Annotated in this window: 52 protein-coding genes and 2 pseudogenes (2 of these 54 running past the window's edge); 21 read left to right on the forward strand and 33 right to left on the reverse strand. The window is 67.5% G+C overall.

Annotated features, from left to right (window positions below; genetic code table 11):
• Positions 1-842, forward strand: the 3' portion of a protein-coding gene (locus L3V85_RS36075) for a CaiB/BaiF CoA transferase family protein (protein ID WP_237677327.1). It extends 376 nt beyond the left edge of the window; only the last 842 of its 1,218 coding nucleotides appear in the window; its start codon lies off the left edge, out of view; the stop codon is at positions 840-842.
• On the forward strand, positions 839-1,600 hold the full coding sequence (locus L3V85_RS36080) for an enoyl-CoA hydratase/isomerase family protein (RefSeq protein WP_237677328.1): 762 nt from the start codon (positions 839-841) through the stop codon (positions 1,598-1,600). Before L3V85_RS36075 ends, L3V85_RS36080 begins: the two co-directional genes overlap by 4 nt.
• Here L3V85_RS36080 and L3V85_RS36085 read toward each other — a convergent pair.
• Positions 1,588-2,391: a class II aldolase/adducin family protein gene (locus L3V85_RS36085; protein ID WP_237677329.1), complete on the reverse strand. Its 804-nt coding sequence runs from the start codon at positions 2,389-2,391 to the stop codon at positions 1,588-1,590. The genes L3V85_RS36080 and L3V85_RS36085 overlap by 13 nt on opposite strands.
• Before the next feature lie 101 nt (positions 2,392-2,492).
• Here L3V85_RS36085 and L3V85_RS36090 point away from each other — a divergent pair, with 101 nt between their 5' ends.
• Positions 2,493-3,374, forward strand: coding sequence for a LysR family transcriptional regulator (locus tag L3V85_RS36090; RefSeq protein ID WP_272934573.1), 882 nt, complete (start codon positions 2,493-2,495; stop codon positions 3,372-3,374).
• A gap of 32 nt (positions 3,375-3,406) precedes the next feature.
• On the opposite strand, the pseudogene L3V85_RS36095 reads toward L3V85_RS36090, so the two are convergent.
• A pseudogene (locus L3V85_RS36095) lies at positions 3,407-3,565 on the reverse strand (IS5/IS1182 family transposase); the annotation flags it as partial.
• Positions 3,566-3,595: 30 nt separating this feature from the next.
• A complete protein-coding gene (locus L3V85_RS36100; RefSeq protein ID WP_237677331.1) occupies positions 3,596-4,417 on the reverse strand; it encodes an AraC family transcriptional regulator in 822 nt (273 codons plus the stop codon).
• 159 nt (positions 4,418-4,576) lie between these two features.
• On the opposite strand from L3V85_RS36100, the gene L3V85_RS36105 reads away from it, so the two are divergent.
• Genes L3V85_RS36105 through L3V85_RS36125 form a run of 5 tightly spaced genes read left to right on the forward strand, consistent with a single transcriptional unit; the run spans position 4,577 to position 10,241 of the window.
• Positions 4,577-6,640: an FUSC family protein gene (locus tag L3V85_RS36105; RefSeq protein WP_237677332.1), complete on the forward strand. Its 2,064-nt coding sequence runs from the start codon at positions 4,577-4,579 to the stop codon at positions 6,638-6,640.
• Complete coding sequence (locus L3V85_RS36110; RefSeq protein ID WP_237677333.1) at positions 6,637-6,843, forward strand: DUF1656 domain-containing protein; 207 nt, start codon at positions 6,637-6,639, stop codon at positions 6,841-6,843. Before L3V85_RS36105 ends, L3V85_RS36110 begins: the two co-directional genes overlap by 4 nt.
• 39 nt (positions 6,844-6,882) lie before the next feature.
• Entirely contained in the window at positions 6,883-7,881 is a 999-nt protein-coding gene (locus tag L3V85_RS36115) for an efflux RND transporter periplasmic adaptor subunit (RefSeq protein ID WP_237677334.1), read from the forward strand.
• Positions 7,878-9,341: an efflux transporter outer membrane subunit gene (locus L3V85_RS36120; protein WP_237677335.1), complete on the forward strand. Its 1,464-nt coding sequence runs from the start codon at positions 7,878-7,880 to the stop codon at positions 9,339-9,341. The genes L3V85_RS36115 and L3V85_RS36120 overlap by 4 nt, the downstream gene beginning before the upstream one ends.
• A gap of 3 nt (positions 9,342-9,344) precedes the next feature.
• Positions 9,345-10,241: a LysR family transcriptional regulator gene (locus tag L3V85_RS36125; protein ID WP_237677336.1), complete on the forward strand. Its 897-nt coding sequence runs from the start codon at positions 9,345-9,347 to the stop codon at positions 10,239-10,241.
• Positions 10,242-10,276: 35 nt separating this feature from the next.
• Here the strand turns inward: L3V85_RS36125 and L3V85_RS36130 are convergent, their stop codons facing one another.
• The 9 genes from L3V85_RS36130 to L3V85_RS36170 are packed head-to-tail and all read right to left on the reverse strand — an operon-like array spanning position 10,277 to position 18,711.
• The gene (locus L3V85_RS36130; RefSeq protein WP_237677337.1) at positions 10,277-11,209 is read right to left on the reverse strand and encodes an SMP-30/gluconolactonase/LRE family protein; all 933 of its coding nucleotides are present in this window, start codon (positions 11,207-11,209) and stop codon (positions 10,277-10,279) included.
• Position 11,210: 1 nt separating this feature from the next.
• Entirely contained in the window at positions 11,211-12,110 is a 900-nt protein-coding gene (locus L3V85_RS36135; RefSeq protein WP_237677338.1) for an amidohydrolase family protein, read from the reverse strand.
• 8 nt (positions 12,111-12,118) lie between these two features.
• Positions 12,119-13,084, reverse strand: coding sequence for a Bug family tripartite tricarboxylate transporter substrate binding protein (locus L3V85_RS36140; protein ID WP_237677339.1), 966 nt, complete (start codon positions 13,082-13,084; stop codon positions 12,119-12,121).
• A gap of 45 nt (positions 13,085-13,129) precedes the next feature.
• Positions 13,130-14,110, reverse strand: coding sequence for a Bug family tripartite tricarboxylate transporter substrate binding protein (locus tag L3V85_RS36145; RefSeq protein ID WP_414080257.1), 981 nt, complete (start codon positions 14,108-14,110; stop codon positions 13,130-13,132).
• Between the two features lie 53 nt (positions 14,111-14,163).
• Positions 14,164-15,090: an NAD(P)-dependent oxidoreductase gene (locus tag L3V85_RS36150; RefSeq protein ID WP_237677340.1), complete on the reverse strand. Its 927-nt coding sequence runs from the start codon at positions 15,088-15,090 to the stop codon at positions 14,164-14,166.
• A complete protein-coding gene (locus tag L3V85_RS36155) occupies positions 15,087-15,776 on the reverse strand; it encodes an RraA family protein (RefSeq protein WP_237677341.1) in 690 nt (229 codons plus the stop codon). Before L3V85_RS36155 ends, L3V85_RS36150 begins: the two co-directional genes overlap by 4 nt.
• 38 nt (positions 15,777-15,814) lie before the next feature.
• Complete coding sequence (locus L3V85_RS36160; protein ID WP_237677342.1) at positions 15,815-16,801, reverse strand: Bug family tripartite tricarboxylate transporter substrate binding protein; 987 nt, start codon at positions 16,799-16,801, stop codon at positions 15,815-15,817.
• Positions 16,798-17,718 carry an amidohydrolase family protein gene (locus L3V85_RS36165; RefSeq protein WP_237677343.1) on the reverse strand — a complete coding sequence of 307 codons (921 nt, stop codon included), beginning with the start codon at positions 17,716-17,718 and terminating at the stop codon, positions 16,798-16,800. Before L3V85_RS36165 ends, L3V85_RS36160 begins: the two co-directional genes overlap by 4 nt.
• A gap of 6 nt (positions 17,719-17,724) precedes the next feature.
• On the reverse strand, positions 17,725-18,711 hold the full coding sequence (locus tag L3V85_RS36170) for a Bug family tripartite tricarboxylate transporter substrate binding protein (protein ID WP_237677344.1): 987 nt from the start codon (positions 18,709-18,711) through the stop codon (positions 17,725-17,727).
• A 130-nt stretch (positions 18,712-18,841) separates the two neighbouring features.
• Here L3V85_RS36170 and L3V85_RS36175 point away from each other — a divergent pair, with 130 nt between their 5' ends.
• A complete protein-coding gene (locus tag L3V85_RS36175; RefSeq protein WP_237677345.1) occupies positions 18,842-19,651 on the forward strand; it encodes an IclR family transcriptional regulator in 810 nt (269 codons plus the stop codon).
• A 128-nt stretch (positions 19,652-19,779) separates the two neighbouring features.
• Here the strand turns inward: L3V85_RS36175 and L3V85_RS36180 are convergent, their stop codons facing one another.
• A complete protein-coding gene (locus L3V85_RS36180) occupies positions 19,780-20,034 on the reverse strand; it encodes a hypothetical protein (protein WP_237677346.1) in 255 nt (84 codons plus the stop codon).
• A gap of 179 nt (positions 20,035-20,213) precedes the next feature.
• Here L3V85_RS36180 and L3V85_RS36185 point away from each other — a divergent pair, with 179 nt between their 5' ends.
• The gene (locus L3V85_RS36185) at positions 20,214-20,432 is read left to right on the forward strand and encodes a hypothetical protein (protein WP_237677347.1); all 219 of its coding nucleotides are present in this window, start codon (positions 20,214-20,216) and stop codon (positions 20,430-20,432) included.
• Positions 20,433-20,545: 113 nt separating this feature from the next.
• Positions 20,546-21,178, forward strand: coding sequence for a dihydrofolate reductase family protein (locus L3V85_RS36190; protein ID WP_237677348.1), 633 nt, complete (start codon positions 20,546-20,548; stop codon positions 21,176-21,178).
• A gap of 71 nt (positions 21,179-21,249) precedes the next feature.
• Here the strand turns inward: L3V85_RS36190 and L3V85_RS36195 are convergent, their stop codons facing one another.
• From L3V85_RS36195 to L3V85_RS36235, 9 genes and pseudogenes are all read right to left on the reverse strand, one after another.
• Positions 21,250-22,422, reverse strand: coding sequence for a CMD domain-containing protein (locus L3V85_RS36195; RefSeq protein ID WP_237677349.1), 1,173 nt, complete (start codon positions 22,420-22,422; stop codon positions 21,250-21,252).
• Positions 22,415-23,734, reverse strand: a complete 1,320-nt coding sequence (locus L3V85_RS36200; protein ID WP_237677350.1) for an acyl-CoA thioester hydrolase/BAAT C-terminal domain-containing protein — start codon at positions 23,732-23,734, stop codon at positions 22,415-22,417. The genes L3V85_RS36195 and L3V85_RS36200 overlap by 8 nt, the downstream gene beginning before the upstream one ends.
• Before the next feature lie 10 nt (positions 23,735-23,744).
• Positions 23,745-25,310 (reverse strand): ABC transporter substrate-binding protein, encoded by a 1,566-nt coding sequence (locus L3V85_RS36205; protein WP_237677351.1) that lies wholly within the window; start codon positions 25,308-25,310, stop codon positions 23,745-23,747.
• A gap of 34 nt (positions 25,311-25,344) precedes the next feature.
• A complete protein-coding gene (locus L3V85_RS36210; protein ID WP_237680718.1) occupies positions 25,345-26,343 on the reverse strand; it encodes an ABC transporter ATP-binding protein in 999 nt (332 codons plus the stop codon).
• A gap of 75 nt (positions 26,344-26,418) precedes the next feature.
• Positions 26,419-27,411: pseudogene (locus L3V85_RS36215) on the reverse strand (ABC transporter ATP-binding protein); the annotation flags it as partial.
• A complete protein-coding gene (locus L3V85_RS36220) occupies positions 27,408-28,307 on the reverse strand; it encodes an ABC transporter permease (protein WP_237677352.1) in 900 nt (299 codons plus the stop codon). The pseudogene L3V85_RS36215 and the gene L3V85_RS36220, both read right to left, overlap by 4 nt.
• Positions 28,304-29,278 carry an ABC transporter permease gene (locus tag L3V85_RS36225; RefSeq protein ID WP_237677353.1) on the reverse strand — a complete coding sequence of 325 codons (975 nt, stop codon included), beginning with the start codon at positions 29,276-29,278 and terminating at the stop codon, positions 28,304-28,306. Before L3V85_RS36225 ends, L3V85_RS36220 begins: the two co-directional genes overlap by 4 nt.
• Positions 29,275-30,765, reverse strand: a complete 1,491-nt coding sequence (locus L3V85_RS36230) for a flavin-containing monooxygenase (RefSeq protein ID WP_237677354.1) — start codon at positions 30,763-30,765, stop codon at positions 29,275-29,277. The genes L3V85_RS36225 and L3V85_RS36230 overlap by 4 nt, the downstream gene beginning before the upstream one ends.
• A gap of 8 nt (positions 30,766-30,773) precedes the next feature.
• Complete coding sequence (locus tag L3V85_RS36235) at positions 30,774-31,763, reverse strand: LysR family transcriptional regulator (RefSeq protein WP_237677355.1); 990 nt, start codon at positions 31,761-31,763, stop codon at positions 30,774-30,776.
• Positions 31,764-31,908: 145 nt separating this feature from the next.
• Here L3V85_RS36235 and L3V85_RS36240 point away from each other — a divergent pair, with 145 nt between their 5' ends.
• The 3 genes from L3V85_RS36240 (at position 31,909) to L3V85_RS36250 (ending at position 35,999) form a co-directional block, all read left to right on the forward strand.
• Positions 31,909-32,319, forward strand: a complete 411-nt coding sequence (locus L3V85_RS36240) for a nuclear transport factor 2 family protein (protein WP_237677356.1) — start codon at positions 31,909-31,911, stop codon at positions 32,317-32,319.
• Positions 32,320-32,782: 463 nt separating this feature from the next.
• Complete coding sequence (locus L3V85_RS36245) at positions 32,783-33,745, forward strand: ThuA domain-containing protein (RefSeq protein WP_237677357.1); 963 nt, start codon at positions 32,783-32,785, stop codon at positions 33,743-33,745.
• A gap of 31 nt (positions 33,746-33,776) precedes the next feature.
• A complete protein-coding gene (locus L3V85_RS36250) occupies positions 33,777-35,999 on the forward strand; it encodes a PQQ-binding-like beta-propeller repeat protein (RefSeq protein WP_237677358.1) in 2,223 nt (740 codons plus the stop codon).
• An 82-nt stretch (positions 36,000-36,081) separates the two neighbouring features.
• On the opposite strand, the gene L3V85_RS36255 is transcribed toward L3V85_RS36250, so the two are convergent.
• Genes L3V85_RS36255 through L3V85_RS36275 form a run of 5 tightly spaced genes read right to left on the reverse strand, consistent with a single transcriptional unit; the run spans position 36,082 to position 40,867 of the window.
• The gene (locus tag L3V85_RS36255; RefSeq protein WP_237677359.1) at positions 36,082-37,494 is read right to left on the reverse strand and encodes an ELWxxDGT repeat protein; all 1,413 of its coding nucleotides are present in this window, start codon (positions 37,492-37,494) and stop codon (positions 36,082-36,084) included.
• 16 nt (positions 37,495-37,510) lie between these two features.
• On the reverse strand, positions 37,511-38,791 hold the full coding sequence (locus tag L3V85_RS36260) for a TRAP transporter large permease (protein WP_237677360.1): 1,281 nt from the start codon (positions 38,789-38,791) through the stop codon (positions 37,511-37,513).
• Positions 38,788-39,351, reverse strand: a complete 564-nt coding sequence (locus tag L3V85_RS36265; protein ID WP_237677361.1) for a TRAP transporter small permease — start codon at positions 39,349-39,351, stop codon at positions 38,788-38,790. Before L3V85_RS36265 ends, L3V85_RS36260 begins: the two co-directional genes overlap by 4 nt.
• A gap of 47 nt (positions 39,352-39,398) precedes the next feature.
• Complete coding sequence (locus tag L3V85_RS36270; protein WP_237677362.1) at positions 39,399-39,845, reverse strand: type II 3-dehydroquinate dehydratase; 447 nt, start codon at positions 39,843-39,845, stop codon at positions 39,399-39,401.
• Positions 39,846-39,865: 20 nt separating this feature from the next.
• The gene (locus L3V85_RS36275) at positions 39,866-40,867 is read right to left on the reverse strand and encodes a TRAP transporter substrate-binding protein (protein ID WP_237677363.1); all 1,002 of its coding nucleotides are present in this window, start codon (positions 40,865-40,867) and stop codon (positions 39,866-39,868) included.
• Between the two features lie 158 nt (positions 40,868-41,025).
• On the opposite strand from L3V85_RS36275, the gene L3V85_RS36280 reads away from it, so the two are divergent.
• Entirely contained in the window at positions 41,026-41,808 is a 783-nt protein-coding gene (locus tag L3V85_RS36280) for an IclR family transcriptional regulator (RefSeq protein WP_237677364.1), read from the forward strand.
• A 25-nt stretch (positions 41,809-41,833) separates the two neighbouring features.
• Complete coding sequence (locus L3V85_RS36285; RefSeq protein ID WP_237677365.1) at positions 41,834-42,853, forward strand: TRAP transporter substrate-binding protein; 1,020 nt, start codon at positions 41,834-41,836, stop codon at positions 42,851-42,853.
• Between the two features lie 90 nt (positions 42,854-42,943).
• On the opposite strand, the gene L3V85_RS36290 is transcribed toward L3V85_RS36285, so the two are convergent.
• Genes L3V85_RS36290 through L3V85_RS36300 form a run of 3 tightly spaced genes read right to left on the reverse strand, consistent with a single transcriptional unit; the run spans position 42,944 to position 46,975 of the window.
• Positions 42,944-45,391 (reverse strand): TonB-dependent siderophore receptor, encoded by a 2,448-nt coding sequence (locus L3V85_RS36290; RefSeq protein ID WP_237677366.1) that lies wholly within the window; start codon positions 45,389-45,391, stop codon positions 42,944-42,946.
• A 58-nt stretch (positions 45,392-45,449) separates the two neighbouring features.
• Positions 45,450-46,463 carry a FecR domain-containing protein gene (locus L3V85_RS36295; protein WP_237677367.1) on the reverse strand — a complete coding sequence of 338 codons (1,014 nt, stop codon included), beginning with the start codon at positions 46,461-46,463 and terminating at the stop codon, positions 45,450-45,452.
• Positions 46,460-46,975, reverse strand: a complete 516-nt coding sequence (locus tag L3V85_RS36300; protein ID WP_237677368.1) for a sigma-70 family RNA polymerase sigma factor — start codon at positions 46,973-46,975, stop codon at positions 46,460-46,462. Before L3V85_RS36300 ends, L3V85_RS36295 begins: the two co-directional genes overlap by 4 nt.
• Positions 46,976-47,121: 146 nt before the next feature.
• Between L3V85_RS36300 and L3V85_RS36305 the strand changes: the two genes are divergently transcribed.
• The 4 genes from L3V85_RS36305 (at position 47,122) to L3V85_RS36320 (ending at position 52,826) form a co-directional block, all read left to right on the forward strand.
• Positions 47,122-47,712 (forward strand): RNA polymerase sigma factor, encoded by a 591-nt coding sequence (locus L3V85_RS36305; protein ID WP_237677369.1) that lies wholly within the window; start codon positions 47,122-47,124, stop codon positions 47,710-47,712.
• An 82-nt stretch (positions 47,713-47,794) separates the two neighbouring features.
• Positions 47,795-48,964, forward strand: a complete 1,170-nt coding sequence (locus tag L3V85_RS36310; protein ID WP_237677370.1) for a FecR family protein — start codon at positions 47,795-47,797, stop codon at positions 48,962-48,964.
• Between the two features lie 142 nt (positions 48,965-49,106).
• Positions 49,107-51,566 carry a TonB-dependent siderophore receptor gene (locus tag L3V85_RS36315; RefSeq protein ID WP_237677371.1) on the forward strand — a complete coding sequence of 820 codons (2,460 nt, stop codon included), beginning with the start codon at positions 49,107-49,109 and terminating at the stop codon, positions 51,564-51,566.
• 18 nt (positions 51,567-51,584) lie between these two features.
• Entirely contained in the window at positions 51,585-52,826 is a 1,242-nt protein-coding gene (locus L3V85_RS36320; RefSeq protein ID WP_237677372.1) for a PepSY-associated TM helix domain-containing protein, read from the forward strand.
• Here the strand turns inward: L3V85_RS36320 and L3V85_RS36325 are convergent.
• On the reverse strand, positions 52,820-53,350 hold the full coding sequence (locus L3V85_RS36325; protein ID WP_237677373.1) for a TetR family transcriptional regulator: 531 nt from the start codon (positions 53,348-53,350) through the stop codon (positions 52,820-52,822). The genes L3V85_RS36320 and L3V85_RS36325 overlap by 7 nt on opposite strands.
• A 116-nt stretch (positions 53,351-53,466) precedes the next feature.
• Here L3V85_RS36325 and L3V85_RS36330 point away from each other — a divergent pair, with 116 nt between their 5' ends.
• The gene (locus L3V85_RS36330) at positions 53,467-54,360 is read left to right on the forward strand and encodes an SDR family oxidoreductase (RefSeq protein WP_237677374.1); all 894 of its coding nucleotides are present in this window, start codon (positions 53,467-53,469) and stop codon (positions 54,358-54,360) included.
• 29 nt (positions 54,361-54,389) lie between these two features.
• Here the strand turns inward: L3V85_RS36330 and L3V85_RS36335 are convergent, their stop codons facing one another.
• The gene (locus L3V85_RS36335) at positions 54,390-55,844 is read right to left on the reverse strand and encodes an FAD-dependent oxidoreductase (RefSeq protein WP_237677375.1); all 1,455 of its coding nucleotides are present in this window, start codon (positions 55,842-55,844) and stop codon (positions 54,390-54,392) included.
• A gap of 73 nt (positions 55,845-55,917) precedes the next feature.
• Positions 55,918-56,431 carry the 3' portion of a Bug family tripartite tricarboxylate transporter substrate binding protein gene (locus L3V85_RS36340; RefSeq protein WP_237677376.1) on the reverse strand. The gene runs 494 nt beyond the window's last position, so only the last 514 of its 1,008 coding nucleotides appear in the window; the start codon falls outside the window, past its right edge; it ends in the stop codon at positions 55,918-55,920.

Genomic DNA, 56,431 nt, shown 5'->3' on the forward strand with positions numbered 1-56,431 from the left:
CTGGCTTCGGGCGAACCGGACCGGCCGGGCAACGGCCAGGCTTCGACCAGATCGCGCAGGGCTACTCGGGCCTCATGAGCGTGACCGGATCAGAAGAGTCCGGCCCGATGCGCGTAGGCGTGGCGATCGGCGACCAGACGGCAGGCATGTGGTGTGCGATCGGCGTGCTCGCGGCACTGAACCAGCGGCAGCGCACCGGTGAAGGCCAACGCGTCGAGACTTCGCTCCTGGGGGGACTGGTCGGGCTGCTCAGCGTGCAGGGGCAACGCTACCTGAGCCTGGGAGAAATCCCCAAACTGGCGGGCAATGTTCACCCCGTGATCTCGCCCTATGGCGTCTTCGAAGCCGCTGACGGTCCCTTGAACATCGCACCCGCCACGACAGACATGTGGCACAAACTCTGCGCGCTTCTCGGCCTCGGCCATCTCATCGACGATCCCCGCTTTGCAACGAACGCAAAACGCGTCGAGCGACGCCAGGAGCTCAAGCAACTCATCGAAGGCAAGTTGAAAAGCAATACGCGCGAAACGTGGACACGCCTGCTCATCGAGGCCGAGATTCCCGCAGGTCCGATCAACGATCTTGCGGATGTTTTCAACGACGCGCAGGTGCAGCACAGCCGCTTCGTGGAAGAAATCGAACACCCTGAATTGGGCACGGTCCGCCAGGTCGGCTCGCCCATCAAGCTCGAAGCGATGGAAGGAGGCTCGATCCGCCGGGCCCCGCCCCTGCTCGGCCAACACACGTGCGAGGTGCTGCGCGAGTTCGGCTGCAGCCAGAACGAGATCGACACGCTGCTGGCGGACGGCGCCGCGGCGCAATCGGCGGCGGCGCACGCATGACGGCGTCGCAGCCGCCCGCACTGCGGATCGAAGGGGCTGTGGCCACCATCACTTTGCGCAGGCCACGAGAACACAACCGCATCGACCCGGACGATCCCTCGATACTGATCTCGCATCTCGACGAGATCGCGCTGCGTCGCGAGGTGTCGGTGCTGATCATCACCGGGTCTGAGCACAAGACCTTCTGCTCGGGCTATACGCTCGGCCAGATCAGGTCGCGGCTCGACAACAGCTTCGAGACCATGCTCGATCGCGTCGAGCGCGTGTCGATCCCGACGATCTGCGCAATGAACGGGAGCGCCTACGGCGGAGGCACCGATCTGGCCATGTGCTGCGACTTCCGCATCGGCGTGCGCGGCAGCCGATTGTTCATGCCCGCTGCGAAGTTCGGCCTCCACTACTACCCCGGCGGCCTGCGTCGCTTCGTCAGCAGGATCGGGCCCGCGGCCACGAAAAAGATCTTCCTCACGGCGCAATCGCTCGATGCCGAAGAGATGCTTCGAATCGGCTACCTGACCGACCTGGTCGAGCCCGATGCATTGGAGGCCAAGGTCGCGGACTATGTGAAGGCGATGCTCGAATGCGAACGCCCGGCCATATGTTCGATGAAGACCCACATCGACCAGATCGCCGCCGGTACGTGGACGGAGGCAGCCGGCCGCGCCGCCTACGAAAGATCGCTGCGTGCCCCGGCCACGCTGGCGCGCCTGGAAGCCCTTGAGCGCAAGCCGGCGGGCCGGGCTGATCAGGTGCGATAGGAGACGCCGCGCTCCCGCTCGAGCTTGCGCAGCAGCCCTGGCCATTCGAAGCGCCCGACCTCCAGAAACCCGCCGCTTCCGAGCATCCTGCGGCCCTGCGCGCGCGTATGGGCGATCGTCGCTTCGGACAGCGTGTTCAGTCTCACCTGCCCCGCCAGCCCGCCGATCTGGTATTTGCAAGCCGTCTCCAGGCGCAGCATCCAGCAGAAAGCCTCACCGACGCTTCGACCCGCTGTCAGCGCGCCGTGGTTGCGCAGGATGAGCACGCGGCCTCGCGGTCCCAGGTCGCGCACGAGCTGCTCGCGTTCGTCTTCGTCAAGCGCCGCGCCTTCGTAGTCGTGGTAGCCAAGGAAATCGAGCATCACCGTTGCCTTCTGGCTCAGGGGCAGCAAGCCTTCGGCCTGCATGGCCACCGCGTTGTTGGCTTCGGTGTGCGAGTGCATCACGCACACGATGTCGGTCTGTGCCATGTGAATGGCGCTGTGAATGACGAAGCCCGCGGGGTTGAGCAACGACGGATCACCGCCACCGACAAGCTGCCCGTTCATGTCGACCTTCAACAAGTCCGACGCCGTCATCTCGTCGAAGAGAACGCCAAGCGGATTGACCAGGAAGTGATGCTCGGGCCCGGGGACTGCGGCCGAGATGTGGGTCGATGCGACGTCCGACATGCCGTAGAGGTCCGTGAGTTGGAAGCAGGCCGCGAGATCGCAGCGCAGGCGCCACTCGTGTGAAGTCATGCCGACAGATTCGCTGCTGGCGACTTCTGAAATAGATGCGGGGTGATTCATTCTTTGTCTCCTGGTTGATAAGCGGAATGAAGCTTCCCACGCACGTTTCAGCAGGTCCAATACCGATATGCAACACGCCCATACGTCATTAATATGGGCCGATGGATTTACGGAGCCTGCGTTTGTTTGTCGCTGTCGCCGAAGCCGGTAGCGTCGGAAAAGCGGCCGCACGCCTTCACATGGCGCAGCCCCCTCTCTCGGTGCAGATTCGCAATTTCGAGGCGCTGGTGGGCACTCCCCTTTTTCATCGAGTGCCAGGCGGCATGGAAACGACGGATGCTGGAGCGGCCCTGCTCGCGCGTGCAAAAGAGTCCTTGGCGCTTGCCCATGAAGGCGTGGAGGCGGCCCGCTCCGTTGCGGCAGGACGAGTCGGGCGCTTGGCCGTTGGCTATATGTTTGCGTTGGGATACGCCGTTCTTCCGAAGTTGATACCCGGTTTGCGGCGCACCATTCCGGATGTGGACCTTCAATTCCTCGAGATGAGCGCGCTGACCTATGAGCAGCAGATCGAGGAGCGAAAAGTGACCGTTGGAATATGCATGCCTCCAATTCGCAGAGAAGGAATCTCAACGGCCATCGTAGGGCGTCAAGCATTGAGATTGGCCGTCCCTTCGGCGTCACCGTTCGCTCGCGCGCGAGCTGTCGATCCGCTGGCACTGCAGGGCTGCCTGTTGATCGGGCTGCCGACATACTCTGAAGGTGCAGATTCGTCCGTCGTAGCGAGCTTTCTGCGTCGTCACAATGTCACGATGAAGGTCGCGCACAGAGTGACCACCGTTCATTCAGCCCTCGCCCTGGTATTGGCGGGGGAAGGCTTGGCCATCGTCCCATCCTGCGCGGCACTAGGGGCCCCGCCCGGAATCAAGTTCAAGCCTTTTCTCGATGCAGACGATGCCTTCGATGTCGCCGTCTGCTGGCGCAGTGACCTGAAAAGTCCGCTGGTCGAGCCATTCATCGAATGCGTTCGGCAGTCAATTTCCTGATTCAAGAAGCACTGATTGCTTCGGTGCGGGCGGGGCCGACGGCCTCGGTCTGCCACTGGATAGTGGGGTTCTATGACCTTGAGCAGCGCCTTCCACGGCACCACCAGTTCCATCTCGCCAAGGAACACTTCGCGCCTCGTCTTCTTCCTCTTGCCCGCTTGCTCCGCGTCTGCAACGCTGATCCGGCTCATCGCTCTTGCTCCTTTGCAGGGTTCAATCCTTCATGCAAGAAACGTGCTCTTGATCAGGCCTTCCCTGGAACGGCATCGCTCAGCGATATACGCGGCCGGGGGCTTTCCGAACGCCTTCTTGAACATGGTGATGAAGGCTGACGGCGACTCGTACCCCAAGCCGTAAGCCACCTGCTGCACGGTGGCGCCGCCCGACAACTCCCGAAGCGCCACGATCATGTGCAACTGGCGCCTCCAGCGGCCGAAGCTCAGGCCGGTCTGCGCCGTGCACAGTCGGTTCAGGGTCCGTTCGCTGGCACCGGTCTCGGCGGCCCAGTCCTGCAGGGTCCTGCGGTCGGAGGGGTCGAGCGTGATGGCGTGCGATATTTTTCGAAGCCGCGCGTCCTGCGGCATCGGCAGCGAAAAGTCCTCGTTCGGCATGGCGGCGAGCTGGTCCAGCAGCACATGCGCCAACCGGTCCGTGGCACTGCCGGGCTCGTAGGTCGGCGCAAGGCCGGCCAGGTGCTGGATCATCTCGCTCAACATCGGGCTGATGGCCAGGGTGCAGCACTTCGTGGGCAATGTGGCCGCACCGGGGGCGACGAACAGATAGAAGATGAGCGCGTTCGCCGTGCCGTGGTTGCTGTGCGGCGTGCCACCCGGAATCCACACGCCCGCCTGCGGCGGCACCATCCAGAGTGTTCCCGGCACTTCGCACGACACGGCGCCGCGCAGTGCGATGACGAGCTGCCCCATAGGGTGCTGGTGGATCGGGATCTCGCGCGCACGCGCCTCGACGTCCACGCGAAGCGCCATGACGGGAACGGTGAGCTGGCGGTCCAGGTCTTCAGGGGCGACCTCGGGGCGTTGCATGGTCTCCAATGAATCGCGTTGGTGCAAGCCCACCATTCTCGCCCGTCGGCCGCAGGGGCCGGCACGGAAGGGACGCATCCCGGGCCCGTGGCCGAAAAGAGAAATCGTTCGACCAGGAATGCAATTTCCGACACGGGCACCCCTGCCTAGCATCGGCGCATGAAACGGACTCGCTTCTCTCGCCAGGAGATGCTCTTCTCCCTCAAGAGCTTCGCGGGCGCCATGCTCGCGCTGTATGTGGCCAGCCGCGCCGGCCTGCCCCGGCCTTTCTGGGCCTTCATGACCGCGTACATCGTGGCGCATCCCCTGGCCGGCAATGTGCGCTCCAAGGCGCTCTACCGCTTCGTGGGCACCCTGGCCGGCTGCGCGGCCACCGTGGTGCTGATTCCGTCGTTGTCGGCCTCGCCCGAGCTGCTGTCCCTGGCGCTGGCGCTGTGGACGGGCCTTTGCCTCTACCTTTCGCTGCTGGACCGCAGCGCGCGCTCCTATGTGTTCATGCTGGCGGGCTACTCGGCCGCGCTCATCGGCTTTCCCCTGGTGGAAGCGCCTGCGGCCATGTTCGACACCGCCGTGGCGCGGGTGCAGGAGATCGGGTTGGGCATCCTCTGCGCCAGCCTGGTCCACAGCATCGCGCTGCCGGCCGGCCTGGCGCCGCCGCTGCTCGGCCTGATGGATCGCGCGCTGGGCGACGCACGCCGGTGGATGACCGACCTGCTGCGCGACGGGCTCGCTCGCACGGACGGCGCGCGCATGGCCGCGGACCGCCAGCGGCTGGCGCTGGACATCACGCAGTTGCGCCTGCTGTCGACGCATGTGCCCTTCGACACCGGCAACCTGCGCTGGACAACGGGCGCCGTCCGCGCGATGCAGGACCGCATCTCGGCGCTCACGCCCACGCTGTCGGCGATAGAGGACAGGCTCGAGGCGCTGAAGACCGCCGAGGGCGAAGTGCCACGGGACATCGTCTCGGCGCTCGAGCGACGCAGCGCCTGGATGGCGCCGCAAGTGCCAGGCTCACCGGACGCCCTCCCCCCCACAGGCGAGGCCATGGACGAAGCACGCGCCGCGTTTCGCGCCCTGGCGGATGGGCCGGCCTCGTCGCCCTGGGTCCGCGCACTGCGCATCGATCTCGCCGTGCGCCTCGAAGAGCTGATGGTCGACTGGCATGCCTGCACCGTGCTGCGCGGCGACATCGACGCCGGCCTCGCCGGCGCCGCACCGCGACCGCGAAGCGCCGCGGCGCTGGGTCACAAGGTGCTGCACCTGGACAGGGGCCTAGCACTGCGTTCGGCCCTGACTGCCGTGCTGGCCACCTGCGCGTGCTGCGCGATCTGGATCCTCACGGCGTGGCCTTCGGGGTCGGCCGCGGCCATGTCGGCGGCCGTCTTCTGCAGCTTCTTCGCAACGATGGACGACCCGGTGCCGGCCATGCACAAGTTCGTCGTCGCCTTGCTGTGGTCATTGCCGGCGTCCGTGTTCTGCGTCCTGGCGGTGATGCCGCTGGCCCGTGACTTCGGCATGCTGGCGCTGTGCATCGCGCCCTTCTTCCTGGTGGTCGGCTGCTACATCGCGCGGCCGGCCAGTTCGCTCGCGGCCCTGGGCATGTTCTTCGGCGTGGCCGGAACGCTCGCCTTGCAGGACACCGCCAGCGCCGACCTGCCGAGCCTCGTCAACTCGAACCTCGCGCTGATCCTCGGTGGCGTGGCCGCGGCGCGCGTCACGGCGCTCGTGCGCAGTGTCGGCAGTGACTGGAGCGCAAAGCGCATAAGGCGCGCGACCTGGCGCGATCTCGCAGCGCTGGCGCAGCGCCCGCAGGACGCATCCGGGCGCGACGCCTATGCCGGCCGCATGCTGGACCGCATCGCCCAGCTCGCGCCGCGCACGGCACCTGGCAAGGGCGAACAGGCCCAGGCCGACGCACGGCGAGCGCTGCGCGACTTGCGCATCGGCGCGGACATCGTGGCGTTGCAGCAGCAGCGACGCGGCCTGCCGGCGTCGGCCGTCGACCGTCTCTTCGACGACCTGGGCCGGGTCTTTCGTGCCCAGGCCGCGGGCGTGCCACGGCGCCACGAATCGCTGCTGCCGCGCATCGACGGCCTGCTGCTCGACACGCTGCCCGTCGACACCGCGCGTCCCTCCATCGACACCGCCGGCGCCATCGCTGCGCTCGTCGGCCTTCGGCGCAACCTTTTCCCGGCCGCCAACGGCGCGCTCCAACCATGATCGAAACGAGTTTCCACGGGGTGTACCTGCCCGGGCTGTTGCTGCTGTCAGGTGGCGCGCTGGCGTGTTCCTGGGCGCTGCGCCGCCTGCTGGCCCTGGCCGGCGCCTACCGGTGGGTATGGCACCCCGCCCTGTTCGACCTGGCGGTGTACGTGCTGCTGCTGTATGCCCTGGCCCGTTTCACCGGCGCCTTCGCCTCCTGATTCCTGACCTCCGCATGCCCTTTCTGCCTTCTCTTTTCCATGAAAACTGACGCCCTCCCCTTGCCTGCCTGGGCCTTCCGCAGCGCCCGGTCGACCGCCCGGCTGCTCTTCACCCTGACGATCGTCGCGGCTTCCTGCTGGGCCGCCTGGCAACTGTGGGACCACTACGAGCTGGCCCCTTGGACCCGCAATGGACGCGTGCGGGCCGACGTGGTGCAGGTCGCGCCCGACGTGTCCGGCCTGGTGAGCGATGTCGCGGTGCGGGACAACCAGTCCGTCGCCGCCGGTGCGCTGCTGTTTGCCGTGGACAGGGCCCGCTTCGAACTGGCCGAGCAGCAAGCCGAGGCGGCCGTCGCCGCGCAGGCCGCCTCGGTAGGCAACCAGCGCATCCTCATCGCGCAGGCGCACCGCGAGAACAATCGCAATTCGGGCCTGGGCGATCTGGTCTCGCAAGAGGTCCGCGAGCAATCGCGCCTGCGGCTGGACCAGGCGAACAGCGCGCTGCGCTCGGCCGAAGCGGCGCTGCGGCAGGCACAGGTCGCGCTGGACACTGCGCGGCTGAACCTGCGGCGCACCGAGGTGCGTGCCCCTACCGCCGGCCTGGTGACCAACCTCGACCTTCGACAAGGCGCCTACGCGAGCGCCGGCCATCCGGTGATGGCGCTGGTGGACGCGGACTCGGTCTACGTCGAAGGCTATTTCGAGGAGAACAAGCTGGCCCGCATCCATCTGGGCGACCGGGTGCGCGTCACGCCCATGGACGCCGATGCGATCGAGGGCGCCGTGGAGAGCATCGCAGCCGGCATTGCCGATCGCGACCGCAGCATCGGCGCCAACCTGCTTCCCAGCGTGAACCCGACCTTCAACTGGGTACGGCTCGCGCAGCGCGTGCCCGTTCGCGTGAAGCTGGGCGCGATACCGGCCGGCACCCGGCTGGTCACGGGCCAGACGGTCACGGTACAGGTGCTTGGCGCTTCAGCCGCTTCAGCCGCTTCGGAGGCGGCCGCTGCCGCACGCCGGTCGGAGCGTAGAGGATGAGCCGCCTTCATCGGCTCCTGGCGGCCGCTGCGGCCGCCACGTTGCTGGCCGGCTGCGCCCACTCGCCCGTCGGGCCCGACCATGTCGCGCCCGCCACACTCTCGCCCGCGCAGGCCGCCTCCGCGGGCCCGTTCCTGTCCGCCGCCGGCAACGCAACGGACGCGGACCTGCCGCCGAGCTGGTGGCATCTGTACCAGGACCCGCTGCTGGACGCACTGGTCGACCAGGCCTTCGCGCACAACACCGACCTGCGGCAGGCCATCGCCAGTTTCGAGCGCGAGCAGGCGCTCGAGGCTGAGGTGCGCGGGTCGCAGCGCCCGACAGTGGCCTTGAACGGCGGCCCCGGGTTCGGCCACGTCTCCGGGCTGACGCTCGTGCAGAGGGACTACGAGCCGCCCGGCCGCTTCACCTACGGCGCGGGCGCGAACCTGTCTTACCAGCTCGACCTGTTCGGCCAGTTGCACCGCGCCATCGAGGCGGCTGAAGCCGGCAGCGGCGCGGCGCAGGCAGCGGTCGACCTGGTGCGCGTCAACGTGGCCGGCGGCACGGCCAGGGCCTATGCCGAGGTCTGCACCACCGGCTTGCGCCTGCGCAGCGCCCACGCGTCGGTGCGGCTGCAGGAAGAGGCGGTGCAACTCGCGCAACGGCTGCAGCAGGCCGGCAAGGTGGGGACCATCGACACCGCACGCGCACGCGGCCAGTTGGAACTGCTGCGCGCCTCGCTCCCGCCGCTGCAGGCGCAGCGCCAGAACGCGCTGTACCGGCTGGCCACGCTGACCGGCGCGGCGCCGCGCGACTTTCCGGCACAGGTGGCCGGGTGCGAGCGGCCACCGCGCACGGCGGCACCCCTGCCCGTGGGCGACGGCGCGTCCCTGCTGCGTCGCCGGCCCGACGTGCGCCAGGCCGAGCGCAGCCTGGCTGCCGCCACCGCCCGCATCGGCGTGGCGACGGCCGAGCTCTACCCCAAGGTCGTGCTGGGCCTGTCGGCCGGCTCGGCGGGCTTCTTGAACAGGTTCGGCAACCGGGAGTCGCTCAGCTACAGCCTGGGCCCGTTGATCAGCTGGACGCTGCCCACCAACGGCGTGGCCCGCGCGCGCATCGCGCAGGCCGAGGCCGCCACGCGGCAGGCCGCCGCTCGCTTCGACGCCACCGTGCTCACGGCGCTGCGCGAGGCCGAGATCGCCCTCGAGTCCTACGCCCGCGAGCTGGACCGGCATGCCGCCCTGGCCGCGGCCCGCGACCAGAGCGCCGCCGTGGCGAGGCAGGCGCGCACGCTGTACGTCAATGGCAAGACCGCGCAACTCGATGCGCTCGATGCCATGCGCACGCTGGCGGCGAGCGAGGCTGCCCTGGCGGCATCGCAGGCCCAGCTCGCGGACGACCAGCTCGCCGTGTTCATGGCGCTCGGGGGCGGCTGGGAAAGCCATGGACAGGATGTGCTCGCCAAGGCCGCGCCATAGGCCATGGAAGACTTGCAGCAGCTCAAGGTCTTCAGCGAAGTCATCGCCCGCAAGAGCTTCACGCGGGCGGCCATCGCATTGGGCGTTTCCAAGGCCAGCGTCACCAAGACCGTGGCACAGCTGGAGAAAGACGTGGGCGTGCGGCTCCTGAACCGCTCGACGCGTTCGGTCACGCCAACCGACGCCGGGCAAACGCTCGCGCAGCGGTTGGTACCCCTGTTCGGTCTCATCCAGGAACTGGACACGGAGTTGTCGGACTTCGCGGCCCATCCGCGCGGACGACTGAGGGTCGCGGCGCCGCACGGCCTGTCGCTGAGCTTGCTCGGCTGGCACATCGAGGACTTCATCACCGGCCACCCGGACGTCCACGTGAGCATCCACCTGAGCAATCGCGACGACGACCTGGTGATGGGCGCGATCGACGTCGCGCTTCGCATCGGGCCCATCGAAGCCAGGGACGCCGTGGTGCGCAAGCTTCAACCGGTTCCGCTCGTTCTGTGCGCGTCCCCGACGTACTGGGCCCGCAAGGGAATGCCATCGAAGCCCGAAGAGCTGGCTCGCCATGAAGTGCTGACGTATTCCTTGTGGGATGCCTCACCCCGACTGCCTTTCCTCATCGATGGAAAGACGCAGTACATGCCCGTGCGCAGCCGCCTCGACGCGGACGACGCCGCGCCCCTGATCGCGTTGGCCGTGAAAGGGCTTGGCGTCACCTGCGTTCCCGAGGTACTGGCGCGCGCGCACCTGGGCTCGGGTGCATTGGTGCCGGTGCTGCAAGACGCCATGCCGCCAACGATCTGGCTGTATGCGACCTATGCGCATCGCAGTCACAAAAGCGCCGCGCTGCGCGCGTTTCTCGACTTCCTCACGTCGAGCGCCGGCGGGTTCCCCGCGCATTGAAGCGGAGGGTTGCCGCGCCGTGTTCTTGGGCCTTGCTATTTGCCATCGGCGGCAAGCAAGCCATGCAACACGACACCTGGAGCATCGAGCGCATGCATCAGCACGTTCCCGTGCGTGGAGTCCGTGACGAACAACGTGGACCTGTGCGGACCGCCGAAAGCGATATTCGTGGTCGAAGCGCCGGCCGGGCCGCGCAGCACCATGACAGGTTCTGCGCGCGTGCTGAGCACCCAGACGTAGCCCAGCCCCGGATTGGCGACCAGCACCCTCCCTTGCACGTCGACAGCCAGTCCGTCGGGTCCGCTGGGCCCGTACGACGTGAAGAACTGGCTGACCTTGGCAACGCTCCCGTCGGCCAGCAACGGCACGCGCCATACGCAATTGCCCCGCGTCACCGCAAGATAGAGGACCTTGCCATCGGGAGAAAGGGCCACGCCGTTCGGGCTGGGCACGTTGGACAGCAGCAGGTCGAGTTGACCGCTGGGTCGCAGCCGATAGAGCCGGCCCGACGGATCGTGCAGCCCGCTCTGCCCCTGGTCCGTGAAGTAGATGTTGCCCTGCGCGTCGAGCACGAGGTCGTTCACGCCCTTGAAGCTCTCGGTGTTGCGCCGTTGCAGATGCGGCGTGACGCGTCCGGTCTGCACGTCCACCCGCATCAGGCCGTTCTTGTAGTCGGTGACGAGCAAGGTCTCGGCGTCGAGGAACTTCATGCCGTTCGGCTCGCCGTCGTACTCGGCCACCTGTGTCCACGCGCCCGCCGGATCGATACGGAAGATGCGGCCGAAAGGTATGTCGCAGACGTAGAGGTTGCCCGCGCTATCGAACACGGGCCCTTCAAGGAACGAGTCGGTCGGCAGCCCCCCGCGGTTGGCGTCGCTCCAGGCACTGCGTTCACGCCGTCGCAGCGACTCGGGCATGGTGGTGAAGGTCTGCAGTTCCAGCACCTGGGGCGCTTGCAGAAGGTACATGTCAGTCTCCTTGGCCGATGTCGGCGAAGCCGTAGAGCCTCGCGGGGTTGTCCACCAGGATGCGATCGCGCACGGCGGTGCTGTCGCACCAGGCCGCGAGCACATCGCTCAGGTCGGCGTCGTTGACGATGTCCGCGGCCTCGGTGGTGTGAGGCCAGTCGCTGCCCCACACCAGGCGCTGCGGCGCGGCCGCCACCCATGCACGGCCGAGGTCGAAGGCATCCCCGTAGGCGGGTGCCCCATCGCGCGACCGCATGTAGACCCCCGACAGCTTCATCCATGTGTTGCCGCCGTCGAGCAGCCGGCGCGCCACTGCATAGGCCTCGCCTTTGACGCCTTCGGCGGGGTCGATGCGGGCCATGTGGTCGATGACCAGTGGCACCGGGAGTTGCGCAAGGATCGGAGCAAGCGCCACCAGCTGTTCAGGCTGCACGAAGACCTGTATGTGCCAACCCAGCCGAACGACTTTGCGTGCCAGCGTCGTCAGCATCTCCGGCGTGGTGCTGCCCCAGGATTGGGGCGTGACGAAGTTCACGCGCAGGCCGCAGACGCGCTGCGCCGCGAGCGCGTCGAGTTCGCTGTCGGTCACCTGGTGGCCGACGACCGCCACACCGCGTGCCTGCTCGCCCAATTGGGCGAGTGCGTCGAGGGTGCAGGCGTTGTCCGTGCCGTACGTCGAAGGGTTGACCACGACCGTGCGCGAGGTTCCAAGTCGCTGCTGCAGCCGGCGATAGGCCGCGACCTCGGCGTGCGGCGGCTGGCGCTTCCAGTGGGGCGACGGCGCAAACCGCGGGTCGAAGATGTGCATGTGGCTGTCGCAGGCATCGGGGGGCAGCGCAAGCGCGGGCCGGTTGCTCCCCACCGAATGGGGAACCGGCTGTGCGTCGGTCATGGTGTTCATGGAGACCTTCAATCGAGCTTGATGTTGCCTTTGCGGATCACGTCCGCCCATTTCGCATCTTCCTTCTTCAGGAATTCGGCGAACTCGTCCGGCGTCGAGCCCACCGGTTGCACGCCGACGTCCACGAAGCGGCGCTTCACATCGTCTTCCTTCAGCACCTCGATCACCGCCTTGTGGAGCTTGTCTGCAATGGGAGCGGGCGTACCGGCGGGCAGCAGCAGGCCGTTCCACTCGTAGGCCTCGTAGCCGGGCACCACCGTTTCGGCGAGGGTCGGGACCTCGGGCAGGCGCGACGAGCGCTGCGGCGAAGACACCGCCAGCGCACGCAGCTTGCCGGACGACACCAGCGGGTACGAGGCAGCGATCGTGCTGAACATGAAGTCGACCTGTCCTCCCATGACATCGACGATGGCCGGGCCGCCGCTCTTGTAGCCGACATGGACCATGTCCAGGCCGAGCCGCTGACGCAAGAGCTCCGCGGCGAGACGCTGCACGGTGCCGCCGCCACCGGATGCGAAATTCATCTTTCCCGGCTCGGCCCTGGCCTTGTCCACGAGTTCCTTGATGCTCTTGACCGGCGACTCTGCTCGCACGATCACGATGTTGGGCGCCAGCGCGACGAGCGCCAGCGGCTGCAACGCGTTGCTGGCAAACGGCATGCGAGGAAAGAGGTGCGGATTGATCGAGTAGGGCGTGGCGTCGTAGAGCACCGTGTAGCCGTCGGGCGTGGCCTTGGCCGCAAAGCTGGCGCCGATGGTGCCGCTGGCGCCGGGCCGGTTGTCGACGATCACGCTGGTGCCCAGCTTCACGCCGACGCGGACCGCGAGCACGCGCGCCAGGGCATCGGCCGATCCGCCCGGCGCGTAGGGGACGACGAGGGTGATGGGGCGCTCCGGATAGGCGGCGTGGGCGACGTGCGCGAACGCGGCGGCGCACAGGCACGCGGCGAGCACGCTTCGGATGATCTTTTTCATGATGTCTTCAATGTGGGGTGAGAGCCGGGAAGTCGCGCAGCGCGTTCATTCGGTCTTGAGGTCGAGCGAACGGGCCAACTCGCCATAAAGCTTGACCTCGCGCATCAGTTGCGCGCCGAAGGCATCGCCGCAGATGTTCTGCGCTTGCATGCCGAGCGAGCGCAATTTCTCTTGCGTGGTGGATGCCTGTGCGAACTCGGTGGCGACACGGCGCAGGACGGCCAGCACCTCCGGCGGTGTCTTCGCGGGCGCCAGCAGGCCGTACCACGCGTCGGCCGTGTAGCCCTTGACGCCGACCTCTTCGAACGTCGGCACGTTCGGCAGCAGCGCCGAGCGCCTGGGCGACGCCACGGCCAGCGCCGTCAGCTTGCCGGACTGCACCTGGTTGAGCACCGAGCCCAGCGTGGCGAAAGAGCTGTCGACCTGGCCGCCCATGAGATCCGTCGTCGCCTGCGCCGCACCCTTGTAGGGAATGTGGTTCATCGACGTGCCCGTCATCTGCGTGAAATGCGCGCTCGCGAAATGTCCGGAGCTGCCGGAGCCCGGCGTCGCATAGGTGCGCTTGCCGGGCTCGGACTTGACCGCCTGCAGGAACGCGCCGAAAGACTTCACGGGCATCGACGGGCCGACGACCAGCACCGTGGGGCTCACTGCGAGCGAACACACCGGCGCGAAGGAGCGCACGGCATCGAACTTGACCCGCTGGTTGTACAGCGCGGGAATCATCGTGTGGTTGGTCGCCCCCAGCAACAGGGTGTAGCCGTCCGCCGGGGCGGCCGCAACCGCTTCGGCCGCCAGGATCGTGTTCGCACCGGGTTTGTTGTCCACGATGAACGGCTGGCCCAGGGCGCGCGATGCGTGGTCGGCGAAGGCGCGCGCCACCACGTCGGTGGGGCCGCCCGCGGAAAAGCCCACGAGCACCCGCACGGGTTTGGCGGGCCAGGTCTGTGCCTGCGCGGGCGCCGCCAGCGCGACCATGCAGCCGAGGGCTGCCGCCGCGCAGCGGATGCTTTCGCTTCTTTTCATTCCTGTCTCCTTTTTCATGAGCGACGCCTGCGTCGCATGCCGGCGGCAGCGCCTCAGTTCGTTGCCGTCTGGCGCGCGAGCACCTGCAGCAGGTTCCTTGCCGCACCGACGCCCATGTTCACGTAAGCATCGCTGGTCACGCCGCCGATGTGGGGACTCAGCACGATGTTCTTTTCGCCCTGGAACGGATGGCCGGGCATCATCGGCTCGACCGCGAAGCTGTCCAGCCCGGCCATGGCGACGTGGCCCGAACGCACCGCGGCCAGCAGCGCGTCTTCCTCGATCAGCCCGCCTCGCGCCGTGTTGACGACGATCACGCCGCGCCGGCATTGCGCCAGGGTGCGGGCATTGAGCAGTCCGCGGTTGTCATCGGTCAGCGGGCAATGCAGCGACACGGCATCGGACTCGGCCCAGAGGGTCGCCAGGTCCGCGGGTTGCACAAAGGCCGGAAGGTTCTTGGCGAAGGGATCGTGCCCCAGCACGCGCATGCCCAGCGCATCCGCCATGCGTGCGAAGCGCAGGCCGATCGCGCCGAGCCCGACGAGGCCGATGGTGCGCCCACCCAGCTCCAGGCTCTTGTGCGTCGCCTTGTCCCAGTGGCCGGCGTGCATGCGCGCGTCCAGGGACACCACCGATTTGGCGCAGGCCAGCAGCAAGGCCAGCGCCTGCTCGGCCACCGCGGCGGCATTGGCGCCCACGGCCGCCACCACCTCGATGCCGCGCACCTGCGCCGCCGCCTTGTCGATCGTGTCGGTCCCGCTGCCATGCTTGGAGATCACCTTGAGCGAAGGCGCGGCATCCATCACGGCGGGCCCCACCCTGCCGTAGCGCACGATGATGGCCACGGGGTCATGCGCGCGGCACAGGGCCACCAGGTCGTCCTCGGTCGGCGCCCTGCCGGCATAGACTATGTCGTGTCCTTCGAGCAGGGCGAGTGCCTGCGGCGCCAGATCGGCTCCCGTGACGAGAATCGCGGTCACAGCGTCTCGCCTTCCTTCAGCACACCGGCCGCACGCAGGGCCGTGTCCAGCCACTTCGCTGCCGTATCGCCCTCCTTGATGGCCGCAATGCGCGCGGCTTCGTCGCGCACCTTCCTGGCCGCCAGCGGCAGCAGCGACTCGATCTTCTCGCGCTCGACCACGACCACGCCGTCGCCGTCGCCGATCACGAAGTCGCCGGAGCGCACGGTGACGCCGCCGATGGACACCGGGTGACCGATGCGTCCGCCGATGTTCTTGGTGGGTCCGTTCGGATTGGTGCCCACGCTGAAGACGGGGAAGTCCATCTCGTCGATCTCGAGGCTGTCACGGCACGCCCCGTCCATCACCACGCCGGCGATGCCGAGCTTCTTGCAGGCCGTCATCATGATGGTGCCCATGAGCGCGGAGGTCTGGTCGCCCTTGCCGTCGATCACGAGCACATCGCCGGGTTGGGCCATGGCGATGGCGGCATGGATCATCAGGTTGTCGCCGGGGCGCACTTCCACCGTGATGGCGGTGCCGGCCAGCTTCATGCGCGGGCGCAGCGCCTTGATGCGCCCGTCCAGCGCGCCGCGCCGCCCGGCCACGTCGGCAAGGATGGCCGGCTGGAACTCGGCGGCCTGCGCCACGATGCGGGCGGGCACGCGCTCGAAGTCGCGAATGATGTCGGGAAGGTTCGAAGACATGGAGGTGCTTTCAGGAAGGGAGAAGAATGGAATGGCGTTCAGTCCGGCTTGACGCCGGCGTCCTTGATGACCTGGGCCCACTTGGCCAGGTCCGCCTTCTGGGTGTCGGCGAGTTGCTGCGGCGTGCTTGCGACCAGCGTGACGCCGAGCTTGTCGGCCATCGCGATGAGTTCGGGGTCCTTGAGATGGCGCACCACGTCGTCATGCAGGCGCTGGACCACCGGCGCGGGCGTGCCGGCCGGCGCATAGACGGCCTGCCACTGCTCCACCACGAAGTCCTTGAAGCCCGCTTGCCCCATGGTCGGTACGTCCGGCAAGGCTTTCAGGCGTGTTGCCGAAGTGACGGCCAGTGCCCGGAGGTTGCCGCTCTGGATGTGCGGCAGCGCGGCCGCCACGGGGGCGAACATGAACGTCGCATGGCCCGCCAGGACGTCCTGGATGGCCGGCGTGTCGCCCTTGTAGGGCACGTGCGTCATCTTCGCGCCGGTCTGCAAACGCAAGAGCTCGCCCTGCATCTGCAGGACGGTGCCATTGCCGCCTGATGCGAACGAGAGTTCGCCGGGGTGCGCCTTCGCTTGCGCCACGAGGTCCGCGACCGTGCGAAACGGCTGGTTCGCACCGACGATCAGCACGTGGGGAATGGTCCCGATGAGCGACACCGGCGCGAAGGCCTTGACCGGGTCGTACTGCATCTTCGGCAGCAGGTTCGGCACGATCGCCTGGGGTCCGATCGATGTGCCCAGCAGCGTGTAGCCGTCGGGTGCGGCCCGCGCGACAAAGGCCGAGCCGATCGTGCCCGTGGCGCCCGCCTTGTTGTCCACGATCACCGTGGTGCCCAGGGAGGTGCCCAACCGCTGCGCGATGGCGCGGCCGAGAATGTCGGTCGTGCCTCCCGGCGGGTACGGCACCACCCACGTGATGGGCTTGCCGGTCGGCCATTGGCCTTGGGCGAAGGCGGGGGCCGACGCGAACGCGAGCACGGCCAGGCCCAGCGCGCCGAAGCGGCGCCGATGGATTCGGATCATGAGGTCTCCTGAAGAGGGGGGTGGCGGTCGAACCCATAGAGTTCGCTCGGGTTGTCGACCAGGACGCGGTTCAGCACGCCCGCGGTGCCTGTCCAGCCGGCGAGCAGCGTCATCTGCTGTGCGTCGTCCGGCATGGCCTGGTGGCCGGCCGTGGCGGACGCGTGGGGCCAGTCGCTGCCCCAGAGCACGCGGTCCGGCGCGGCTTTCAGGAAGCTGCGGGCCAGTGCGGCCACGTCTTCGTATCCAGGCGCGCCCTGCTCGCTGACGATGTAGGCGCCGGACACCTTGACCCAGGCGCGGCGCTCCTGGAGCAAGCGAAGGATCAACGCATGCGACGGATGCTTGCCGGCCATGGAAGGCGCAAGCCGGCCGAAATGATCGAACACGAGCGGCACCGGCAAGTGGGCCAGCGCGCCAGCCAGTTCGGTCCATGCGTTGGCGGGTGCCAGCAGCTGCAGATGCCAACCCATCGGAGCGATGCGGCGCGCGAGCGGCGCAATCTGCGAAGCGGAGTTCACCACACCCAGCGACAGGTTCAGGCGGATGCCGCGCACCCCACGGTGGTGCAGCGCGGCCAGTTCGGCATCGCTGACCTGCTCGTCCACCACGGCCACGCCACGTGCCTGCGTACCGAAGGCCGCGAGCGCGTCGCACAGTGCCCCGTTGTCGGTGCCGTAGGTCGAAGGCGTCACGAACACGACCCGCTGCGTTCCCGTGCGCCGCTGCAGTTGCCGGTAGTCCGCTGCGCTCGCGTCCGGCGGCCTCAGCGTGGCACCCGCCGCCGTGGGATGGCGTGCGTCGTACAGATGCACGTGGCAATCGCAGGCATCGGGCGGAACGTCGACAGCGGTGCGGCCGCGCCCCGCAGAAAACGGGGCGACGAGCGCATCCGCGCACGAAGCAGCAGGCGAGACCATGCCGCCTCAGTCCATCTTGACGCCGGACGACTTCACGATGGCGCCCCAGCGGACGCCATCGGTGCGGATCAGCGATGCGAACTTCTCGGGCGGCCCGGTCATCACTTCCGCGCCCTGGGCGGCCAGCTTCTTTTGCACATCGGCCGTCGCCAGCGCCTTGTTGAAGGCCGCGTTCAGCTTGGCGATGACATCCTTGGGCATTGCGGCGGGACCGGCGACACCGAACCACGTCACGGCCTCGAAGTCCTTGTAGCCGGACTCGGACAGGGTGGGCACATTGGGCAAATCGCGGTTGCGCTGCAGCGATGTCACCGCCAGCGCGCGCAACTGCCCGCTCTTGATCTGCGCAATCAGTGTCGGCACCGACGAGACATACATCTGGATCTGCCCGCCGACGAGGTCGGTGAGGCCCTGCGAGGCGCCCTTGTAGGGAACGTGCGTGAACTGCACGCCGGCGGCTTTCTGGAACTGCTCCGTGGCGAGGTGGGCCACGGTGCCGTTACCCGAACTCGCATAGTTGAGCGCGGTCGGCTTCGCCTTGGCGGCGGCGACCACGTCCGAGAGCGTCTTGTAGGGCGATACAGCGGACACCACCACGACCAGCGGCGCCGAGGCGATCAAACCGACCGCGGCCAGGTCCTTCACCGGGTCGTAGGGCAGCTTTGCATAGAGCGAGGGGTTGATCGCGAGGTTGCTGGTCTGTCCCAGCACCAGCGTGTAGCCGTCCGGATTGGCCTTTGCAGCTGCATCGACGCCGATGTTTCCGCCGGAGCCCGGCTTGTTGTCGATGACGATGGTCCAGCCTTCAGAGGTTGCGACCTTGTTCGCCACCTCGCGGGCAATGATGTCCGTGCCGCCGCCCGGCGGGAACGGCACCACGAGGCGGATGGGGCGTGCGGGATAGGCCTGCGCCAGCGCCATGCCGGATGTGAGCGCGAGGGCCAGGCCGAGCGCGGCACGGCGGGAAATGGAGCTGTTGCTCGAGGTACGCATGGGGTTGTCTCCGAATCGTTCGATGAGTGCCTGGCAGCGGTGCTCCGGGCATGCGGCGACTTTAGATTTGCGTTCCGTCTCATACAATGGTGGTCCGTTGCATGCAACATGGACCACTGTGCGAAACGAAATGCCCGTCGTAAAAAAGAGCACCAGGACAGCAAAGCCCAAGCGATCGGCTGAAGTCGTCGAGGCACCGCGCGAGGCCGATCTCGAGGCCACCGGTGGCGTCACGGCCGTGACCCGTGCCCTGCAGTTGCTCGATGCGTTCGGAATGCAGGACGAGCGGCTTTCGCTGGCCGAGCTGACGCGGCGCAGCGGCATGCACAAGACCACGATCCTGCGGCTGCTTCGCACGCTGGCGCTGAGCGGCTACGTGGTGCAGCGCGACGATGGCGAATGGCGACTCGGGCCCGCGGCCGGCTGGCTGGGTGCCCGCTACCAGGCCAGCTTCGATGCCAACAACGTGGTCGAGCCGATGCTCCTCGCGTTATCGCAAGCCACCGGCGAGAGCGCGGCGTTCTATGTGCGCGAAGGCAGTTCGCGCACGTGCCTGGCGCGCGTGGAAGGGCCGCAGCCGATTCGCCATCACGCGCGCATGGGCGCGATGCTCCCGCTCGAGCTGGGGTCTCCGGGGCGGGTGATCCTGGCGTTCTCGGGAGAGCCCGGAAAGCTCTACGAGGACATCCGCAAGAAGGGCTATCACTTCTCCATCGGCGAGCGCGAGAAGAACGTGGCGACGGTGTCGGCGCCCGTCTTCGGCCTGCGCTGGGCCCTGCTTGGCTCCGTGTGCATTTCAGGGCCGGCGGATCGCCTGCCCAAGGCCAGGCTCATCGGCCACGCGAAGACGATCATGAAAGCCGCGAACGAACTCTCGTACGCACTCGCCGGTCGCCCTACCGCGCAAACGCCGGCAGTCGTTTCCACGTGGCATCCGTAGATGCGAGTGACCGCCATCAAGAAAGACGCACTGCTGCTGCAGTAGCCCGGCTCCAGCGCGACGGAGGTGACGCACTGCCCTTCGGCAGGAGCTCCAGTCCACGCAGGAGGCGTCCGCGGGCGAAAGCCTCAGTGTGCAGCCAGGACGTGCGCCTGGTAGGACACATCCAGCAACTTCCCTTTCCGCGCGTAGTAGCGATCGAGCCGCCACTCCTTCAAGATTTCCATGGCAAGGCCGAAGGAGTCGAGGCTCAGCGCGTAGAGATTGCTCAGGGGAAATTCGGTCTCGGATTCGAGGGCAAGGACAAGCCGGGCCAGAGTCAGAGATTCTTCGCTGTTCGGGTCAGCGGTAATGATCTCGCGTGCTTCTTTGATGGCGTTCATCGCGTTTCCTTTGGGGGTCGTCGAGCGCTGTCACGGTGCAGAAACCAGGCATCGGCCTACTGTGTGCGGTAGGCGTTCGGTGCGACCAGACGCTCGTTGCGTCAAGGTCTTGCGGGAACCATTTCAGTCTAGCACCGGCCTTTTCTTTGGAGTCACGTGCTTTCGCATGTTTCAAAGTGATGCGTCATTCCTTCGTCTATCGCGGTGTCCGGATCGATGTCGTGCTCCAGGAGCGGGAAGGCGGTTGCCGGTGGACGTGCAAGACGAACGATCCCGCGAAAGTGCGCTGGACCGGCCTTCGATCGGTCTCGATGGGCGAAGGCCTGCGGCTCGCATGCGCCCAGGCGCGCATGGAGATCGACCGGCGCCAGGACGATGCGGCGCAAGCACACGAATGAACCTGGATTCGGCCGCCACTGCGCGCCCTGCGTGAAAGCCCTGTGGACAGCGTCCATTTTGGGTATATATTTGTGTACACCGTACACAAGGGCAGTTGCTGCAAAGGAAAGCCATGAGCAAGGTATTCGTCAACATCGGACTCAGCCTCGACGGCTACATGGCCCCGGAAGGAATGACCATGGGCAAGCCCGAATACAAGAACTGGGGCGCGAAGTGGGGTGCGCTGATGGCCTGGCTGCTCAATCAGCAGTACTTTCGCGAGAACCTCCTGAAGCTCGGGCCCGGGGGAGAGACCGGCCCTATCAACGACCTGGTTCGCAGCACGGTCGAGCGCATCGGTGCCAACATCATGGGCAAGCGAATGTTCGATCAGGGCGAGATCGCCTGGCCGGAGGACGCCCCGTTTCACACGCCGGTCTACGTCCTCACCCATGAAAAACGCGACCCTTGGGTGCGCCCCGGCGGGACGACTTTCTACTTTGTCAACGACGGGCCTGAACGGGCCCTGGAGCTGGCGCGAGAGTCCGCAGGCAGTCGCGACATCCGCATCGCGGGCGGGGCGGATGTGATCCAGCAGTACCTGAACCTGGGTGTGGTCGACGAACTGGAGATTGCACTGGCACCCGTGGTGTTCGGCGGCGGGCGGCGTCTTTTCGAGAACCTGCGAGAGTCCGCGCCGCAGTTTCGCATCGACAGGGTGCTTGATGGTTCGGCCGCCACGCACCTGCGCTATGTGCGCCAGTGAGGGTGAACCGGCAGCCGGCTTCAGCCAGGCCGCCGCCGCAGCGGCTTCGCCCTGGTCGAGCGTGGCCGTGCTCAGTCGCGCGCGGGAAACACCGGCTCGCCGAGGTTGAGCATCAGCCGGTTGGCCCAGGCGAAGATCGCCACCGCATGGATGGTGTCCAGGATCTCGAGGTGGGTCAGGCCGGCGGCACGCACGGCGTGCAGCTGCTCCGCGCCGAAGGCGGCCGGGTTGCGCGTGAGCGCGATCGACAGCTGCACGATGGCGCGTTCGCGCGCCGTGGTGCCCGCGGTTTCCGGCTCGGTGAACACCTGCGCGATCACGTCGTTGCGCCGCGCCAGTTGCTCGAAGCGCTGCGCATGCACCGAAGCGCAGTACACGCAGCCGTTGATGCGCGACACCACCGCGCTCGCCAGTTCGCGCTCGGCGCGCGACAGGCCGCCGGGCGCATACATGATGGCGTTGAACACTGTCGCGCGCTCCTGCAGGATGCGCGGCTGGTGCACCAGCAGCAGGTAGTAGTCGGAGCTGCGCGCCTTCGGGTGGCTGCTGTCCAGCACCCGCACCTGTTCGGCCGAGGCCTGCGCCAGGTCGATCACCGGCAGCCACGCTTTCCAGCCCAGCGTTTCACTGGTGTAGCCGTTGATGCGCAGCGGCTCGCCGGGCGGCGGCAGGTTGGCCGGGTGGACGAAGGGGGCCGTGTTCTCTTCCACCGCCGTGGCCACGCTGTCGCCGCCGAGCGCAGCCAGCGCCTGCAGGCCGGCGACCACGCGCACCTGGTAGGCGACGAAGGCGATCAGCTGCGCCAGCGCCACGGCCTCCGGTGTCGCCAGCCCGGCGGCCGGCAGCTTGAGCAAGGCCTCGCGGTCGCCCTCGACCGGACGATCGGTCAGCGTGCGCGTGAATGCGAGCACGGCCTGCAGCCGCGGATCGGCGTCGAGCGATTCGACCGGGGCGCCATCGGCCGCCGCCTGCTGCGCCGCGCTCAGCGGCGCCAGCGCATCGAGCCGCGCGCGGTAGTGCGCCTGCAGCGCAGCGCTGCCCGCGCTGCGCGCGATGGCATGGGCCGCGAGCAGCCGCTCGACCAGCGGCGGCCCCGACAGCGCCGGGTCGAACAGGGCCTCGTAGCTGCCCTGCGTGGCGGCCACCACCTTGTCGCGCTGGTGGCGCACCGCATGAACGGCGCTGCCTTCGGCGAGCGGCACGGAAGCGTCGACGAGGTCGACGGAAAGTTGCGAATCAGTCATGGGTTGTGTCTCCGGAAGATGCGGTGCGCGCGGCCACGGCCTGCTGCAGGAAGCGAAGCACGCCCTGCCAGGAAGCCTCGTCCGCATGCGCGTTGTTCGCGGGCGTGCCGCCCGATGTGCTGCGCCGGCCCGACACCGGATGCGCATAGCCGAGCTGCGTGGTCGGCACGTACGGGAACAGGATCGAATGGCCCGCGCCCTCGAAATCGAGGTGCTCCACGGCGTGCGGATGCTCGAACTGCGCGAGGCGTTCGGTCACCATGCGGCTGTAGAGGCTCGACGGCCAGGAGCCGTCGTCGGTCGCCGACAGCAGCATCACCGGCCCGCGGATCTGTTCGACACGGATGCGCGCGCGCTCGACCGCCTCGGGGTCTTGCAACGCAGTCCGCAGCGCATCGGCGTGGCGGCGCGGCTCGGGACCTTCGTCCCATGGCGCCCAGGTCGCGGTACGGTTGTTTTCCCACACATGCGGCAGCGGCTGCCCGCGGAATATCCAGGCCGGTCCCTCGCGGCCGAGCGATGGGTCGCAGGCGTTCTGCGCGCAATGCACCACGGCGCCGGGCACATAGCCGATCACCGCCGAGACCGATTCGGGAAACAGCGTGCCCAGCAGCAGCACCAGTTCGCCGCCGCGCGACTGGCCGCTGAGCGCGACGAAGCCGTGCGCCGGCCGCACCGTGCGATGCAGCCAGGCCAGCGCCGTTTCGAAGTACTCGAGCCGGGTGTTCGAGATGTAGTCCGACAGGCCCGGCGCCTTGAAGTAGGCGAGCGCGAAGGCCGCGTAGCCGTGCGAGGCATACAGCGCGGCGCGCGGCTCGTTGATGCCGCCGCCGGAACCGTTGAGGATCATCACGGCCGGATGCGGTCCTGGCCCCGCTGGCAGATAGAGCGTGCCGACCAGGCTCTCTTCGCGCACATCGCGGCGCGTCACGCCCTCCCCGGCCAGGCGCTGCACGAACCGGCCCTGGAGTTCGGCCGCGTCGCCGCCGCGGCGCACGCTGATGTCGGTGCGCAGCGCCGCGCCCGGCACAGCGCCGAACTGTTCGCGCGCACCGGGCGTGTCGGGCACCTGCGACCAGACCAGGCCCATGGCCGATACGCCTTCGTAGCTGCTGCCGGCGACCGGCGCGTCGCGCTGCAGGTCGACCGTGCCGCTGGCGTCGGCCACGAAGCGCGCCGACGCGCGCCACGGCACGCCGCGCCCACGCTGCGTGCAGCTGGCGATCTCGATCTGCTCGCCCGGCGCCAGGCCATCGACCGCGATGCGCCGGGGCACGTCGATGAGCGCGTCTTCAGGCGTGATGCTCAACATGCGCGCGCCCTCACTTGACGGGCGTGACCTGCATCGCCGTCGTACGGTCGCTCAGCAGCGGCACGACCTTCAGGCCCTTCTTGGCGGCCCAGATGTTCTGGTAGTGGTAGAGCGGGATCTGGCCCACGTCGTCGGTCACCAGCTTGGCGGCGTGGCGGAAGATGGCTTCGCGGCGCTTGGCATCGAACTCGACGGTGGCCGCGTCCAGCGCCTTGTCGACCGACTCGTTGCTGTAGCGGCCCCAGTTGTTGGAGCCCCGTCCGCGCTTGGCGTCGGGCGTGGTCAGCGTCTGCAGCAGGCCGTAGCCCGCCTCGCCGGTGCCGTTGCCCCAGGCGATCACGCTGACCGCATATTCGTTCTTGTTGGCGCGGCCCGAGTACACGGCCCACGGCACCACCTCGACCTTGGTCTTCACGCCGATGCGGCTCCAGAACTGCGCCACGGCCTGCACCGTCTCGGGCGCCTGCGGGTAGCGGTCGCCCGGCACGTGGATCGCAATCTGGAAGCCCTGCGGGAAACCGGCCTCGGCCAGCAGCTTCTTGGCCTGCTCGGCGTTGTAGGCGATGTCCTTGACGTCGGGGTTGTAGCCGAAGCTGCCCTTGGGCATCCACTGGTTGGCCTCGGTCACCGTGCCCTGCAGCACGCGATCGACGATGGCCTTGCGGTTGATGGCCAGCGACAGCGCCTGGCGCACCCTCACGTCGAGCAGCGGGTTCTTCTCGAGCGGCTTGCCCGCGTTGTCGGTGATGAATTCATTGGGACCGGCCTTGAAGGTCGGCTGCAGCAGCAGCACGCGCAGGCCCGGGTAGGTGTACACGCTGACCTTCGGGTCCTTGCGCAGCTTCTCCACATCGGTCACCGCGACCTTGTCGATCACGTCCACGTCGCCGGCCAGCAGCGCGGCGGTGCGTGCCGCGCCGTTGTTGATGAAGCGGTAGTTGACCTTTTCCCACAGCGGCTTGGGGCCGTAGTAGCCCGGGTTGCGCTCGAACACCGTGCGGTCGCCCGGCACGTACGAGACGAACTTGTAGGGGCCGGTGCCGACCACGGCGCGGCCCGCGTTGTAGTCCTCGGTCTTCGACTTCTCGCCGACGTGCTTGCTCACGATGTAGATCGAGGCGATCTCCAGCGGCAGCATCGGGTTGGGCGTGTTGGTCTTGACGATCAGCGTGGCCGGGTCCTTGGCCGTGACCGACTCCACCGTGCGCAGCGCGCCCGAGTAAGAGGCCACGCTGCCGGGCACGTTGCGCGAGCGCTGGAAGGAAAACACGATGTCGTCCGCAGAAAAGGGCGTGCCGTCCTGCCACTTGATGTCGGTGCGCAGCTTGAATTCCCAGGTCTTGTCGTCAAGCGCTTTCCAGCTCGATGCGAGCGCGGGCTCCAGCTTGCCGCCGTCGCGCGAATTGATGATCGAGTCCCAGAAATGCAGCGCGAGCGAACGGTCGCCCGCATGGTTGTTGAGCTCGGGGTCGACCGAGGAGACCGGGTCGGCGAAGCCGATGGACAGCGTCTGGGCGGAGGCGGAGACGCCGGTGGCCAGCAGCGCGGCGGCAACGATGGGAAGCAGGCGGTTCATGAAGATCCTTTGAGGAAGACGGTGAAGCAGGAGGTCAGTTCGTGTCGTAAAGGTGGCAGGCCGTGGCATGCCGGATCGCGATGCCGCGCAGCCGCGGCACCTCGGTGCGGCAGCGCGGCATCGCCTGCGGACATCGCGGGTGAAAGTGGCAGCCCGAGGGCGGTGCGATCGGGCTCGGAATCTCGCCGCGGATCGCGCTGAAGGTGGTGCCCCGCGCGTCGATGCTCGGAATCTCGGCCAGCAGCGCCTGCGTGTACGGATGGGCCGGCCGCGCGAAAAGATCGGCCACCGGCGCGCTCTCGACCACGCGGCCGAGGTACATCACGACCACGCGGTCGCACAAATGCTCGATCACGCCCAGGTCGTGGCTGATGAAGAGGTACGCCAACCCGAGCTGGTCGCGCAGGTCCATGAAGAGGTTGAGGATCTGCGCCTGGATCGACACGTCCAGCGCCGCCACGGCCTCGTCGCACACCAGCATCGAAGGCTGCACCGCGAGCGCCCGTGCGATGCCGATGCGCTGGCGCTGGCCGCCGCTGAACTGATGCGGGTAGCGATGGCGCAGCGCGGGGTCGAGCCCGGCACGCTCCAGCTGGGCGCACACGTAGTCGTCCTGCCCGGCCGCGTCGGTCAGGCCGTGCAGCATCGCGGCCTCGCCCACGATGCGCGAGACGCGCAGGCGCGGGTTCAGGCTCGCATACGGGTCTTGAAAGACCATCTGGATGCGCAGCCGCGCCGCAAGCTGTTCCTGCGCCGAAAGGCTCGCCACCGGCTTGCCGCCGACGATCACTTCGCCCTCCGTGGGCGTCAGCAGCCCGGCGGCGATGCGGCCCAGCGTCGACTTGCCGCAGCCCGATTCGCCGACCAGGCCGACCACCTCGCCGGGTCGCACGGAAAGGTCGACCACATCGACCGCATGCGTGACCACCGGCGGCTTGCTCAGGCCGACGCTGCGCAGCGCACGGCCGACCGCACCGGGCGGCAGCGTGGCGCCGAAGCGCTGCGCGACCTGGCGCAGTTCGATCAGCGGCACGTCTTGTTCCTGCGCGGCAACGCGCGCCGCGGCGGGTGGTGCGGCCGGCACCGCGGGCACGGGCTTGTCGCGCTGCGGATGAAAGCAGCGCACCTCATGCCAGGGGGCATCGTGCCTCGGGCGGGACACCTCGGGTCGCTGCTGCTCGCAGGCCGCGTCCGCATGCGGGCAGCGCGGCGCAAAGGCGCAGCCGGCCGGCATCTTCAGCAGGCTCGGCGTCATGCCCTGGATTTGCCGCAGCCGCGCGCCGCGTTCGTTCGCGCTCGGCAGGCTGTCGATCAGCCCGCGCGTGTACGGATGCTGCGGATGGTCGAGCACGTCGGCCACCGTGCCGTGCTCGACGATGCGCCCGGCATACATCACGGCGATCTCGTCGGCCAGGCTCGCCACCACGGAGAGGTCGTGGCTGATCCAGATCAGCGAGGTGCCGGTCTCGCGCACCAGCTTCTGCACTTCCGAGAGGATCTGCGCCTGGATCGTCACGTCCAGCGCGGTGGTCGGCTCGTCCGCAATGATCAGGTCGGGCCCGTGCAGCATCGCAATGGCAATTGCCACGCGCTGGCGCATGCCGCCCGAGAGCTGGTGCGGATAGGCGCGCAGCCGCTCCTCCGGGCTCGGGATGCCCATCAGCCCCAGCGTGTCGCGCGCATGGCGGCGTGCTTCTTCGGTGGAGACGCGCTTGTGCGCCTTCACCGCCTCGATCATCTGCGTGTCGACCCGCAGCACCGGGTTGAGCGTGGCCATCGGGTCCTGGAAGATCATCGCGATGCGGTTGCCCCGCAGTTCGCGCCGCTCGATCGCAGGCAGCTGCGTGAGTTCGCGGCCCTGGAACAGCACCTGGCCGCCCTCGACTTTTCCCGGCGGATCGACCAGGCCCATGATCGAGAAACCCGTGACCGACTTGCCCGAGCCCGACTCGCCCACCAGCCCCAGCACCTTGCCGCGCCCCAGCGTAAAGGACACGCCGTCGACCACCGGCAGCACGCCGGCGCGCGTGTGAAAGCGCGTCTGCAGGTTGCGCACCTCGAGCGTCGGCACCTCGAGGTCTTGCACGGGAACGGCGCTCATTTCTGCAACCTCGGGTTGAGCACGTCGCGCAACTGGTCACCGACAAGGTTGATCGCGACGATGGCGGCCAGCAGGGCGACGCCGGGGAAGAAGCTGATCCAGTATTCGTTGGACAGCAGGTATTGGTAGCCGTTGGAGATCAGCAGCCCGAGCGAGGGCTCGGTGATCGGCACGCCCAGCCCCAGGAAGGACAGCGTGGCTTCCAGCGTGATGGCGCGCGCGATCTGCAGCGCGCCGATCACCAGCAGCGGCGGCAGGCAGTTCGGCAGGATGTGGCCGGTGACGATGCGCCAGCGCGGGATGCCCTGCCCCTGCGCCGCATCCACATATTCGCGCCGCGCCTCGACCAATGCCTGGCCGCGGGCGGTGCGCGCGTAGTAGGCCCATTCGAGCAGCACCAGCGTGAGCATCACGTTGCCCACGCCCTTGCCGACATAGGCCAGGATCATCAGCGCCATCAGGATGGTCGGGAAGGACAGCAGCAGGTCGACCAGGCGCATGAGCAGCGCGTCAACCTTGCCGCCGGCATAGGCGGCAATCAGGCCGACCAGCGTGCCGACCACCGCGGCGATCAGCGCCGAGCCCACGCCCACCGTCAGGCTGATGCGCAGCCCGTAGACGATGGCCGAGTACAGGTCGCGGCCCTGCCCGTCGGTGCCGAGCCAGTAGGTGTAGCCGCCCTCGCTGCTGTGCGAGCCCGGCGGCAGGCGCGCGTCGAGCACGTCCAGCTGCAGCAGGTCGTAGGGGTTCTGCGGCGTGATCCACGGCGCGAGCAGCGCGGCCAGCACCACGATGCCGAGCACCACCAGCCCGCCGATGGCGATGCGCGAATGCAGGAAGTCGGCGGCCACGCGCCACCAGATCGAGCGCTCGTCGTAGCTTTTTGCTGCGCTCATTTCGCGCCTTCCAGCCGCACGCGCGGGTCGAGCAGTTTGTAGAGCAGGTCGACGATGAGGTTCAGCGTCACGAAGATCACGACGACCACCATCAGGTAGGCCACCACCACGGGCCGGTCGAGCGAGTTGATGCTGTCGAGGATCAGCTTGCCGGCGCCCGGCCAGGCGAAGATGCTCTCGGTGACCACCGCATAGGCGATGGTCGCGCCCAGCTCCAGTCCCAGCACCGTGACCAGCGGGATCATGGTGTTGCGCATCACGTGCATCAGCACCACGCGCGTGGGCGTCAGGCCCTTGGCGCGTGCGAACTTCACGTAGTCCTGCGGCAGCACTTCGCGCACGCCGGCGCGCGTGAGCCGCAGCACCAGCGAGATCTTGAACAGCGCCAGGTTGAAGGCCGGCAGCAGCAGGTGCTGCCAGCCGTCGAGCGTGAGCCAGGACCACTGCACGCCGAACAGTTCGCGCGTGGCGCCGCGCCCGCTCGCGGGCAGCCAGCCGAGCTGCACGCTGAACACCATGATCAGCATCAGCGCGACCCAGAAGGCCGGCAGCGAGAAGCCGACGATGCTGGTGGCCATCAGCGTGCGCGACACCGGGTGCTCGGGCTTCATGCCCGCGAAGAGCCCCAGCGGCACGCCCACCACGATCGCCATCAGCAGCGCCGCGAAGGCCAGCTCCATGGTGGCCGGCAGGCGCTGCAGGATCAGGCGCACGGCGTCTTCCTGGTAGACGAAGCTGCGACCCAGGCTGCCGTGCAGCGCGCCGTCGACGAAGGCCAGGTACTGGCGCCACAGCGGCTGGTCGAGCCCGAGCCGCGCGATGGCGGCCAGGCGCTCCTGCTGGTTCATGTCCTCGCCGATCAGGATGTCGATCGGGTTGCCGATGGCATGCAGGCCGATGAAGACGATCACCGTCATCACCACCACGACGCCCAGCGCCTGCAGCACGCGGCGCAGCAGCCAACCGGTCACGGCGCCACCTCGCGGTCGCCGGCTTCGGCGGGTTCGACGTAGGGCGGCAGCGCCGAAGGCGTCCATTCGTCGCCGTCGAGCTCGGGCTCGGCATAGCGCTGCATGGCGGCGAAGTGCTGGTCGGCGTCTTCACTCAGCAACCTGGCGGCCAGGCCGCGCGCCAGGCGCTGGGCACCGTCGGTGATCTGCGGAATGTCGCCGGCCGCGGCGCCGTGCGAGAGCGAGGCGGCGTAGTTGAAGCAGTGCACACGCTCCAGCCCGGGGCAGGCGCCCGGCGTCTTTTCCTGGAATTCGAACAGCGGGCCCAGATCGGGCGATTCGGCGAGCTCGCTGTCGGTCATGCCCTCGGGCGGCGCGAAGCGGTCTTGCCAGACACGCACCTGCGAGGAGAACGCGGCGAACTCGGGGCGCAGCGCCCAGTCGGTGCGAAAGCCCGTGCTGAAGACGACGAAGTCCGCCGCCAGCGGGCCCTGGGCCGTGTCGAGCCGCAATGCGCCGTCGGCCCGCTGCGCCGCGCCCAGCACCGGCGTGCCGAGCTGGAAATGCGCGTTCGCGTGGCGTGACACGCGCAGCGTGCTGCCGTGCGGCGGGGGCACCTGCTGCACGTTGATGTAGTGGCGAATGCGCCATTTCCATTCGTCCGGCAATTGCCAGAAGCCGTGGACCATGCCCGGGTTGCCGGCGCCCTTGCCCTTGTTGACGCGCGGCAGGTCGGCGCGGCGGATCAGCAGGTCGACGCGCGCGGCGCCGGCTTCGAGCGCGCTCGCGGCGGCATCCATCGCCGAAGCGCCGCCGCCGACCACGGCGACACGCTTGCCGCGCAGGCTCGCGGCGTCCCAGCGTTCCGAAGAGTGGGCCCAGCGATCGCGCGGCAGCGACGCCGCCCAGTCGGGCACCCAGGCGCCGCCGAGACCGTCGCGGCCGGTCGCGAGCACGACGTGGCGTGCCTGCACGCTGTAGAACTTGTCGCCGGCATCGAGATCGGCCAGGTCGAGCTGCACCACGCCGTCGGCGCGCGGCAGCACCGCCCTCACCTGCTGCCCGTTGCGCACGTCGAGGCCGAGCACGCGGCGATACCAGCGCAGGTACTCGGCCCACTGCAGGCGCGGAATCTTGTCGAGCGCGTCCCACGCCGCAAGGCCCCATTGCGCCTCGAACCAGGCGCGGAAGGTCAACGCGGGCAGGCCCAGCGCGGGGCCGGTGAGCTCCTTGGGCGAACGCAGCGTCTCCATGCGCGCGGTGGTGGCCCAGGGCCCTTCGAAGCCGGCGGGCGCGCGGTCGTAGATGCGGGCGTGCACGCCCAGGTGCGTGAGCGTGGCGAGCAGCGCAAGGCCCGCCATGCCGCCGCCGACGATGGCGACGTCCAGCAGCGCATCGCCCTGTGTCGGGTGGGGGGGCACCCAGCGCCTGGCCGGCAGGCCGAGCCATGAGAGGTCTTGCCGCAGGCGCGTTTCGAGTGCGGGCAGGCCGAGGGGTTCGTTCGTCACAAGGGCTTTCAGGAAAGGCTTTCGTCGCCTGCGGCGGCGTCGTCGCCGCCGTACAGGGTGCGCAGCAGCGCGGCGTGGGCCGACACGTCGTGCCGCACGAAATGCGGCAGCGCGCTGGCGGCGGCCAGCAGGGCGTCGATCAGCGCGCGCACCGGCGCCGTGATCGGCCTGGCCTGCGGTGTGACCACGCCAAAGACGAAGGGAATATCGGTATCGAGCGGCCGCACGGCCAGGCCTTCGAGCGGCGCGCCGCAGGCGGTCAGCGGCTCCAGCACGGCCACGCCGAGCCCGGCGCGGGCCAGCGCCTGGGCGTTGACCGACGAATTGGTCTCGATCAGCGCGTCGCGCTGCGTCGGCGAATGGCCCGCGCGCGCCAGCGTGGCGTCGAGTCGGTGGCGCAGGCGGAACGGGTTGCTCATGGTGATGATGCGGCGCTGCGCCAGTGCCGCCAGCGGCACCACGTCATGCGCCGCCAGCGGATCGTTCTGCGGGAGCACGGCCACGCAGGGCATCTGCCCGATCCAGTGCACCTCCAGCCCGCGGTGCTCCAGCGGCAGGCTGCTGGCGCCGAGCTGCACCGCGCCGCTGAGGACCGCATGCACGACCTGTTCGGGCGACGCACTGCGCAGCTGGATGGGCACGGCGCCGGCCTGCGCTTCCATCTGCCGCAGCGCCTGCGGCAGCAACCCGAGCGCCAGCGCGGAGGTGGCGGCCAGCAGCAGCGGCTGTGCATTGCCGCGCGCGATCTCGGCCGCGCGCAGGTGAATCTGCTGAAGGCTGCCAAGGGCGCGGTCGACGTCTTCGTAGAGCAGAAAACCCTGCTCGGTCGGCGTCACGCGAGGACCGTGGCGGGTGAACAGCGCATAGCCGATCTCGGCTTCGAGTTCCTGCACCAGCCGGGACACCGCCGGCTGGGAGCGCGCCAGCAGCCGTGCCGCGCCAGTGACGCTACCGGTCGACATGACGGCGGCAAAAGCTTCAAGCTGACGATGTTCCATGGGTTTCAGTATCCATTTTCATCATCATGAAGCATTTAGCATGTGATTTGCAAATACTTCATCCGCATGAGCTTAGACGCGAGGCTTCTAAGCGGCGGGCGGGCAAATGGCTACGCTTGAGCTTCCGTCTGCCTGAAACATTCGCATGTCCACTGAACACACCCGCGGAATCGTCGAGCAACTCTTTGCCAAGGCCCGCACGGGCGCCGACCCGGATGAAATCGCGTCCTTGTTCGACGAGAAGGTCGATTGGCTGATCGCGGGCGACGTGGCGACGGTGCCCTGGATCGGCAGGAAAACGGGGCGGGCGGGCGTCGCGACCTTCTATCGCCAGATTCGCGAGCTGCTGGTGTCCGAGCGCTTCGAGGTGACCGGCATTCTTGTCGACGGTTCTCGCGCCGTAGTTCTGGGCTCGCTCGCTTCACGGGTCAAGCGCACGGGCAAGCTGATCGAGACGGAATTCGTCTTCGACATGGCGGTGCATGACGGCCTGATCACGCGCTATCACATGCTGGAGGACAGCTTCGCTGTCGCCCAGGCCCTGACACAGGGGTGACTTTCAGCAGCTGCGAGCTGCATCGAGGCCGCTGCGGGGCGAGCTCAAGGCCGTCCCGGTGCCTGACGACGCCCATGAAGCCATGCGCGACCTCCGGCGTGCGCACGAACACCCCTTCAACACGCGACTGAACTGAAGGGACGCGAGTCCTGGGCGCAGCCCGGACACCGACCTCGTCTTTCGACTCATTTTGAAGTGAGGGCTTTGGTCGATCTCAAAATAGGAAGGGATTTCCATTATGGAAATAATTTCCACTCAATCCTTATGATCGCCCCCGGCCAGCCCCCGCGACAGCGGAGCAGCCGGCCAGCCTCAGCAGAGCGCTCGCATGCTCTGCGCCATCGATCAGAACGAGGAGACTCCCTTGGAACTTGCCCAATCATTGACTCTCAGGCTCGCCTTGGCGGCGGCCGTGGCACTGACCGTCGCCGCATGCGGAGGAGGAAGCGGAGGCGGCGCAAGCGTGCCTTTCGCAGCCCTCTCCGCTGCGCCGGCGGCGTCGAGCAACCCGACCGCGCCCGCGGTCCAAGCGCCGGCCGAGCAGGCAGACCCGGTCGCCGAGGCCGCCGACGACAGCTTCGACACCTACTACAACGTCTGCAGGGGTACGAATCCCAAGTGCTACAACGACTGGGGCGCCTTCGCCACGACGCCGGATCGCGTGCTGGTGTACTCGCGCACGGCGGGCCCGCGCCATGCAGTGCTGGGCACGCCGATGGCCTCGGGCCTGAACCCCGTGATGAACCCGGACAACGTGATGCAGGCCGGCCTGGTGCGCATGCTGTCGGCCGAGGGCATCACCGTCGATTGGACGGAAGACGTCGCGATCCTCAGCGGCCGCATCAACAACTACAAGGCGATCATTTTCGCGAGCTCGAACCGCGACACCTTGTGGAACGGGGCGGTCAGCACCAGCCAGGACGCCGCGCGCACCGCGCTGCGCAACTACATGCGCCGCGGGGGCGGCTTCGTCGGCCTGCACAACGCTTTCGGCGCGGAATACAACTGGCCCTACTACGAAGGCCTGCTCGGCAACGCAAACTTCTACAACCACGCGCCGAACCGCGCAGGCGATGTCGAGATCGTCTCGGACGATCCCTCGACGAAGGAGGTGCCCAAGCGCTTCTCCTTCCAGGACGAGTGGTACAACCTCATGCCCTTCCCCACCAAGGTGAAGTTCCTGGCCAAGGTCGACACCTCGACGCTGAAGCCGCTGACGGCGGCTCCGCACCCCGGCCACGCGGACTTCCATCCGGTCGCCTGGTGCCAGTACTACGACGGCGGCCGCGCATGGCTCACGACCCTCGGGCACAACGCCCACTCGTTCACCGCCGACCTGCAGGGCGTCGGCGCCATCGAGTTCCAGAAGCTCGTCATCCAGGGCGTCAAGTCGGCGATGGGCCTGACGCCTTTTTGCACCGAGTAACGCCCAAGAACCGTTCACGGGGTAGATATCCATGAAGCAAAAATCATTGGTCACGCTGCTGGTCTCCTGCGGCGTGCTCGCATCGCCGTTGCTGATCAGCGCCTGTGGCGGCTCGAGCGGCGACGGCGCCCCCTTCCTGCCGGTGGCGCCGGCCCCCGCGCCGCCGCCGGCATCCGGCGCGCCACCGTCAGCGTCGCCGCCGGCGGCGGCTGCGCCCGCGGCCGACCTGTCCGACTGCTGCACCGCCGGCGACAAGGACTTTCCCAAGGTGGGGGGCAATCTGGGCAACCAGAACTACTCCAGCCTGCGCAAGATCGACAAAGGCGTGATCGGCCAATTGGGCGGCGCCTGGGTCAACCAGATCGAAGGCGGCATGAACACCGGCAACAACCAGAGCACGACGGTGGTGGTCGATGGCGTCGTCTACATCGAATCCGCCGTCGGCAATGTGATCGCCGTGGATGGCAAGACCGGCCTCACGAAATGGAAATGGACCACGCCCTACGGTGCAATCACCCGCCGCGGCGTGGCTGTGGCGAAGGATCTGGGGCTGGTGTTCACCGTCGCCACCGGCAACCGGCTGGTGGCGCTGCGGACCGACACCGGCGCGATCGCATGGATCAAGCAATATCCGAGCAGCACCACCGACCCCGACTACCAGGGGTCGCTTCAGAAAGTGGCGCTCGTCTATCACGACAAGCGCCTCTACCTGGGCACCAACGACGGCAACCGCGGCGCCGCGTTCTCCGCCGATGCCCTCACCGGCAAGGTGCTGACTTCGTTCTGGGGCGTGCCTCGCGCCGGCGAGATCGGCTACGACACCTGGGGTGGCGCCGCCGAGTCCGATCGCACCGGCGCGACGCCCTGGATCCATCCGGCGGTGGACCCCGAGCTGGGTCTTGTCTACTGGACTTTCGGCAACGTGCGCGGGGGTTCGTCGCAGAACGGTTCCACGCGTCCCGGACTGAACCTGTTCGCCAATTCGATCGTCGCCCTGGACCTCAAGACCGGCGAATACAAGTGGCACTTCCAGTCGGTTCACCACGACATCTGGGACATGGACAACGTCATGTCGCCAGTGCTCGCGGACGTGAAGATCGACGGACGCGATCGCAAGGTCGTGATCTATGGCAGCAAGACCGGCATGTACTACATCCTCGATCGCAAGGACGGCAGCGCGCCGCTCGGCATCGACGAAGTGCCGGTGAAACAGGACGCCCGCCAGGCGAGCTGGCCCACGCAGCCCCTGCCGCGCCAGGGTGCCTGGACCGAGACCTGCATCGTGGACCAGCCACTGGGCACGGCGATTCCAGGCGACCCCAACCGCGCGGTGCCCAACTATGTGAAGGGCTGCCTCTATGACGCGCATTGGGACGTGCCGATACTCTCCATTCCGGGGCATGGCGGCGGAGCCAACTGGAACCACCAGTCGTACAGCCAGCGCACCGGGCTGGTCTACACGGGCATGGGTTACGTGTCGGCGGCGCATTCGCTGACCGAGGCGAGCAACGGCCTGCGCCCGCCGGGTACCTACATGACCGGCGCCGTCGTGGCCGTCGATCCCGGCACCAATCTGGTCAAGTGGAAAAAGCAGATGCCGTACTCCCTGGCGCACGGCAACGGCATCCTGACCACGGGGTCCAACCTTCTCTTCATCGGCCAGCCCGACGGCAACCTGTTGGCCATGGATGCCAATGACGGCAGCGAGCTGTGGCGCTTCCAGACGGGGGCCGCGATCAGCGCCAGCCCGATCACGTACGAGATCGACGGCGAGCAGTATGTCGCGGTGTTCTCCGGCGGCACGAGCATTCCCTATGGCGACTCGGCGCCCCGCGGCGACCGCCTGTGGGCATTCAAGGTCGGAGGCACGGTGCAACCGCCCGCAACGCCGATCCCGCCCGTCGTGCGTCGCCCGGTGTCGGGCGCGGCCGTGGAGGGCTCGGCGCTGCCCACGCCCAACACCGTGTTCCTGGCACGCGTGCAGACTGCGGCGAACGCGCCCGGAGCTGTCGAGTCGACGGCGGTCAACGCCATGACACCGACTTTCATGCGCGTGCCGGCCAACACCACGGTGACCTTCACCAACCCGGGCGGCAACTCCAACACGCATTGCGCCACCCAGTTCTTCGAAGGCCGCTTCGACTTCAGGCTGGCGCCGGGACAGTCCGCAAACCATACCTTCGACACGCCCGGCGAGTATTTCTACAACGACTGCCACAGCCCGCGACCCACCGGCAAGATCGTCGTGTACTGACGGCCTTCGTTCGGCGGCTCGCAGCAAAAAAAGCACCGGCATCCGCCGGTGCTTTTTTTTCCTCATGAGGGCGAGCGCCGGATCAGCGCAACCGCTGCTCGAGCGGGTCTCCGATCAATGCCACCCGGCCATTGCCGCGGCGTATCCACAGGCGCTCATTGCCATGACCGTCATCGGCGACAAAGAGCACCGCGTCCCCGAATGCACGAAAGCCCAACGGCATCGAATTGCGAGAACCGGCCGCGATATCGGCCACGGCGCGGGTACCGGCCGGCGAGCCGTCGCTCGTCCAGGGCTCGACGCCGGTGGCGCTTCCGCCGTTCGCGGAAAACCACAGCCGGGCTCCGATGGCCGCAAAGCGCGCAGGCGACCCGCTCTCGGCGCCTGGCACGATGTCCTTGACCAGCGTGGTCCCCTTCGCCGTGCCATCGCTGCGCCACAGTTCCGCGCCGGATACACCGTCGGTCGCGGCAAAGTACAGCCGCCCTCCCATCGCCGACAAGGGACTTGCAATGGCGCCCTCTGCTCCGGGTCGGATGTCCTTCACCAGCGTGGTGCCGGCCGTGGTGCCGTCGCTCTTCCACAGCTCGGTGCCGTGGATACCGTCGTTGGCGGCGAAGTACAGCATGCGGTCGAGCGCGATCAGGTGCGTGGGACGCGAGGATGCGTCCCCAGGCCGAATGTCCTTCACCATTCGCGTGCCCCGCTCGGTGCCATCGCTTTTCCACAACTCGGCCCCGTGCACACCGTCGTTGGCGGTGAAGTAGATGCTGTCACCCACGGCGGTCAGGCCCTGGATCTCCGCGTCCTCGATACCCGGGCGGATGTCCTTCACCATCCGCGTGTTCTCTGGCGCACCTTCGCTGACCCAGAGTTCATGGCCATGCTCGCGGGTGGTCGCGGTGAAGAACAGGCGTTTGCCGGCCACCGTGAGCTGGCGCGCGACCGCGCGAGGACCGGCGTCGATCGAGGACACGCGCGTCGTGGTCTGCGTGCTGCCCGAGGTCTTCCACACCTGGAAGCCGGTGCTGCCGTCATTGGCGACAAAGTACAGCGCGTCGCGAAACACGGTCAGCTCGCTGGGCATGGCACCCTCCTCGCCCGGCCGCAAATCGATGACGAGCGAAGTGCCCGCGGCCGTACCGTCGGTTCGCCAGAGCTCCAGACCGCTCGCGCCGTCCGTGGCCGTGAAGTAGACATGGCCACGGAACGGCGTCTGCCAGACGGGAAAAGATCCTCGGAAGCCGGGACGGATGTCCTTGAGCATCGCAGTACCGGCGATGCTGCCGTCCGTGATCCAGAGCTCCTGCCCCGATGCCACGTGGAAAGCGGAAAAAAGCACGCGTCCGCCCAGTGGCGTCAGCCCGGTGGGAGAGACGAAGGCAAGCCGCTGGCGCTGTTCGGGAAGAACTTCGCGCTCGGGATCCCGCGCGGATGCACAAGACTGGGCCAGGAGCGCAAGCGCGGCGAGCCACACGGGGCGCACGAAGCGCATCGGGGCACGGGTCATCTCAGCCCCCGAACCATCGGGCGGGCACCGTCACCAACTGCGGGAAGATCACCATGACGAACATGATCGCGAACTCGGCCGCCATGAACGGCAGGACACCGCGGGTGACATCGTCCATCTTCATCTTCCCGACGCCTGCGACGACGTTCAGCACCACCCCCACGGGCGGCGTGATGAGCCCGATGGAGTTGTTGATGATGAACATGACGCCGAAGTAGACCGGGTCGATGCCCGCGGCAATGACGACGGGCATCAGCACCGGTGTCAGGATCAGGATGGTGGGTGTCATGTCCATCGCCGTGCCCACCGCCATGACCAGCAGCATGACCATGATCATCAGGAGGATCTTGTTCCCCATGAAGGGCTCGAGCAGCCCCACCACCTTGGACGGCAGATCCGCCACCGTGATCAGCCAGGCGCTCACCATCGCCGCCGCAATCAGGAACATGACCACGGCGCTTGTCTTCGCGGCGCTCACGAACACCTTGTAGAGCGCGTCGAAACTCAGCTCGCGATAGATGAAGGTGGCGACAAAGAACGCGTAGACGGCCGCCACCACCGCGGCCTCTGTCGGCGTGAACACCCCCATGCGCAGACCGACCAGGATGATGACGGGCAACAGCAGCGCCCAGCCGGCATCCCGCGCGGCCTTCATGACTTCGCGCGCCGGCTTGCGCGGCGGTGGCTGGATCTTCTCGTGTCGAACGAGCCATGCCCAGGTCACCCACAGCGCGCCGCCGATCAGCAGCCCCGGCACGATGGCGGCCATGAAGAGCTTGGAGATCGATACGTTGGCGGCAACGCCGAATATCACCAGGCCGATGCTGGGTGGAATCACGGGCCCGATGATTCCCGTGGCAGCGATGAGGCCGCCCGCCCGCGCCTTGTCATGGCCCGCCTTGACCATCATCGGCAGCAGCAAGGCGGTCAGCGCGGCGGCGTCCGCGACAGCCGAACCGGAGAGCGCCGAGAGCAGGCAGCCGGCCATGATGGTCACGTAGCCCAGGCCGCCCTTCACGTGACCGACCAGCGCGAGCGCGAGGTCGACGATGCGCTTGGACAGGCCCCCGACATTCATGATCTCGCCAGCCAGCATGAAGAACGGCACTGCCAGCAGCGGAAAACTGTCGGCGCCGCCGATCACGTTCTGCGCAAGGATCTGCGCATCGAACAGATCAAGGTGCCACATCAGCGCCACGCCGCATGCGAGCAGGGAGAACGCGATGGGAATGCCCATGGCCATGGCCACGAGCAGGGAGCCCACGAAGACAAGGATGGTCATTTGCGTGCTCCCGGTTCCTCGTCTTTCGGCCCCAGGATCTGCTTGAGCTGGATCGCCTCCTCCGACTCCTGGATCATCACCAGGTCATCGTCGGCGATTCGTCCCGTCAGCAGTCGAAGCAGATCGAGCCCCAGGATGAACGCGGCCAACACAGAGAACACCACGCCCGAGGCATAGACGATGGCCATCGATGCGCCGGTGACCGGTGCCGTGACGTCCCAGTTGATGCGTGCCTGCGCCATGCTCCCCTGAAAGAGAAGCCAGACGATGTAGAGCATGACCACGTGGCCTGTCGCGAGGCAGATTTTCTTGCCGACGGGCGGCAACTTCTGCACCACCATGTCCACGCCCAGATGGCCGTGCTCCTTGAGCGCGACCACCGCGCCAAGGAAGGTCATCCAGATGAAGAGCCAGCGCGACACCTCTTCGGACACGGTGATGCCCGAATTGAAACCGTACCGCAGCACCACATTGCCGAACACGAGCACGACCATGACCGCGAGCGCGGCGGCGATCAGTGCCTCGATGCCGGCACAGCACCGATCGATCCATTGATTCATCTTGTTTTTCTCTCTGGCGGTCCGTCGACATCGGACAGCCTGGTGTTTCAGGAGGCAGCCGCCTGTTTTTGCATATCGACCAGGGCACGCAATGCGGCCAGGTAGGAGTGCGGCCCCAGGCCTTGCACCGTCCCCTTCACCGCCGGCGAAATGATCGAATGCGCACGCCAGGTTTCACGTGCAGCGATGTTCGACATGTGCACCTCGATGGTCGGGAACGGCATGGCCTTGATCGCGTCGTGCAATGGCACGCCGTGCTGGGTGAGACCCGCTGGGTTGACCAGCGCGCCTTGGGCATCGTCGATATGGGAGTGAAGGAAGTCGATGAGATCGCCTTCGTGGTTGGACTGGATCGTCTCCAGTGCCACGCCGAGTTCGCTCGCCAGCGCTTGCAACTGGGCGTTGATTTCCGCAAGCGTGGTCTTGCCGTAGATATGAGGTTCGCGGCGCCCGAACAGGTTGAGGTTGGGACCGTGGAGAACGAGGATTTTCATGAAGTGAGCCGTGCCTGCGTTCATTGTTTGCGGATGCGAGCGAGTTCGTCGTTGTAGAGCTTGACGATGCCGGCGTCGTACTGCGAAGCGAACTTGTCGATCGCGGGCTTGGCGATCTCGCGCATGCGCACCTGCTCTGCGGCGCTCACCTCGTTGAACTGCGCGCCCTTGGCTTGCAGGTCTCCGATCGCCTTCTGCGCGGCGGCGCGGCTGACCTGCCGCTGATAGCCTCGCGCTTCGTCGGCCGCCTCATTCATCATCTTCTGCTCGGCGGCGCTCAGCGAATCCCAGAATTTCTTGCTGACCAGCACGATGTTGGCCGCGTACACGTGGTTCGTGGCGCTCACGAACTTCTGCACCTCGAAGAACTTGTTTGACAGGATCACCGAATAGGGATTTTCCTGGCCGTCGACCGCCTTCGACTCGAGGGCGCCATAGAGTTCGGCGAAAGGCATCGGCACCGGATTCGCCTTGAAGGACTTGAAGGTTTCCAGGAACACGGGGTTGGGAATGACCCGGATCTTCAGGCCCTCGAGATCTTCCGGCTTGGCGATGGGGCGCTTGCTGTTCGTCACGTTGCGAAAGCCCAGGTCCCAATAGCCCAGGGCCACGAGGCCCTTTTCCGGCAGCTTGGCAATCAGCGCCTGACCCAGCGGACCATCGAGCAGCGCATCGGCCTGCGCGAAGTTGTTCACCGAGAACGGAAAGTCGACCAGACCGAACTCCTTGACGATGCCCGCCAGCGAGGTCGTGGCCGGCGCCGACATCTGCTGCACGCCGCCTTGCAGGGCGGACTGCTGCTGCATCTCGTTGCCGAGCTGGGAGGCCGGGTACTCCTGCACCTTCATCTTGCCGCCGCTCTTGGCGGCGAGCAGTTCGGCGAAGCGCTTCACGCCGAAGCTCACCGGATGGTCCGCGTTGTTGAGATGGCCGAAGCGGATCACCCGCTCCTGCTGGGCCCAGGTCGGGGCGACAAGACCGATGCACAGGCCGGCGACGGCAAGCGTACGAAGAAGTTTCACGGATGGTCTCCAGAGGAAGGCAGAAAAGTCTGACTGGCGCGATTCTGAGTTTTCCGGAAAAGCTTTCCATTATGGAAATCCCTTCCCATGATCTGATAGAGTGATAACGTCGCAACGTCGCGCGGACAAATGGGCGCGACTGAACCGGGAGACATGAAATGAGCGAAATGCTGGGACGCAGCTTCAAGGTCTTGGAATATCTGGCGGAGCATCCGCAGGGCGTTGCACTGTCCACCGCGGCCAGTCAATTGCAGATCCCCTTGAGCGCATTGCACCGATTGCTGACGGAACTGATTCGCTGCGGGTACGTGCGGCAGAACCTGGCCGATGGCCACTATGTTCTGACCATCAAGCTCGTCTCCGTCGGCTTGTCGTTCCTGAGCAACTCGGGGATCGTGGACGTGGCGCAGCCCTTGCTCGACCAACTGGCCTCGACCTCCGGCGAACTGGTGCGCCTGGCGGTGGTCGATGGCGAAGACCTGACCTTCGTGGCCAAGGCGCAAGGGGCCACGCACGGGCTTCGCTACGACCCGGACATGGGGCTGTCGGTCGCCCTGTCGTGCAGCGCCGCCGGACACGCATGGCTCTCGACGATGAGCGAGGACGATGCCATGGCACTGGTGGCCAAGAAGGGGCTGGGCAAGCCCGAAGACTACGGCCCGAAGGCGCCCACCACGCTCAAGGCGGTGATGACCTATGTGAAAGCCACTCGCCAGCGCGGGTTCAGCATGATCAACGAGGTGTTCGCACCGGGAATGACCGCCATGGCCGCACCGGTCTTCGCTGTCAACGGTTCGGTGATCGGCGTCATCACCATCGCGGGGCCCGCCGTCAGGCTGACGTCGCAACGGATGGAGGCACTGGGACCTGCGCTGCTCGGTACGGTCGAGGAGGTCGCGCGCGCCAGCGGTGCTTCGGCGCTATTCAAGAAAAGAGCATGAACGACACAACGAGGAGACAACTGCCATGAAGACGAAGAGTGCGATTCGCAGGCTGCTGGTGGCCACCGTCGCCGCCACGGCCGTTCTTGCCGCGTCAGGCGTGGCTGCGCAGGTCAAGGAGCGCACGCTCAAGTTCGCGTTCCAGAACCAGACCGGCCACCCGCAGGCGCTGGGTGCGCAGAAGTTCGCCGACCTGGTAGCTGCCAAATCCGACGGCAAGATGAAGGTGAAGTTGTTTGCAGGTGGCGTGCTCGGCGGTGACCTGCAAACCGTGTCGGCGCTGCAAGGCGGAACGATCGAACTCACGGTGCTGAACGCGGGCATTCTCTCGGCGCAGGTGAAGGAGTTTGCGGCCTACGACTTCCCTTTCCTGTTCAACGATGGCAAAGAGGCCGATGCGGTCACCGACGGCCCCTTCGGCCAGAAGCTCATGGCCAAGTTGGAGGACAAAGGCCTGTACGGCCTGGGCTACTGGGACCTGGGTTTTCGCAACCTCACCAACAGCAGGCGACCGATCACCAGGGCGGACGACATCACCGGCCTGAAGATCCGCGTGATCCAGTCGCCGATCTATATCGACGTGTTCAGCGCGCTGGGCGCCAACGCAACCCCGCTGCCGTTTCCCGAGCTGTACCCTGCGCTCGAGCAGAAGGCGGTCGACGGCCAGGAGAATCCGAACACGACCATCCTGTCGTCGAAGTTCTCCGAGGTGCAGAAGTACATCACCCAGACCCGGCACATCTACAACCCGCAGGCGCTGCTGATCAGCAAGAAGACCTGGGACAGCATGAGCGCGGAAGAGAAAAAGATCCTGACGCAGGCGTCGAACGAGGCGACCGTGTTTCAGCGCGCCGCCTCGCGAGGCGCCGCCGATGGCGCGCTCGACGCGTTGAAAAAGGCGGGCATGACCGTTTCGGAAATTTCACCGGAAGAGATGACGAAGCTGCGCGCCAAGGTCAAGCCGGTGATCGACAAGTACGCCGCATCGGTGGGCGACACCACCGTCAAGGAGTTGATGGCAGAAGTCGAGAAGGCTCGGAAATAGGATGGATGCTCTCCTCCGGTCCGCGCCCCTTGTTCGGCAAGGGCGCAAAGACGCGAACCGAGCAGAGCCCAATCGCTACGACGCCGACTTTCACCAACGGTATTTCGCGCTCAGCACCGCCGTGCGTTCCGAGCCCCACAGGCAGCCGCTGCTGCAGGTCGCGACGTATTTCTTGTTGGCGAGGTTGCTCACGTTGAGTGCGAAGCGCCACGGCCCGCGCTCGTAGTGGATGGCCGCGTCGACCAGCGTGAATGACGGCGTGCGCACCGTGTTGGCAGCGTCGTCGTAGGTCGAGCCGACATAGCGCACGCCGACGCCGAAGCCCACGCCCTGCAGATCCCCGCCCTGCACCTTGTAGTCCAGCCAGGCCGAGGCGGTCTGCTTCGGCGTGTTGACGGGCATCCTTCCCTGGTTGCCGTCGTTGCTGCGCGTGACCTTCACGTCGTTCCAGGTGTAGTTGGCCGTGGCGTCCAGGCCGCGTGCCAGGCTGAACTTGCCTTCCAGCTCGAGCCCGCGCGAGCGCACTTCGCCGGTTTGCAGGTAGTAGTCGGTGTGATCCGGGTCCAGCGTGAGCACGTTGCGCTTGGTCAGGTCGAAGACGGCGGCGGTGAACAGGCTGCGGCTGTCCTCGGGCGCGTACTTGATGCCGATCTCGGTCTGCTTGCCGCGCGTGGGCTTGAAGGCCTCGTCGTAGAAGTCACGGCCCGCCTGCGGCAGGAATGACGTGGCATAGCTCACGTACGGTGCCCAGCCCGAATCGGTGAGGTAGGTCAGGCCGGCGCGGCCGCTGAAGGCGTGGTCGCTCTGGCGCTGCACGGTGCCGGCCAGGCGGTCGACGGTGCTCTGCGAGGCCCAGTCCATGCGGCCGCCCAGCGTCAGCAGCCAGTGGCGGTCGAAGCGCAACTGGTCCTGCACATAGAGGCCGGTCTGGCGCAGCTTCTGGCGCGAGTCGTCCGTCAGCTCCGTCGGCGCGGCGAACGGCAGGCCGTAGACGGGGAACAGCGTGTCCAGATCGGGCGCGGTACCCGGATGCCGCAGGAACGTGAGCTTGCGCTCGGACCAGTCGGTGCCCACCAGCAGCGTGTGCTCGACGTTGCCCGTGCGCAGCTTGCCCTGCAGCTGCGTGTCGATGACGCTCTGGCGCGTCTTCTCGTCGAAGGCGGCGGCGTTGCGCTCGATCGTGTGGCCGTCGTCCAGCAACGCGCCGTCCTGCACCCGGCGGTAGTTGACCTTGACATCGGCCACGCGCGCATTCTGGCGGAAGGTCCACGTGTCGTTCAGGCGGTGCTCGAACTGGTAGCCGATGCTCGACTGGTCCTGGTCGAAGCCGTTGTAGTTGGGCTCGCCGACCAGCACGCGCGTGATGCTGCCCACGGGCGGCGGCTCGGGGTTCGTGTAGTAGAAGGCGTAGCCGCGGTTGCGGTCGCGCTTGATTTCCGACAGCAGCGTGAGCGTCGTGTCGGTGGACGGCTTCCATGTCAGCGAGGGGGCGAGGTAGAAGCGCTGGTTGGCACCCCGATCGCCGTTGCTGTATTTGTCCTGCGTGCCCGTGTCCAGCCCCGTACCGACGATGCGATAGAGCAGCTTGCCGTCGGCGTCGAGCTTGCCGCCCAGGTCCGCGGCCACCTGGCGCCGGTTGAAATTGCCGAGCTGCACTTCGATTTCGTTCACCGCATCGGCACGCGGGCGCTTGCTCACGCGGTTGACGATGCCGCCGGCCTCGCCCTGCCCATAGAGCACCGAGGTCGGGCCGCGCAGCACTTCGATGCGCTCCAGGCCATAGGGCTCGGAGCGTTGGTTGGCAAAGTTGGCGTTGGTCGCCATCGGCAGTCCGTCGAGGTACAGCGCCGTTCCGAAACCGTAGAAGCCGCGCAGGTTGACCCAGTCCTGGCCGCGCGAATCGGGCCCGTACTGGTCGACGGTGACACCCGGCACGTAGCGCAGCGCCTCGGTCACATCGAGCGCGCCGCGCGACTCGAGTTCGCTGCGCCCGAGCACCGAGATCGACTGCGGAGTCTCGATGATCGGCGTGTCGGTCTTGGTGGCGGTCGCGCTGCGCTTGGCGGCGTAGCCGTCGACGGGACCGGTGGCCGTTTCGCCTTCCGCCGAGCCGAGCACCGTCACCGTGGGCAGCGCGGCATCGGCAGCGGCTGCCGGCGCCGCTGCCGGTGCGGCTTGGCGGGTCAGCACATAGCTGCCGTTGGGCTGCTGCGTGGCGCGCAGGCCGCTGCCGGCCAGCAGCGCGTCGAGTCCGCCCTGCACCGAATAGCTGCCCTGCAGGCCGTTGCTGCGCATGCCGGCCGTCGTCTCGGTCGGGAACGACAGCAGGATCCCGGCCTCGCGGCCGAAGCGGCCCAGCGCGTCGTCGAGCCGGCCGGGGGCGATGCTGAAGTTGCGCGTCGGCGCCGCGGCGGGCTGGGCGATGGCGACGCCCGGCAGCGCCAGCACGCTCGCCGCGGCGATACCGCCCAGGGCGAACTGATGGATGGCACGCGACAGGGCGTTGCAGAGGGGGCGTTGGGTTGGTCCGCGATGCATTTTTCTTGAAGTGCGAAGGTTGAAGGTGGTGGCTTTCACCTTCCATGTCCCCCGAGATTCAAGAACGGACCACCCCTGGCGATATTTTTTTTCGGGGTGCCAGGCTCACCCGCACCGTTTGCAGGCCCCAGAAGCGCGTGACGACCTGCACCTCAAGCGACAGCACGGCACTGAGCGTGTCCAGCACCTTGTCGATGTCCGCCAGCGGATACGAGCCCGACACGCGCAGGTCGGCCACGGCCGGATCGCTCGACAGCGGGCGCGCGCTGTAGCGGCCCAGCTCGGCGAGGAAGTCCGCCAGCCGCATGCCCTTGGCGACGATGAAGCCCTCGGTCCAGGCGGTGCTGTCGGCGTCGGCCCATTGGGGTGCGTCGATGGTGTCGGCGGCGAAACGGGTCTTCTGGCCGGCCTGCAGCACCTGCGTGCGCCAGGCCGCGCGCCGCGGCGTGATGCGCACCGCGCCCTCGAACACGGCGATGTCGCTGGCCCCGTCGAACTGGCGCACCGTGTAGCGCGTGCCCAGTGCCTGCGCCTCGCCCTGCGCGGTCTCGATCAGGAAGGGGCGGCCCAGCGCGTCCTTGGCAGTGGTGATGAGCAATTCGCCCGACAGGAGACGCACGCGCCGTTCGGTTGCGCTGAACTTCACGTCGACGGCGGTACCGGTGTTCAGGACCAGCACCGTGCCGTCGTCCAGCGTGGTCGTGCGACGTTCGCCGAGACCGGTGCGTTGAGCGGCGATTTCTTCGCCCCAGCGCGTCTGGCGCCCGACCGTCCACGCCGCGCCGCCCGCGAACAGCAGCACGGCCAGCGCGGTGACGGCCTGACGGCGCCCGCGCGAACCGGTGCGCGTGAGTGCCGCATGGGCCATGGCCGTGCCGACCGGCGTGGCCAGCCGGTGGAGCTGGCCGTTGACGGCTTCGATGCGCTGCCAGGCGCGCTCGTGGTCGGGATGCGCAGCGCGCCAGCGCTGCCATTCGTCGCGCAGCCTGGACGCGGCGGGCTCGCCCTGCAGATCGAGCAGCCATTCGGTCGCGCGCTGTGCGACGTGCCTTGGAACGGGCGCCTCCGTCATGCCGGCTGCGCGTCCGCGAAGTAGCACTGCATGGCGGCCTTGACGAGATAGCGCTTCACCGTGGTGATGGAGATCGACATCAATGCCGCGACCTCGGCGTGGCCCAGGCCGTCGAGCTGGGTCAGCAGGAACACGCGCCTGACGGGCGGCGGCAAGCCATTGAGCAGGCGGTCGATTTCGGTCAGCGTCTGCAGCAGGATGGCGCGCTCTTCTTCCGAAGGTGCCATCGCCTGCGGCACCTGGGCCAGCGCCTCGAGGTACGCGCGCTCCAGCTGCTGGCGGCGCCAGTGGTTGGCCAGCACGCGCTGCGCCACCGTGGTGAGAAAGGCGCGCGGCTCCTGGATCGCGACCGCCTCCTGCTTGGCCAGCAGGCGCACGAAGGTGTCGTGCGCGAGATCGGCCCCCTGATGCATGTCGCCAAGCTTCTTGCCGAGCCAGCCCCGCAGCCAGCCATGATGGTCGCTGTAGAGCGATTCGATCTGCGGATGGGCTGGAAATTCAGAAGCCGCCATGACAGCAAGGTGCGAGTGGGACGTGGAGTGTAGCGTTCGCAATGAGAACGATAAGCATTTGCCACATAATACCTGCCGCGTCCGTCGCGACGCGGCACCTCTTCTCGTCGCCGCCCCCTGCCCTGCGTCCTGTTCGACTTCGTCCCGTGTTCACCCGCTACTACCGCGAACTGCTGCACTTCCTGGGACGCTCGGTCAAGGATCAGCACACGGCCGCGGACCTCGTTCAAGAGAGCTATGCCCGGGTGCTCGTCGCGCAAAAAAATGGCGAGGACATCGTCGATCCGCGGGCGTTGCTGTACCGCACGGCGCGCAATCTGCTGATCGATCGTCACCGCCACGACCAGGTGCGTCGGGCCGCCCTGGGCGAGACCGTGGACACGGATGAGGACGAAGAGACGCTGAGCCAATTGGCCGCGCCGCCCGCCTTCGAACCCGAGGTGGCCGTCGCGTCACGGCAAGGCGTTCAGGCACTCCTGACCACCATCGGCGAACTGCCGGTGCGTTGCCGCCAGGCCTTTATGCTCCACAAGTTCGAGGGACTGTCGCATGCCGAGGTCGCCGAGGAGATGGGGATCACGGTCAAGATGGTCGAAAAGCACATCAAGATGGGCTTGCAAGCCTGCAGAGCTTGCCTGGAGCAGCAGGCGGGAACAGCGGCTGCACGCGCAACCCGCCAGCCCGCAGGCACGCCGCCGCCTGGCGCTGTCGACCCCTCTGCGAAGACGCCGCCATGACGACACCCGGTTATTTTCTTGTGTTGCAGGTAGGGTTGAACGCCGCTCGTTCGTCTGCAAAGGTAGGAGCGCCCCTTTCACCATGAGTCGCCTGTCGCCCCCGCTCACCTCCCCCGGCCTGCCCGACGAGCAGGCGCTGGACTGGTTCGTGCGCCAGCAGCGAGGTCTTTCTCCCGAGGAGCAGGAACAGCACCTGCGGTGGCTTGCCGATGACGGCGCCCACCGCGCGGCCTATGCGCGGTGGCAGTCCAGTTGGGACGCGCTGGACAACGTGCCCGCCGACGGCTTGGCCGCGTTGAACGCGCAACTGACGAAAGACTTGCAGAACCTGGCGACGCAAGAGCAGGAACAAGCGCCCGCGCAAGAGTCGTCCGCCAGCGGCCGTCGCGGTTGGCGCCAATGGGCTGGCTGGCTGCTGGGCGGCAAAGCCTGCGGCCATGGAACGTCGGCATGGCCCACCGCCTGGGCCGCACCGGCGCTGGCTGTCCTGCTGCTGGCCGGCGGCTTTTTCGGCTGGGAGTTCTGGCAGCGCCAGCCCACCTACAGCGCGCAACACGCCACCGCGCGCGGCCAGCAGATCCAGGTGCAACTGCCCGACGGCTCGGTCATGCGGCTCGACACGCTGACGCGCATGGACGTGGCCTTGTATCGCCACCGCCGCGAGGTGCGCTTGTCCGAAGGGCAGGCGGTTTTCCAGGTCGCGCATGACGCGAGTCGCCCGTTCCAGGTGCTGGCCGGCCCGTTGCGCATCACGGTGGTCGGTACGCGTTTCTCGGTGCGCTACACCGCCGGCACGCTGGGGCAGTCCGACGTGCGGGTGGCAGTGGAAGAAGGCCGCGTGAGGGTCGAGCCGATAGAGCCCTCGGCAACGCACGACGGATCGGTGAACCGGCGGGTGGAGCTGACCGCTGGCGAGCAGATCGCGAGCGATGCCCAAGGTGGCCTGGGCGCCATCACCCCTGCACCGTCCACAGGCATCGCGCCCTGGCGCAACAACCGGGTGAGCTTCGACAACACGCCGCTCGACCAGGCGCTGGCCGAATTCGAGCGCTATGGCGCTACGCGATTGCGAGTGCAAGACCCGGCCGTGGCCGCGCTGCGCCTGACCGGCACCTTCGATCCACGACACCTCGACAATTTCGTGCGGGCGCTGCCACAGGTGCTGCCCGTGCGTCTGGTGGCCGATCCAACGGCCAAGGCCGGCGTGGCAGCACCCACGACGTCCGGTCCATGGCTGGTGGTGGGGCGCTGAACGCGGGTTCTCCATCGCACCGGATCGCGATCCTCTTTTCGGAACTTTCTTGAATATTTTTGCGGCCTGAAGGTAGGGCCCGGCCGCGGTTGGCCGTCTACATGAGAAGGATTCCCATTTTCTTCTCTTGGAGTACGCGTTCATGCCCCGCCCTTTTCTGCAGCCCGCGCCCCTGGCGCTCTCGCTGGCCCTGGCTTTTGGTGCCGCCAGCGGGCTGCCTTCGATCGCTCATGCGCAAACGGCCAATCCGGCTGTGCTGCAACTGCATCTGGCAGCCCAGCCGCTGGGCCAGGCGCTCAATGAACTGGCGCGCCAGTCGCATCTGGAGCTGATGGTGCAGCCTGCGCTGGTGGCGGGCAAGACAGCCCCCGCGCTGCAGGGCGCATTCACGTTGCAGCAGGCCATCGATCGCCTGCTGACCGGCACCGGCCTGGTCGCGGTGCGGGATGCCAACATGCTCGTCATCAAGAGCGCGCCCGCCGGCACGGCCACCTTGTCGGAAGTGCTCGTGACGGCCTCCAACCGCGAGACACCCTGGGGTCCCGTGTACGGCTACGCCGCGCGGCGCGCCATGTCGGCCAGCAAGGACGACGCGGCCCTGAACGAGACGCCACAGTCGATCTCGGTGGTCACCCGCGACCAGATGGACGACCAGGGCGCACAGACCGTGACCGACGCGCTGCGCTATGTGGCCGGCGTCAACACATCGGCCTATGGCGAGGACCCGCGCTACGACTGGATCACAGTGCGAGGTTTCAACCAGTCGGTATTCGGCATGTACCGCGACGGCCTGCGGGCCTCCGGCAGCAAGATCGGCATGCGCATCGACCCCTATGGCCTCGAGCGCATCGAAGTGCTCAAGGGCCCGACCTCCGTGCTGTACGGCCAGAACGCGCCCGGCGGACTGATCAACAGCGTGACCAAGCGCCCCACGAGCGAGCCCGTGCACGAGGTCTCGCTGGGCCTGGGCTCGCATGAGCGCAAGCAGATGCAGTTCGACCTGGGCGGCCCCGTGGCCGGCAGCGACACGCTGTCATACCGCCTGACGGGCAACGTGCGGGAAAGCAATACGCAGATGCAATACGCGCCGGACGACCACGTCTACATCGCACCGGCCATCACCTGGAAGCCGGACGCCAGCACCTCGCTCACGGTGCTGATGAACTATCAGAAAGACCGCACCGCCTGGGGCCTGTGGTATCCGCGCGCCGGCACGCTCAACCCCAGCCCCTGGGGCCAGATCAAGCCCGGCTTCTACCCCGGCGAACCGAACTTCAATCAGTTCAAGCGCGAGCAATACTCGGTGTCCAGTCTCTTCGAGCGCAAGTTCGACAACGGCGTCGTGTTCCGCCAGAGCCTGCGTGCCGAGCACATGGACTACGACGCGGCGTATGTGCGCGGCCGGGGCCTGATCAACACCAAGGGCCAGGTCGACGACAACGGCTACCTGCTGTTCCGCGACGCCAACCGGGGCCGCCTGAATTCCGACGTGTATGCGGTGGACAACCAGCTGGCCTGGAACTGGCAAGCCGGCGGCGTGGAGCACCACCTGCTCGCCGGCCTCGACAGCAGCCTGACCCGGTACACCGACCGCCAACTCTCCGGGAGCGCGCCGGTGCTCGACATCCGCAATCCGCAGTACGGACAGCCGATCAAGGAGCCCACCGACCCCTGGTCGCGCGATGTGACAGCGCGCCAGACCGGCGTGTACCTGCAGGACCGGATCGACCTGGGCGAGCGCTGGGTCGTGCGCGGCGGCATCCGCCACGACTGGGCCCGCACCGACACCATCGACCCGCTGGGCACCCTGGCACTGCGCCAGAGGAATGGCGCCACCACCTTGCAGGCCGGAGCCCTGTACAAGGCAGGCAACGGCTGGACCCCATTCGCGAACTACGCCGAGTCCTTCCAGCCCACGGCGCAAGCCAGCAAGTCGGGCGCGCCCTTCGAACCCACGAAGGGCAAGAGCGTGGAGGCCGGCGTGCGCTACCAGCCGGACGACAGCCGAAGCATGTTCACCGCCTCGGTCTACAACATCCGCCAGAGCAATGTGCTGACGCAGGACCCGACCGACAGCCGCTACTCGGTGCAGACCGGTGAAGTGCGTTCCCGCGGGCTGGAGCTGGAAGGCGTGTGGGAGGCCACGCGCCAGCTGACCGTGATGGCCAGCTACACCTACATGGATGCCAGGGTGACCCGCAGCAACATCCTCGGTGAAGTCGGCACGCGGCCGCGCGACTCCTGGGGCACCACCTCGCCCAGCCAGATGGCGTCGATCTGGGCTTACTACCGCTTCGGCGACGGCGCCCTGCGCGGCGTGACCATCGGCGGTGGCGCCCGCTACATGGGCAGCACGACCGACTACGGCGCATCGCCGTCGGCGCCGGACAACGCCTATTCCTTCCAGGCCAAGACACCGGCCTACACCGTGTACGACCTGGCCCTGGGCTACGAGCCCGATGCGCATTGGCGCTTCCAGCTCAAGATCAACAACCTGTTCAACAAGCTCTATGTCGCCAACCCCTGCGGTGGCTCGCCCTTGAGCGCCTGCTACTACGGTCCGGTGCGCAGCGTGCTGCTCAGCGGCACCTATCGCTGGTAAGCGACCATGCGGGCCTGGATGACACGGCTGCACCGCTGGGCGGGGCTTTTCATGGCCGCGTTTCTGTTCGTGGCCGGGCTCACCGGCGCGGTGATCTCGTGGGACCACGAGATCGACGAATGGCTGAACCCTCGGTTGTTCGACGCGCCCGCACCTTCGCCCGAGGCACGCAAGCGCACCGCGCTGGAACTGATCGAAGGCCTGGAAGCGGCCGACCCGCGCCTGCGCGTGGCATTTGCGCCGCTGGAAGTGGAAGACGGCCACGCACTGGGCGTGTCGGTGGTGCCACGGATCGACCCCGCCACCGGCAAGCCCCACGAACTGGGCTTCAATCAAGTCACCCTCGACCCCTACACCGGGCAGGTGCAGGGCACGCGCCTGTGGGGAGCGATCTCGCTGTCGCGCGAGAACCTGATGCCGTTCCTGTACAAGCTGCACTACAGCATGCACATACCCAACGTGGGCGCGCTGGAACTGGGCACCTGGTTCATGGGCATGGTCTCCATCGTCTGGGTGCTCGACTGCATCGTGGCGCTCTATATCTCGCTGCCGGGTGCGCGCGCCTGGCGCCGGTCGTGGCGCAAGTCCTTCGGTTTCCGGTTGCGCCAGGGCGGCCACAAGCGCACCTTCGACCTGCACCGCGCCGGCGGGCTGTGGGTATGGGGTCTGCTGCTGATCGTCGCCATCACTTCGGTCAGCATGAACCTGCGCCGCGAAGTGGTGCGGCCTCTGGTCGAACGCCTGTCGACCCTGACGCCCGACGTCTTTGCCTTGCGCGCGCCAGTACCCATGGCCCGGTTTGTCGAACCAGGCATTCGCCGTGAAGAAGCACTGTCCCTCGCCCGGCAAGAAGCGGATCGTCGAGGCTGGCAAACCCCTGCAGGGGCTGTTTTCTACAGCGCACCCTACAGGCTGTATGGCGTGAACTTCTTCGAGCCGGGCGAAGACCATGCGAGCTGGGGGCTGGGCAATCCGTGGGTTTACCTGGACGCGCAGACCGGCGCGTACCTCGGCGACCGTGTGCCGGGCACCGGCACGATGGGCGACTTGTTCCTGCAGGCCCAGCTTCCACTGCACACCGGGCGCATTGCCGGTACGACGGGCCGGATACTGATGACCGCACTGGGTCTCGTGGTCGCCATGCTCAGCGTGACCGGCGTGATGATATGGGCCCGCAAGCGGCGTGCGGCGCTGCGGGCTGGCCACAGCGGCGGCGCATCGCAAGGCGCCCTGGCGATGCGACCGCCCAGGCCTTATTGAGCGGTCGAAAGCGTCTTCAGCCGCGTCAGCAATGCGCCGACGATGTCGCCCCAGCGGCGTCGCTCGGCCGCACCGACCCACTGCGCGAACGCCACGCGGAAAACCGCGATCCCCGATTCCGCAAGGAGGCTCGCATCCGGTTCCCCGAATCCCCTTGCGCGCAGGGCCTCGGCCAGCGCCGCGGACAGCCTTGCCAGCTTGATCAGCTCCCGCTCGTGCAGCTCGCCGTTGGCCGCGATCACCGAGGCGCGCAGGCGGGCGAAGTCGCGACGATCCTCATCGAAGAAATCGGCGGGCGCCTGCAAGGCGAAAGCGATGGCATCCATGGCCGTTGCATCCATTGGCGCACTGTGCAGCGCAGCCACCATCGACTCTTGCAACACCGTCGATCCGCTGAAGAGCACCTCGCGCTTGTCGGCGAAATAGCGAAAAAACGTTCTTGAAGTGAGGCCCGCGCGCTCGGCGATGGCGGCGACGGTCGTCTGCTCATAGCCGATCTCCGCGAACAGCTCCATGGCCGCCATGCGAAGGCGGCCTTCCCCATCAGGCTCCCAGCGACCCATTGCACCCTCGCAGTGTTGACACAGAGTGACATCATAGGCCTACAATGATGTCACTCAATGACATCAAAGGAGCGCATATGCGAATTCTCGTCACCGGGGCCTCGGGCTGGATCGGCTCGGCCAGCGTCGTCGAACTCATCTCCGCCGGGCACCACGTACTCGGCCTCGCCCGCAACGAAGAGGCCGAGGCCAAGATCCGAAGACTCGGCGCCGAAGTCGTGCCGGGCTCGCTCGACGACCTGGCCAGCCTGCGCGCCGCAGCCGCGCGCGCCGACGGCGTCGTGCATCTCGGCTACAAGCACGACTTCTCGCAGATGGCCGATGCGGCGCGCACCGACCGCGCAGCCATCGACGCCTTCGCCGACGTTCTTCAAGGCACCGGCGGCCCGTTGCTGATCGCCTCAGGCACCCTCGGCCTGGCGCCCGGGCGGGTGGGCACCGAAAGCGACATGCCGAATCCGGCGGTGCATCCGCGTGTCGGCAATGCGGCGCATGCGCTCGGCCTGGCCGAGCGCGGGATCCGCTCGCTCGTCGTGCGCTTCGCCCCGACGGTGCATGGCGCAGGGGGCGACCACGGCTTCGTCGCGACGCTGGCGAAGATCGCCCGCGCGAAAGGCGTCTCGGCCTACCTCGGCGAGGGCCGCAACCGCTGGTCCGCGGTCAACCGGCTGGATGCGGCCAGGCTCGTGCGGCTCGCCATCGACAAGGCGCAGCCCGGCAGCGTGCTGCATGCGGTTGCCGAGGAGGCCATCGCCGCGCGCGACATTGCATCAGCGCTCGGCCAAGCACTGGAGCTGCCGGTGGCGTCGATCCCCGTCGATCGCGCGGCCGAACATTTCGACTGGATCGGCATGTTCTTCGGCGCCGACGCTCCTGCGTCCAACGCCAGGACGCGCGAGCTGCTGGGCTGGGAGCCAACCCACGCCACGCTGCTGGAAGACATCGCGGCCGGTCACTATCCGGGCAGCTGAAGTCGCCGGCCGGCGGCTAAGCACACCGCTTACAAGGCGGTGGCGGAGGCTTGCGCCACCCGGTTCGTGACCTGCCGCAAAGGCACACCCTGTGCCATCAGCAGCGCCTGCAGCCGTTTCACGTCCACATCGCGCGGCAGCACGCCCGAGTCCGCTGCCAGCGCCGCCGCCGTGCCCGCAGCCTGGCCGGTGAGCCAGCATTGCGGGATCTCGCGCATGAAGCCGTGCGAGTTCGTATCGCACGAGATGTGCTTGCCCGCGGCGAGCACGCCGTCGAGCTTTTCCGGCACCAGCGCGCCATAGGGTACGGAGATGTTCGGGAACTTCGGCGACGGGCTCGGGCTGATGCCGATCTCGTCGGGCTCCACCGCGCCCTCGTCCCACGCGCCGCGCCGCACGCTCTTCACGCCCACCAGGCGCCGGCCGTGGCGCGTGCCGATCTGCGGCGCCATCAGCATGACCCAGGCGTTCTCGAAGCCCGGCGCATGCGCGCGGTAGAACGCAAGGTGTTCGGCCATGCTCTTTCGCGACTCCCACTCGACCTGCGTCATCTCGTCGACATCGAGGGCGCTGAAGCCGGACTTGCGTGGCCCCAGAAAGGTGGCCACGTCGTCACGCCAGGAGACGATGGGTTTCTCGAAGCTGCCCAGCGTCTCGCGTCCTCGTGCGAGCAATGCCGAGTAGGCCTGGGGTTCGTGCGCGCGGAAGTCGAGCCAGCGCCGCATGTCCACCCCCGCGAACAGCCACGAGGTGTTGATGCAGTGGTGGATATCGTGCGCGTCGATGTCCGACGCGTACGCCGCGCCGGCCGCCGCATAGAGGTCCCCTTCGCCCGTGGTGTCGACCACCACGTTCGCGAGGATGGCGCGGCGCCCTTGCTTGCTCTCGAACACGGCCCCCTTGACGCGGCCTTCCTCGGCGATGGGGGCGACCATCCAGCCGTGCAGGATCAGGTCGACGCCGGCCTCGCGCACCATCTGGTGATACACGCCCTTGAGCATCTCCGGATCGATGGTGGGCGAATGCGTGACCACACCATGGAAGGCCGCGGTGCGCAGCGACCAGTAGTCGGCCTTGGCGCTGTCTCGCGAGCCCCAGTCTTCCCGGCGGGGGCCGGCAACGGCAGGCTGCGCCGACCGGCCCAGCCGGTCCATGATCTCGGCCGCCAGGCCGTGGATGACGTGCCCGCCCGACCAGTCGGTCATGCGGTCGATCCAGATCACCAGGCCGCCGGTCGACAGGCCGCCCAGATGGTTGTAGCGCTCCAGCAGCACCACGCGCGCGCCGCCACGCGCCGCGGCGACGGCCGCCGCCACGCCGGAAGGACCCGCGCCGAGCACCAGCACGTCGCAGCGCTCGTGCACAGGCGTCTCGCGCGCGGGCTCGGTGACATGGCCTTGCGGCTGGCGCTGCCTGCGCTGGCTGTCGCGTGCATTGACGTCGGAACGGAAGAAATGGCGTTCTGCGGGCGTGAGGGTTCCCATGGTGGAGCTTTCGAAGAAGAGATGACTACGGATGCGCCGTTGGCCGATGCCGCGGGCGCGGTGCTGCTGCCGGCTACTCGCCGCGGGCGCCGGTGCGCCGGATCACGTCGCCCCACATCGCCGTGTCTTGGGCGATCCTGCGGGCCAGCGCCTCGGGCGCGGTGCCCAGCGCCTGCCAGCCCTGATCGAACAGGCGCTGGCGAACTTCGGGCGCCTTCAGGATCCGGCCGATCTCGTCCGACAGCCGCTGCGCCAGCGGCGCCGGCATGGCGGCGGGAGCGACGATCGCGTTCCACGAGGCGACGTCGAAGGCCTGCGCCTTGCCAAGCGCCGACTGGATCGTCGGAAGGTCCGCGAAGGCCGCGAACGGCGTGGCGCTGCTCACGCCATACAGGCGCAGCCGGCCGCTCCTGGCCTGCGGCGCGGCGACCGAAGGGATCATGAGCGACAGGTCGATCTGCTTGCCCATCAGCGCCGTCAGCACCTGAGGAAAGCCCGGAAAAGGCACGTGCACGGCCTGGATGCCGGTCAGCGTCTTCAGCAACTCCATGGCCAGGTGCGAACCCGAGCCGGGCCCGACCGAAACG

This window comes from Variovorax paradoxus (assembly GCF_022009635.1).
GTDB lineage: Bacteria > Pseudomonadota > Gammaproteobacteria > Burkholderiales > Burkholderiaceae_C > Variovorax.

Coding starts and splice junctions, on each gene's coding strand:
- L3V85_RS36285 (WP_237677365.1), top strand. CDS start 41,834: ATGAAGACGAAGAGTGCGATTCGCAGGCTGCTGGTGGCCACCGTCGCC.
- L3V85_RS36205 (WP_237677351.1), bottom strand. CDS start 25,310: ATGAACCGCCTGCTTCCCATCGTTGCCGCCGCGCTGCTGGCCACCGGC.
- L3V85_RS36255 (WP_237677359.1), bottom strand. CDS start 37,494: ATGCGCTTCGTGCGCCCCGTGTGGCTCGCCGCGCTTGCGCTCCTGGCC.
- L3V85_RS36155 (WP_237677341.1), bottom strand. CDS start 15,776: ATGTCTTCGAACCTTCCCGACATCATTCGCGACTTCGAGCGCGTGCCC.
- L3V85_RS36145 (WP_414080257.1), bottom strand. CDS start 14,110: ATGAAAAGAAGCGAAAGCATCCGCTGCGCGGCGGCAGCCCTCGGCTGC.
- L3V85_RS36185 (WP_237677347.1), top strand. CDS start 20,214: ATGCGTCATTCCTTCGTCTATCGCGGTGTCCGGATCGATGTCGTGCTC.
- L3V85_RS36325 (WP_237677373.1), bottom strand. CDS start 53,350: ATGGCGGCCATGGAGCTGTTCGCGGAGATCGGCTATGAGCAGACGACC.
- L3V85_RS36300 (WP_237677368.1), bottom strand. CDS start 46,975: ATGGCGGCTTCTGAATTTCCAGCCCATCCGCAGATCGAATCGCTCTAC.
- L3V85_RS36100 (WP_237677331.1), bottom strand. CDS start 4,417: ATGCAACGCCCCGAGGTCGCCCCTGAAGACCTGGACCGCCAGCTCACC.
- L3V85_RS36125 (WP_237677336.1), top strand. CDS start 9,345: ATGGAAGACTTGCAGCAGCTCAAGGTCTTCAGCGAAGTCATCGCCCGC.
- L3V85_RS36310 (WP_237677370.1), top strand. CDS start 47,795: ATGAGTCGCCTGTCGCCCCCGCTCACCTCCCCCGGCCTGCCCGACGAG.
- L3V85_RS36085 (WP_237677329.1), bottom strand. CDS start 2,391: ATGAATCACCCCGCATCTATTTCAGAAGTCGCCAGCAGCGAATCTGTC.
- L3V85_RS36115 (WP_237677334.1), top strand. CDS start 6,883: ATGAAAACTGACGCCCTCCCCTTGCCTGCCTGGGCCTTCCGCAGCGCC.
- L3V85_RS36180 (WP_237677346.1), bottom strand. CDS start 20,034: ATGAACGCCATCAAAGAAGCACGCGAGATCATTACCGCTGACCCGAAC.
- L3V85_RS36335 (WP_237677375.1), bottom strand. CDS start 55,844: ATGGGAACCCTCACGCCCGCAGAACGCCATTTCTTCCGTTCCGACGTC.
- L3V85_RS36270 (WP_237677362.1), bottom strand. CDS start 39,845: ATGAAAATCCTCGTTCTCCACGGTCCCAACCTCAACCTGTTCGGGCGC.
- L3V85_RS36190 (WP_237677348.1), top strand. CDS start 20,546: ATGAGCAAGGTATTCGTCAACATCGGACTCAGCCTCGACGGCTACATG.
- L3V85_RS36290 (WP_237677366.1), bottom strand. CDS start 45,391: ATGCATCGCGGACCAACCCAACGCCCCCTCTGCAACGCCCTGTCGCGT.
- L3V85_RS36240 (WP_237677356.1), top strand. CDS start 31,909: ATGTCCACTGAACACACCCGCGGAATCGTCGAGCAACTCTTTGCCAAG.
- L3V85_RS36170 (WP_237677344.1), bottom strand. CDS start 18,711: ATGCGTACCTCGAGCAACAGCTCCATTTCCCGCCGTGCCGCGCTCGGC.
- L3V85_RS36175 (WP_237677345.1), top strand. CDS start 18,842: ATGCCCGTCGTAAAAAAGAGCACCAGGACAGCAAAGCCCAAGCGATCG.
- L3V85_RS36120 (WP_237677335.1), top strand. CDS start 7,878: ATGAGCCGCCTTCATCGGCTCCTGGCGGCCGCTGCGGCCGCCACGTTG.
- L3V85_RS36130 (WP_237677337.1), bottom strand. CDS start 11,209: ATGTACCTTCTGCAAGCGCCCCAGGTGCTGGAACTGCAGACCTTCACC.
- L3V85_RS36105 (WP_237677332.1), top strand. CDS start 4,577: ATGAAACGGACTCGCTTCTCTCGCCAGGAGATGCTCTTCTCCCTCAAG.
- L3V85_RS36080 (WP_237677328.1), top strand. CDS start 839: ATGACGGCGTCGCAGCCGCCCGCACTGCGGATCGAAGGGGCTGTGGCC.
- L3V85_RS36320 (WP_237677372.1), top strand. CDS start 51,585: ATGACACGGCTGCACCGCTGGGCGGGGCTTTTCATGGCCGCGTTTCTG.
- L3V85_RS36220 (WP_237677352.1), bottom strand. CDS start 28,307: ATGAGCGCAGCAAAAAGCTACGACGAGCGCTCGATCTGGTGGCGCGTG.
- L3V85_RS36295 (WP_237677367.1), bottom strand. CDS start 46,463: ATGACGGAGGCGCCCGTTCCAAGGCACGTCGCACAGCGCGCGACCGAA.
- L3V85_RS36160 (WP_237677342.1), bottom strand. CDS start 16,801: ATGATCCGAATCCATCGGCGCCGCTTCGGCGCGCTGGGCCTGGCCGTG.
- L3V85_RS36195 (WP_237677349.1), bottom strand. CDS start 22,422: ATGACTGATTCGCAACTTTCCGTCGACCTCGTCGACGCTTCCGTGCCG.
- L3V85_RS36110 (WP_237677333.1), top strand. CDS start 6,637: ATGATCGAAACGAGTTTCCACGGGGTGTACCTGCCCGGGCTGTTGCTG.
- L3V85_RS36315 (WP_237677371.1), top strand. CDS start 49,107: ATGCCCCGCCCTTTTCTGCAGCCCGCGCCCCTGGCGCTCTCGCTGGCC.
- L3V85_RS36140 (WP_237677339.1), bottom strand. CDS start 13,084: ATGAAAAAGATCATCCGAAGCGTGCTCGCCGCGTGCCTGTGCGCCGCC.
- L3V85_RS36260 (WP_237677360.1), bottom strand. CDS start 38,791: ATGACCATCCTTGTCTTCGTGGGCTCCCTGCTCGTGGCCATGGCCATG.
- L3V85_RS36265 (WP_237677361.1), bottom strand. CDS start 39,351: ATGAATCAATGGATCGATCGGTGCTGTGCCGGCATCGAGGCACTGATC.
- L3V85_RS36280 (WP_237677364.1), top strand. CDS start 41,026: ATGAGCGAAATGCTGGGACGCAGCTTCAAGGTCTTGGAATATCTGGCG.
- L3V85_RS36090 (WP_272934573.1), top strand. CDS start 2,493: ATGGATTTACGGAGCCTGCGTTTGTTTGTCGCTGTCGCCGAAGCCGGT.
- L3V85_RS36235 (WP_237677355.1), bottom strand. CDS start 31,763: ATGGAACATCGTCAGCTTGAAGCTTTTGCCGCCGTCATGTCGACCGGT.
- L3V85_RS36165 (WP_237677343.1), bottom strand. CDS start 17,718: ATGGTCTCGCCTGCTGCTTCGTGCGCGGATGCGCTCGTCGCCCCGTTT.
- L3V85_RS36330 (WP_237677374.1), top strand. CDS start 53,467: ATGCGAATTCTCGTCACCGGGGCCTCGGGCTGGATCGGCTCGGCCAGC.
- L3V85_RS36135 (WP_237677338.1), bottom strand. CDS start 12,110: ATGAACACCATGACCGACGCACAGCCGGTTCCCCATTCGGTGGGGAGC.
- L3V85_RS36200 (WP_237677350.1), bottom strand. CDS start 23,734: ATGTTGAGCATCACGCCTGAAGACGCGCTCATCGACGTGCCCCGGCGC.
- L3V85_RS36250 (WP_237677358.1), top strand. CDS start 33,777: ATGAAGCAAAAATCATTGGTCACGCTGCTGGTCTCCTGCGGCGTGCTC.